Genomic DNA, 57,671 nt, shown 5'->3' on the forward strand with positions numbered 1-57,671 from the left:
CATGGACACCCTTGCGTTAAGCTAACTGTTACTTCTGCCTTCACAGTTCGGGACTTGCACCCTATAGACTACGCCCATGCTGGGCGCACTCAAAAAAAAAGCGTGAGGCATTGAGCCTTCACGCTTTTTTTCTATTGAATTATGATTCTTTCCGACAATAACTATCACCCAATTCAGAACATTAGTATGCTAAACTTATAGAAAAGAAATAATTGGAAGGTGATAAACTGATGACCTATACTCCCGTGCTTCAATCAAAATTAATACCTCCAATTCCAACCTCAACATACATGCGAAGATCTTCCTTCATAAAAAAAATGAAAACGTCCGGACGAGTAAAATTGACATTATTACATAGTGGGGCAGGATTTGGAAAAAGTTCAGGCTTATCTTCTTACTTCAAAGATACCCGGTCCATTCATTCATGGTATAGCGTTACCGAAGAGGATGATGATATCCTACCTTTTATCACTTATCTGATTCACAGTATTCAGCGCACAATTCCGAATTTCGGTCATTCGTTCGACGATTGGGAAAGCCCTTCGATGTACCCGAAAGAGGAGGACATTAATAGATGGCTTACTTTATTTATAAATGAAATTTGCGAAATTGGTGAACCATTTTCGATTGTCATCGACGACTTTCATCATGTAGATCATGTCTTCCACATCACTTATATGATGGAAAAAATCATTGAATTCCTTCCACCTCATATTCACTTAATCATCGCAACTCGGACCCGTCCCAAATGGTCAAGTCTTATCAAGTTAAAAATGACCGCGCAACTATGTGAAATCACGGAGAATGATTTCGTTTTTTCTGATGAAGAAATTGCGGTATTCTACGAGGATTATTATAACAAAGTGTTAACGGAAGAAGAAACGGAAAACATCGTCCAATTAACTGAGGGATGGGCGATAGCGGTCAATCTCGTGGCGGTGCATATGATAGAGTCTGAAATCCCTTCCATAACAGCGATGAAGCTCGCATTGCATGATTTATTTTCTTATTTATCGGAAGAAGTATTTAAAAATATGGTGTTAGAACATAGAGAATGGCTTTTGGCGTTTTCCATTTTCCCTGTTTTTTCCGAGCTCCTAGTGAAAGAATTTTACGGAGCAGAGGCGGCTTCAGTACTTCAAGAACTTGCCGGGCAACATGTCTTTATACAATCTTTAGGAGAAGATGGCACATACCGTTATCATGCTTTATTTCAACAATTTCTTGAAGCAAAATGGGAGCCGTTGGATTCTAATCGTTTTATATTCTTACAAAAAAAAGCAGCGGACTATTACAGTTCAGAAAATAATCCTGTCCAGGCTATTCACCATGCCATTAAAAGCAAAGATGATTTATTTATTGCTCAAAAATTAGCAGACACAGGTATCGCATTAGTGAAACTAGGTCAGTTCGACTGGCTTCTTGATACGATTAAAGAACTTCCGAAAACATTGCGAGATTCTTATTATACTCTTCATTATTATGAAGGAGAAGCCCATCGATATCGCGCGTTCTATGAAAAGGCAAGACAGGCTTACGAAGCTTGTCTACAACTAGCTAAAGTAAATGATGACGCTCATTACCAAAGTCGGGCAAATGCCGGAATTGCTCATATTTATTTGGACACAATCCAGCCCGGACTGGCAGAGCCTTATTTACGCGAGGCTATTTCTTTCGGCCAAAGAAGTGTAAAGACAAATTTCAACGATATGGAAAGATTAAAACGGCAATTCGCGGAGAATCTTGTAAATCTAGGGAAAGCTGTAGATGCTGCAATTTGGGTGGAAAATGAAGAAATAGATGAAAAAGTTCTTCGTGAAGGAAATCTGGACGCAAGGATTTTACTGCGAACCGGGAAGTTAAGGGAAGCCGAAGCGATTCTTACAGACCGAATTACAGACGATTCGTTCTTGCCAGATTCACATAGAGAAACAGACGTACTTTTATCCCTTATTTATTCTTTGATGGGTCAAGCTAAGTTGGCCATGGATAGTGCGTCAAAAGGCATTGAGGTTGGAGAAAGGGGGAAATCTGGTTTTGTTGAAGCGGTTGGTAGAATCCGGATGGGGCATGCAACCACAATCCATGATTCCTCTGAATTACACATACCTGAGCACCATTATATACAAGCAATACATGGAATGGATGAGCTCCGAGTATCAAGAGGGAAAGCGGAACCTTATTTAGGACTATCTTTAATAAAAGCTCGGCAAGGCTTATTTGCGGAAGCGATTCGTTTTGGAGATGCAGGCTTGCGCGAGACTGAAAAAGTTTACGACAGTTGGCTTTCAAGCCTTATTCGAATTGGACTTTCGATTGTTCATTATTACGCCGGCAATTATAAGGAGTCGCTGGAGCATTCAATCATCGCGAATCGCCTTTTTAAGGAATGTGGAGACACTTACGGCGAAATGGTTACATCGTTTTGGCTCATGTGTATATATGATAAAATGGAAGATGATGACCGATTTTCAGAGCAAGCAAAATCATTTTCCGAGCTTTGCATAAACTCTAACTATCTCTTTTTCTTGATGAGCGAAACACTTTTTTCACCTTTTGACAGACAATCGATCTATCCTCTCTTTATTAAGGCCGGAAGTGAATGCAGCAATCATGATGAAATTCAACAAATCTTTCGCCACTTGAATTTAACAGACGTTTCAAATCACCCGGGATACAAAATCGAAGTTTGGTTATTGGGTCCGTTTAATCTTCATCTAGGAATCGAGGAAGTAAACGACCGTAATTGGCAAAGAGATAAGGCCAAAGAACTTTTTGTTTACTTACTTTTGAATCGGGAAAGATTTGTCCCGAAAGAAGAAATCATGCGTGAACTTTGGGATACATCTGATGAAAAAAGTGCAGATAGAGACTTCAAAGTGGCGTTGAATGCATTGTTGAAAGTGTTGGAGCCGCATCGTAGCGCAAGGGGAAATCCCTATTTTATCGTTCGTAAACAGACGATGTATCGATTGAATCCAGATGCGGAAATCAGAACGGACTTGGATAAATTTCGAAAATACGCAGAAATCGGCGTATCGGAACGTTTTCCTTTAATTGCTATTGAACAACTATTAAAAGCGGCCGCGCTCTATAAAGGTCCGTTATTCGAAGAGAAGCTAACGATTGGTTGGATTTCTGATGAACGTGAACAGGCGGAACAGCGCTATATCAATGTGATTGAGCGAATCGCACAAACATATACACGGCTCCGTGATTTCGGTAAAACTGTATACTGGGCAGAAAAACTGCTGCGTATTGATGAAACATGGGAAGAAGCATACAGACTCCTCATGTTTGCCCATTACCAGCTCCAAAATAGATCACAATCCATTAAGTGGTATAAAAAATGTAGGGTGGTTCTGAAGGATGAACTGGATATCGAGCCGATGGAGACGACAGAACAGATGTACAGGATGATTATGAATGAATTGTAGGGGGACGTCCTTTAAGTGGGCGATCCCTTTTTTTGTCTTATACTTGTTGACTTTGACCAGGTGCATCCGCTTTTGTTCCTGTAACTGGTTTGTAACTGCCATTTTGTAGAGTAATAGTTAGTTAGAAAGCGTTTACAAACGACAAGAAGAAAGGGGTTTATTCATGAAAAGGAGAACTTGGTTGGTTTCATTACTTGCCCTTATGTTGGTTTTTAGTTCGGCTTGTAGCAAGGACGGCGGTAGTTCAACGGATACAACGGACACACCGGATGACGAAGGCGATAAAAAAGTAGAGGAAGTTGGAACCATCAAAGTAGGAGTGCTTGCCTCTTTAACGGGTGCACTAGAGTCGTATGGAAAACAGACAACTCGCGGCTTTGAACTTGGATTAGAGTACGCGACGGATGGCACGATGGAAGTAGCAGGCAAGAAAATTGAAGTTGTTTTTGAAGATACGGAAACGAAACCTGAAGTTGCCGTTCAAAAGGCAACGAAATTGCTAGAGGATGATGAAGTGGACTTCCTTGTTGGATCTTCGAGTTCAGGAGATACACTCGCTGTTTTACCTCTTGCAGAAGAATACGAAAAAATCATGATTGTCGAACCTGCTGTTGCAGATAGTATTACAGGTTCTGAATTCAATCCATTTATTTTTAGAACGGCTCGTAACTCTTCTCAAGATGCTGTAGCTGGTGCTGCCGCCATTGCAAAACCAGGCGTCAAAATTGCAACATTCGCCCCAGATTATTCATTCGGCTGGGACGGAGTAGCCGCTTTCAAAAAGGCTGCTGAAGACCTAGGAGCTGAAGTGATTATTGAAGAATTTGCAGATCCCGCAGCAACAGATTTCACATCCAATTTGCAAAAAATTGTTGAAGCAAAACCGGATTACATGTTTGTCGTCTGGGCAGGCGCAAACTCCCCGTGGAATCAGATTTCCGATTTGAAGATGCAGGAAAAAGGCATCAAGATTTCAACAGGTGCACCTGACATTGCCGCACTTTCGATTATGGAACCGCTTGTAGGCATGGAGGGTTTCACAGTTTACTATCACACGCTTCCGAATAATGAAGTGAACGACTGGCTAGTCAAAGAACATAAAGAACGGTTCAACGGTGAAGTTCCTGACTTATTTACGCCTGGAGGGATGTCAGCGGCCATTGCAATCGTTGAAGCATTGAAAAAATCCAGTGGAGACGCTGATGGTGAAAAGTTGATTGGACTGATGGAAGGTATGTCATTCGAAACGCCAAAAGGAACAATGACATTTAGAGAAGAAGACCATCAAGCATTGCAAACACTCTATTCCATAAAACTTGAAAAGCAAGAGGGAGTCGATTATCCAGTACCTGTTCTAATCCGAGAACTTTCTCCGGATGAAACCGAGCCACCAATTATGAACGATAAATAAAATAAACGGGACAGTCCAGTTAAACGGATCTGTCCCTCTCCACCTGATGAACGAGTTTCATCAGGTGGAGAGGGACAGATGAAAGGGGGCTAAATGTATGGAGCCGATTCTAAGAACGGAAAATTTGACGATTCGTTTCGGTGGGCATATAGCTATAGACCATGTGAATTTTGAAATGCCTGCAAATCATTTCAAGTCAATTATTGGTCCAAATGGTGCAGGGAAAACGACGTTTTTCAATTTGATTAGCGGGGAATTGAAAGCGACCGAAGGAGAGGTTTATTACAAAGGCGAACCCCTGTCTAAATCATCCGCAGTTTCAAGAACACGGAAAGGGCTCGGCCGTTCTTTCCAAATTACAAACGTTTTCCCAAACTTGACGGTTTTGGAAAATGTTCGCCTCGCGGTTCAATCGAAGGAGAAAATAAGGTATCAGTTGTTGCGCCACTTCACCAGTTATCCGCAATTAACTGAAAAAGCATACGAGCTGTTACATCTTGTCCTCTTAACAGGAAAAGAATATGCGATTGCGAGCCAACTGTCCCACGGCGAAAAGCGGAAATTGGAGATAGCCATGCTACTCGCACTAGACACTGAAGTGCTTCTTCTTGATGAACCGACCGCCGGCATGTCTTTGGAAGAAGTGCCTGCAATTTTGGATGTTATCCGTCAAATAAAAGGCACAGGTCAGAAAACAATTTTACTAATCGAACATAAAATGGATATGATTCTCGATCTTTCCGATTCCATTATGGTGCTATTTAACGGCAAGCTGTTGGCAGATGGGAGTACGCAAGAAATTATGGATAACGAACAAGTCCAAAATGCTTACTTGGGAGGGCTTTACGATGAACCCCTTACTGAAGGTTGAAGAGATTCACACGTACATCGGACAATACCACATCCTTCAAGGTATTTCGTTTGAAGCTCCGGTGGGAGAAGTCAGTGTATTGCTCGGCCGAAACGGTGCTGGTAAAACGACTACGTTAAAAACAATAATGGGACTAACGCAAGCTTCAAAGGGCTCAGTCACATTTAATGAAAAAAACATAACAAAAAAAGCGACGTTTGAAATTGCAAATCTAGGTATTGGTTACGTTCCAGAGGACCAAGGCATTTTCGGAGATTTGACAGTAGAGGAAAACATCAAAGTTGCGATGAAAAAGGAAGATGATGCAGCTTTAGAAAGGCAGGAATATGTTCTGAAGCTTTTCCCTGATTTAAAAACCTTTTGGAAAAAGGATGGAGGGCATTTATCAGGTGGTCAAAAACAAATGCTCGCGATGGCAAGAGCTTTCGTTAATGACAGCAAGTTGCTACTAATAGATGAACCTTCCAAAGGGTTGGCACCGATTGTTATTGAAAAAGTGATGGAAGCCATTACAGAAATGAAAAAAAGTACGACGATTATCCTTGTCGAGCAAAATTTCATGATGGCGAGTCGCATCGGAGATACATACACACTCATAGACGACGGAAAAACAGTCCATTCCGGTCTGATGAAAGAGCTCGTCCATAACGAAGAAGTAAAAAGAAAGTATTTAGGAATAGGATAAGGGGGCTGTGCGATGGAATTGCTAATTAACTTGACGGTCAATGGCTTGGCAACGGGCATGCTTATCTTTCTTCTAGCCTCCGGACTAACATTGATTTTCGGATTAATGAGCGTCCTCAATTTTGCACATGGTGGCTTGTTTGCGTGGGGAGCGTTTTCCAGTGTCTGGTTTTATGGAATTTCCGGAAGTTTTTTCATTGGTATTTTAGGTGCAATTGCTACGGGAATCGTTCTTGGTTTCATTACTGAAAAGATTATCATTACACCCGTTTATGGCAACCATGTCCAGCAAATACTCATTACTCTGGGCTTCATGCTTGTTCTTACTGAAATGTTGAAAGTTGTCTTTGGACCGAACCAGATTGCCGCAAAGGTACCTCCTTATTTGGCAGGTAGTTGGGAATTCGGAGATATCCTTCTAATTAAATACCGTGTATTCATAATCCTTGTTGGTTTTCTTATCTTTGGTGCATTTCAGTTCATATTGAAGAAAACAAAAATCGGACTTATCGTACGTGCAGGCGTTCTCAATAAAGACATGGTGCAAGCACTCGGCATTAACATTAAACGTGTATTCCTTCTCGTCTTTATGACTGGTGCGGCACTTGCTGCACTCGGCGGTGCGCTGATGGCTCCTTATTCAGGTGTTATCTATGCGGAAATGGGGATGGAATTCGCAATTTTGGCGTTCATCGTCGTTGTTATCGGTGGTATGGGAAGTTTTCCAGGTTCACTCCTTGCCGCTATTCTTGTCGGACTCGCGGGAAGTTATATGGCGTATTACGTACCGGCTTTATCACTTGCGGTTAATATGATCCTAATGGCGATTGTATTAATATTCCGTCCGCAAGGTCTTTTCACAGCAAAGGGGTGACGGCATGAAGAGAAAATATCAGTGGAACAACTTATTTCTCGTAATCATTGTCGTAGCTCTTGTAGCGTTCCCCTTCGTTTCCGAATCGAGAACGTGGACGATTTTGCTGACTCAAATCTTCATCTTCTCAATTCTAGCTATGAGTTATGACATCTTACTCGGGTATACAGGTATCGTTTCGTTTGGTCATGCAATGTTCTTCGGAATGGGTGCATACACGACAGCTGTTATGCTGAAAAATATCGAGCCAACAATGGGCGTATTTATCCTGTCGGTTGCTGCAGGTATGATTCTAGCGGGTATCGTTAGTTTTTTTATTGGATTATTGACATTACGCTTGAAAAGTCATTTCTTTGCGATGCTTACATTGGCCGTTTCTGGATTATTTCTAGTCCTAGCGGAAAAGTGGCGAACCGTGACACATGGCAATGATGGTTTCACGTTTAAAGCGCCCGATTTTTTCAAAGATCGAATGATGTTTTACTTTGTTGTGTTGCTATTTCTAGTTCTCGTTTATATTTTCTTGCGGAGATTTGTCAATTCTCCACTTGGCAGGGTCCTCGTCGCAGTTAGAGAAAACGAACAGCGGACGAAGTCACTCGGATTCAATACGTTACATTATAAAGTGATCGCTTCTATAGTTGCAGGTGTCGTTGCAAGTCTCGCAGGCTCATTCTATGCAATATCACTTCGTTTCGTAAATACAAGTGTTCTCACAATGGATATAACGCTTGATGCCCTTCTTATGACGATTATCGGTGGCATTGGAACACTTATAGGGCCAATTCTTGGAGCAGGAATTATCGAATTGACACAACACTATTTATCGGGACTTGCAAAAGACTATCCGATTTTCGAAAGATGGATTATTTTCTTCGGAATCGTCTATATAATTGCGGTCATCTTTTTCCCGAGAGGTGTTGTCGGTACGATACGCGAAAAACTATGGAAGCGTAATACACGCAAGTCACAAGCTACAATAAATGCAGGCAAAAAGGAGGTCTTGTGATGGTTGTTGGAATCGTCAGTATAGGTGTGTATATTCCTGAAACTAAAATGACTGCCGAAGAAATCTCAGACCAATCTGGATTGTCCGTCGATATAGTCAAAAAGAAAATGGGAATCACGCAAAAGTCGATCCCAGGAGCGAATGATCATACAGTCGCGATGGGAATTTGGGCTACCCAGGCAGCATTAAGGAAAGGTAATATTGATCCAAAACACATCGATTTGATCATTTATATCGGGGAAGAGCATAAAGAATACCCACTATGGACCGCAGCAATTAAAATTCAAGAGGAGATTGGCGCTTACCATGCATGGGGTTTCGATGTAGCACAACGTTGCGGAACAACCATTACAGCTATGAAAATCGCGAAAAGTATGATGGAAGCCGATCCCTCCATCGAAATGGTCCTTCTAGCTGGTGGATATCGAAATAGCGATTTTATCGATTATTCGAATAGACGTACACGTTTCATGTTTAACCTAGGTGCTGGAGGTGCGGCAATGATATTAAAACGGAACCATCCTGAAAACGTCATTTTAGGATCAGACATTATGACAGATGGTTCCTTTTCGGAAGATGTTGTTGTACCGATTGGAGGAACAAAAACGCCTTTGACGCCCGAAGACTTACAAAACGGTCTCTATCGACTTGATGTACTCGATCCGGTTGGAATGAAAGCACGTCTCGAAAAAAAGTCGATGCAAAATTTCCTGAAAGTGATTCGTACTTCACTAGAAAAGAGTGGCTATTCGGAAGAGCAAATCGGTTACTTAGCTATATTGCATATGAAAAAGTCCGCCCATGACTTCGTCTTAAGAGAACTGGGTTTACATGACGATAACTCAATCTATTTACACGAATATGGGCATATCGGGCAAATAGACCAAATCCTATCACTCGAGCTTGCTGAACAAGAAGGGAAATTGACAGACGGGGATATTGCTGTTCTTGTTAGTGCTGGAATCGGCTACGCTTGGGGAGCGGTCACTGTAAAATGGGGAAAACAGTAAAGGGGTGAAGTGCATGGAACTCCAAAAGGTTACACTTCTAAATAATGAACAAATTGCTTTTCGGGAAAGACCTGGCGGTGAAAAGATAGTCATTCTTGTGCATGGAAATATGACTTCATCAAAGCATTGGGATATTCTCATGGATGTGTTAGACGAGAAGTACAAAGTCTATGCACTGGACCTTCGTGGATTCGGTGAATCTTCTTATACCAACCGAGTTACAAGTATTAAAGATTTTTCAGATGACTTAAAAGGCTTTGTCGATGCGCTTGAATTGAAAGACTTCTCATTGGTTGGCTGGTCGACGGGTGGAGCAGTCTGTATGCAGTTTGAAGCGGACTTTCCCGGATATTGCGATAAACTCGTCCTGCTTGCCTCAGCTTCTACCCGGGGTTACCCATTTTTCGGGACAAAGAGAGACGGCAGTCCAGACTTAAGGCGGCGTTTAGTGACCATTGAAGAAGTCGCACAAGACGTAGGTAAAACAGTAGCAATTCAATACTTATATGACACCAACAACCGTGAAGGCTTGAAAGCGGTTTGGAACGCATTAATTTATACACATAACAAACCAGATGAAGAAAAATATGAACAGTATGTCGATGATATGCTAACACAACAAAACCTGGCAGATGTCTATCATGCATTGAACACATTTAATATTAGCGGTCATCATAACGGTTTACATGAGGGAACAAATCAAGCAAAAGACCTAACAATTCCAGTACTCATTTTAAGAGGAAATCGAGATCTTGTTGTGACGGAACAGATGACTCGTGAAATCGAAGAGGACCTTGGGGACAACGCGACTTATATCCAGTTGGACAACGCAGGCCATTCGCCGCTAATTGATGATTTGGAGAACCTGAAGGAAACGATTGAAAAATTTTTGGAGTGGGAGATGACTACATGAGATTAGATGGAAAAACAGCTATCATTACAGGTGGAGCAAACGGGATCGGGCTAGCAGCATGTGAACGTTTTGCGCAAGAAGGAGCACACGTTATAATGGCGGATTTTGATGAGACAATTGGAGTAGAACGAGAAGCGGAATTTACAGGAAAAGGTCTGGACGTGACCTTTCTACCAGTCGACGTCGTAAATCGCACGAGTGTGACACAATTGGTAGAAAATACGCTAGAACGCTTTGGTCAGATTGATATATTGGTCAATAACGCCGGCATTACACGAGACGCGACACTTGTAAAAATGGAGCTGGAAGATTTCCAACGTGTACTTGACGTTAACTTGACAGGTGTTTTTAATTGCACACAAGCTGTTATCCCGCATATGATCACAAATCAATCAGGAAAAATCATTAATACATCTTCGGTGAGTGGTATCTATGGTAACTTCGGGCAAACAAATTATGCCGCTACAAAGGCGGCAATTGTTGGAATGACTAAAACTTGGGCCAAGGAGTTCGGGCGAAAAGGCATTAATGTCAACGCCGTAGCCCCCGGATTCACTGCGACTGCAATGGTCAGTAAGATGCCGGAAAAGGTTCTTGATGAAATGAAGGCCTCCACATCATTGCGTCGACTAGGCAAACCTCGTGATATTGCGAATGCCTATCTATTTCTTGCAAGTGAAGAATCCGATTATATACACGGTCACATCCTGCATGTCGACGGCGGTATTATGATGTGAAAAACGAAGGGGGCGGAGAAGTATGTTCACAAACCGTGGATGGATCATGAAAAGAGCCGCTCTTTCTCCTAATCGGACTGCACTTGTAGACGTCCATACTGGAGATAGCTGGACGTACGCAATGCTTCAACAGCGAATTGTTCATTGGGCATCTTATTTCAAACGACAAAGATATAAAAAAGGGGAACGTATCGCAATTATTGCGCCGAATAGCTCAGAGTTGTTCGCCATTCTATTTGCATGTGAAATGACAGGTTTACTGTATGTCCCACTAAATTGGCGGCTTAGTCGTTTTGAACTCGTCACTCTGCTTACTGATTGCTCCCCCTCCATACTTCTGTACCATGAGCAGTTTAAAACGGTAATTGATGAAATGCGTTTTCCTAATTCAGTGCCACTAATTTCGATTAACACTGTAGACTATCAAGATTTCAAGGTAGAACAACTGATAGGTGAAGACCCATGGATGATGATCTATACAGGAGGGACAACAGGGGTTTCAAAAGGAGTCGTCCTTTCAGCTGACGCTGTCAATTGGAATGCGCTGAACACTATTGTCAGCTGGGGATTAACAGAAGAGGATATAACGATAAATTATATGCCACTTTTTCACACCGGAGGCATGAATGCACTTAGCATACCTATTCTCATGGCTGGCGGAACGGTAATTGTCGGTAACTCATTCGATGCAGAGGAAGCCTTGAGCGCAACTGATACATACGCTGCAACAATTTCACTTTTCGTGCCGACGATGTATCAGTCTATGATCCTCACACCCTATTTCCGACAGTCAACTTTTCCTACTATGAAAGTGTTTTTATCTGGCGGTGCTCCTTGCCCACAGACGATTTATCATGCATTTCATGAGAAAGGATTAAAATTCAAAGAAGGGTACGGACTTACGGAAGCAGGCCCAAATAATTTTTACATCCGAAGCGAAGAAGCTTGTCTGAAAATAGGATCTGTTGGTAAGAGCATGCTATTCAATACCACAAAAGTATTGAATGAAGAGATGAAACCTTGTGGTATAGATGAAGTCGGGGAATTATTTATAAAAGGACCCCATGTTTTCAGTTATTATTGGCGGAATCCAACAGCAACGGCTGAAACGTTAGTTGAGGGATGGCTGCGTACGGGTGACCTTGCCAAATGCGACAGCGATGGCTACACCTACATTGTCGGAAGAAAAAAAGATACTATTATTACAGGTGGAGAAAACGTTTATCCACAGGAAGTTGAACAAAGCCTCGTCCTGTTTGATGGGGTCAAAGAGGTGGCTGTCGTCGGGGTAAAGGATGACTTATGGGGTGAAATCATCGTTGCATTTATCATCATGGCAGACGGATACCCTTTCGATTGTGACGACATTACCATGCACTGTAACAAGTTTCTTGGATCATATAAAATCCCCAAAAAAGTAATTGAGCTAAAAGAATTGCCTAAAACACACGTCGGAAAAATTAATAAAAAAATACTACAAGAGATGGTTGAAAAATAATAAAAGCGTGAGGCATTATGCCTTCACGCTTTTTCGTACAAATAAATAAGTTCATGCAGTTTAGGATCTACTTTGACATGCAAGTCATGTTCAGTAAAATACCATTTGTCACGGCTTTCAATATAGTAGCGTACTCTGTCGTGCTCCGTTTCAACTGCCACTTCGTCAGGTTGTTCTTTTGTCACGCCGAGGGAAAATCCCGGTTGTAGTGAACTGGATCCTCCATATCTTGCAAAAAAGCGGATAGCATCACCAGGTTCAACTTCCATCTCTTCTTTAAACCATAATAGCGCTTCGTTCGACAAAATAATCTTCATTGGAAACACCAGCCTTTTCCGTTTCTGCTTTCATTGTATTATAACCACTTCACTTTTGGCTCGGTTCCAGCCTTGATACGACCAATATTCGCTCGATGTCTATAGAAGATGAAGGCACCGAATAGACCAATCATTACCATCAGATAAATATCACCTGTTCGGAAGTAGTAAAAAATGCTGTATAAAAAGCCTACCACAGATATAATCATTGACGATAAAGACACCATTTTCGTTACTTTCAAAGCGATGAAAAACGTTACGAGCACAAGGATGAAAACGGGCCATTCGTAAGCAAGCAGCACACCGCCGGATGTCGCGACAGCCTTGCCACCTTTGAAATGAGCGAAAACGGGATACATATGCCCCACAACCGCAAGTATTCCCGGAATAAGGGGATGGACTGTAATGCTGTCGAAAACAGGGAGTAGTGGTAACAGTGCAGCTACCGTCCCTTTTAAAATATCGAGAATTGTTACGGTAAGTCCCGCTGTTTTACCGAGTACACGGAAGGTATTCGTGCCACCTAAATTCCCGCTACCTAGTTGCCGGATGTCCGTTTTGTAAAAAAGTTTTCCGACCCAGAGTGCTGAAGGGATTGAGCCGATTAAATAAGCAATTACTAAAAGTATGATAAGTTCCATTGTGTACTCCTTTTTTAATTTGACTATGTATAGACCTAGTTTAGCAGATGCGTGAAGTTGCTACAATGGGCTTCATGTGGAGAGTAGAGAATTGGCAAGCCAAGTTAAGGGGGCCAGTCAGATTTCGAATTTCCGGGTCTCAAACAGCCGATTTCCGTAACTAACAATTTCCTGTCTTCATTGCAATAAAATGCTTTCTTCTATACAATTAATTGAGCAAGCTTCTGAAAACGTTGATTTGACAACCTTTAAAGGAAGCGGTACGATCATATAAAAGAGAACAGTTGTTTGATGGAGGTTGTATTTTGACGAAAAAACAAGAAAACTATACGTATGATGATGATTCAATCCATATACTTGAAGGTCTAGATGCTGTACGAAAACGTCCTGGTATGTACATCGGATCTACCGATTCTCGCGGGCTTCATCACCTTGTCTATGAAATTGTGGATAACGCGGTAGATGAAGCGCTAGCTGGGTTTGGTAATGAGATTGATGTGACACTTCATACAGATGGCAGTGTCAGTGTACGCGACTACGGGCGTGGTATGCCAACGGGGATACACTCTTCTGGAAAACCAACGACGGAAGTTATTTTGACAGTTCTTCATGCAGGAGGAAAGTTTGGTCAAGGCGGTTACAAAACGAGTGGCGGACTTCATGGAGTTGGTGCATCTGTTGTAAACGCTCTATCTGAGAAATTGGAAGTGACCATTTTTCGTGACGGAAAGAAATTTCTTCAACGCTTTGAAAATGGCGGAAAACCGTCTACAACGCTTGAACAAATCGGAACAACACGTGAAAAAGGGACGCTTATCCATTTTAAACCAGATGCGACCATATTCTCAACTTTAAAATATCATTATGAAACCATTAGTGAGCGCTTACGCGAGTCCGCGTTTCTGTTAAAGGGCTTGAAAATTGAGATAAAGGAAGAAGGTACGGACAAACACGATATCTTCCAATATGAAACCGGAATTGAGGCTTTTATCACTTATTTAAACGAAGAGAAAGATGTTCTACATGAGGTCGCTTATTTGGAAGGTGAGTCAGATGGAATAGAAGTCGAGTTTGCATTCCAATTCAGTGACGGTTATTCGGAAACAATCCTTTCATTTGTCAACAACGTCCGTACCAAAGACGGTGGAACACATGAAACAGGGGCAAAGACAGGAATGACTCGAGTATTTAATGAATATGCGAGAAAAACCGGATTGTTGAAAGAGAAAGATAAAAACCTTGAAGGCTCGGATATTCGTGAAGGAATAGCCGCAATTGTGTCGGTACGTATCCCGGAAGAGATTTTACAATTCGAAGGGCAGACGAAAGGCAAGCTAGGTACGAGTGAAGCACGTGGTATCACGGATTCAATTGTATCTCAGAAGCTTCTTTATTTTCTTGAAGAAAATGCTGATTTAAGTGCATCCCTTGTTCGTAAAGCAATCCGTGCGCACCAGGCACGTGAGGCGGCAAGAAAAGCACGGGAAGATGCGCGTTCAGGTAAGAAAAGAAAAAGATCGGAAACACTTCTATCAGGTAAACTGACACCTGCACAATCCAGAAATGCTGCGAAGAATGAATTATATCTTGTCGAAGGGGACTCGGCCGGCGGTTCAGCAAAACAAGGACGAGACCGAGTTTTTCAGGCTATTCTTCCACTACGTGGTAAAGTGCTCAACACTGAAAAAGCGAAACTTGAAGATATTATGAAAAACGAAGAAATCAATCTGATCATTCATGCAATTGGAGGCGGCGTAGGTTCTGACTTCGAAGTCAAAGACATCGCTTATGATAAAGTTATCATCATGACAGATGCAGATACAGATGGGGCTCATATTCAGGTACTGTTACTGACATTCTTCTACCGTTACATGAAACCGCTGATTGAAGCTGGAAAAGTATACATCGCTTTGCCACCACTTTACAAAGTATTTAAAGGGACAGGGAAGAGCGAAAAATTTGCATACGCATGGACGGAAGGCACCGAACTTGAAAAAGCGATAGAAAAAGTAGGCAAAGGGTATATGCTGCAACGATACAAAGGACTTGGGGAAATGAATGCCGATCAGTTATGGGAAACGACTATGGACCCAGGAACACGTACATTGATTCGGGTAACTATTGAAGACAGTGCTATAGTTGAGCGACGTGTGACGACACTTATGGGTGATAAGGTAGAGCCTAGGCGACGCTGGATTGAAGACAATGTCGATTTTGGTATGGAAGAAGACCATAATATTTTGGATAATGAATTTTTACATGTCGAGGGGGATTTTGAATGACACTAACGGAACGTTTCCAAGACCTACCGTTGGAAGAAGTAATCGGTGACCGATTCGGGAGATATAGTAAGTACATCATCCAGGACCGGGCATTGCCGGACGCGCGCGATGGTTTAAAACCTGTTCAGCGGCGTATTTTATATGCAATGTTTCATGAGGGAAATACGTATGAAAAAGCATTCCGTAAATCAGCAAAGACGGTCGGAAATGTCATCGGGAACTATCATCCCCATGGCGACACATCTGTCTATGAAGCGATGGTGCGGATGAGCCAAGATTGGAAATTGCGTCATATGTTGGTTGAAATGCAAGGGAATAACGGTTCAGTAGATGGTGATTCTGCAGCTGCCATGCGGTATACAGAAGCACGTCTTTCTGCTATTTCGGGAGAAATGATGCGAGACCTTGGAAAAGAGACAGTCGATTTCATACCAAACTTCGATGAAACTGAACCTGAACCAACTGTCTTACCAGCAAGATACCCAAACTTACTCGTCAATGGTTCAACAGGCATTTCCGCAGGCTATGCAACGGATATCCCGCCACACGCACTTCACGAATCGCTAGACGCAGTCCTAATGCGTCTAGACAATCCGGACGTTACGGTTGATGAATTAATGACGGTAATAAAAGGACCTGATTTTCCGACTGGCGGTACGATTCAAGGGACGAGCGGTATTAAAACAGCCTATGAAACCGGAAAAGGACGTTTCATCATTCGATCGAAATCGTTCATCGAACCGTTAAAAGGTGGTAAATCGCAAATCGTTGTGACGGAAATTCCATATGACGTCAACAAAGCGAATATGGTCAAGAAAATGGACGAGCTACGTCTGGATCGTAAGCTAGACGGAATCGCGGATGTCAGGGACGAATCGGACCGGACAGGTCTTCGGATTGTTATCGAGTTGAAAAAAGATATCGATGGCAACGCTATTTTACAATACTTACTAAAAAATACAGACTTGCAAGTGACGTACAACTTTAATATGATAGCTATCTCTGGGCGCAGACCAACTTTAATGTCGCTACCAATGCTATTGGATGCCTATATAGGACATCAGAAAGAAGTTGTTACACGTAGATCACGATTTGACATAGGACGTGCACAAGACCGCCTACATATCGTAGAAGGGCTTATGAAAGCTCTATCAATTTTGGATGAAGTGATTATAGCGATACGTGCATCTAAAGATAAACGCGATGCAAAAAACAATATCATTTCGAAATTCGAATTCTCTGAAGTACAAGCTGAAGCAATTGTATCGCTACAGCTTTACAAACTAACGAATACTGATATTACTGAGTTGCAGCAAGAAGATACCGAACTTCGGAAACTGATTGATAAGCTCGATGCAATTTTAAAAAGTGATAAAAAGCTATCTGCTGTCATTAAAAAAGAACTTCTTGAAATCCGAAAAAAGTTTGCTGAACCGCGACGTTCTGTAATTGAGGAAAAAATCGAAGAAATTAAAGTCGATTTAGATATTCTTGTACCAAGCGAAGAAGTGATTGTGTCGGTTTCGAAAGACGGCTATATAAAACGCACGAGCGTTCGTTCTCATAGCGCTTCAAACGGCTCCGGACACGAGATGAAAGAATCTGATTACACGCTATTAGAAGCGCCAATGAACACGCAACATCATCTTTTGCTGTTCACATCAGCTGGGAACTATCTATATCAGCCCGTTTATGAGCTACCAGATATTAAATGGAAAGATCTTGGGCAACATATCTCAAGTATCATTCCACTTGGGCAGAATGAAACGATTGTTGCGGCAATTGGCCTTGAGAGTTTCGATCAAGAAGCGTTAATTGTAACAGCATCTCAAAATGGGTTAATCAAACAATCAAAACTTGTCGATTTCAAAGTCCAACGCTATTCCCGAACATTTAAAGCGATGGGGATTAAAAAAGATGATGTAATGATTGATGCGAGACTTGTCAAAGGAGACGAGGATGTCATTCTATTCACAGAACAGGCATACGCTCTTCGTTTTCCTCTTACTGAGTTATCCGTAACAGGCATAAGGACTGCCGGCGTGCGTGGCATTAACCTTAAAGAGGCTGATAAGCTTGTTGCAATGGAAATCAATCAAGATGACGGATCTTCTGTTCTGGTTGCAACACAGCGCGGTAGTGTGAAAAGAATGGGCTTGAAAGAGCTTGAAAGTGCTTCAAGGGCACAACGTGGTGTTGTTGTTCTTAAAGAGCTAAAGTCAAATCCATACCGGGTTATCGGGGCCTTATTGGTGAAAAATGATGAGATTATTGTTTTGACAACGGAAAAGGGTAGTAAAATTCCTATCGTAGCGGGATCATTGCGACCTGTCGACCGTTATTCAAATGGTAGCAGCATAGTAGATGAGAAAAAAGAGGGTAGCATAACAATAATATATAAAGACCCTAAAGCTGAAATCGAATAATTTACTGTAAAAGTCATGGGAGTATATACCCATGACTTTTAATTTGTCCTAACGTATACTAATTCGATAAGCGAAATAAAAGTCTGATTTAATATCATTAGGAGAACGGGGATAGTGTATGTGGAGAAATCGTAATATTTGGATTATCTTAACAGGAGAAATGATTGCTGGTTTAGGATTATGGACGGGGATTATCGGTAATCTTGAGTTTATGCAAGAAAAAATTCCTTCTGATTTTGTTAAAGCCTTAATTATGTCGATTGGTCTACTCGCTGGAATTATTGCAGGACCACTTGCTGGTAAAGTTATTGACCAGTCGAGGAAAAAAACTGTACTTCTCATATCAGGAGCAGGCCGTTTACTCAGTGTAATCTTTATGCTCATCGCGATTTCAACTGGATCTGTTTGGTGGATGGTTGCATTCATGATTAGTATTCAACTATCTGCTACTTTCTACTTTCCTGCACTGCAGGCGACCATTCCACTTGTTGTTAAAGATGATGATTTACTCTCTATGAATGGCTGGCATATGAACGTTGCAACGATTTCTCGAGTTCTTGGAACCGCTTTAGCGGGTTTAATGCTTGTCTTTTGGTCACTCGCATCGCTTTATTGGATATCGATGATAGCCTATGGAGGGCTTCTATTATTCACTATGATGCTTCGGATCGATGAAGGGAAGGGAACAGAGGCCGAGGTTAAATCGATGGGGAACAAAGGTGGATTCATGGAAGTATTTCCTGTGTTGAAAGCATACCCCGCGGTTGGAATGACGCTCATAATGACGTTGATTCCATTGCTTTTTCTCGGATCATTTAATTTAATCGTTATTAACATTAGTGAAATACAGGAATCTTCATCTATTAAAGGACTAATTTATACATTTGAAGGTATAGCATTCATGGTCGGAACGGTTGCTGTTAAATACATATCGAACAAATGGCGAACGACGACAATCCTATTTTCCTTCGCATCCTTGGTAGCGGTAGCGGAATTCATGCTTTATTTTACAGAGAGTTTGGTTATTGTATTAAGTGCTTTTGCAGTACTAGGATTCGCTCTAGGTTGTTTTTTCCCAACAGCAATGGTCATTTTCCAAAAACAAATGCCAAAAGAGTACCATGGTCGATTTTTCTCATTCCGTAATATGTTGGAACGGGTTATGTTCCAGGTAGTTTTACTGACAGCGGGCGCGTTCCTAGATATTATTGGATTGCAGTCAATGGTGATTGTTTTCGGAGTTATTAGCTTAAGTTTGACGGGAATATTCTTTATCCAGATGAAAAAAAGAAATATCATATTAGAACAGCCCCAAAAAACCGCAAAAAGTATGTAACTAACTTTTTGCGGTTTTTTTCTGTTTTATATAGAGGTTAGTAATACAATGAAGCCGATTTAGATGAAATAACTTTATATATGTCTGAATTCGGATTAGAAACAACCTAAGGTTCAGATGGTCGTAATTCAATTGCTTAAAAAGGTGGAAATAAGGTCATTACAAATTTTAGTTGAAGAATGGCTTTATTGCTAAAAGCTAAAACCGGACACGAGGTTATTAATTTATTGTATTTGAATAAGTGAACAACAGAGCTAATCATTTTATAGGATCAAACACGATTGTAAGTATTACTGGAATTATTAATACACAAATCAATATATCTTTATTTTTAGAGGTTTTTCATCATTTACAAGAAACGCTAATATTAATAAATAATACACTATTTTTCGTTTTATCTCACTGTTTCAAGTATACTTACATAATGATACGTAACTTCCGATAATTTATATTATGTAAACTAAAATATTTTTAAATGAAAAGAGGTCTGTTCTTAGCCCTCTTTTTTGTACGAAGACAAATAACTAACTAATTCACGAATGTTCATGGCGAGAATAATTTTGATCAACCTTTTTACTTTGCCTTCATTTCCGGTTGATCAAGCTATCCTCAATTCATATACAGTTATTTCGCAAATGGTTTCTCGTTCAAATTCATCTATGCTATAACATTCTGAACAACAATCGATCCATATTCCAACTGCATCCATTGCCGATACAACATAAAGTCGAAAACGGATTGTTGCTGCTTAAGTGGCGTTTTTTGTACCTTTGCGCTATTTCTTTTGATAAAAGTCATTTAAGAAGCTTTTTTAGAATGCTGAGCTCCCCTTCTGAATCCTAAATAGTCTACACAAAATCACAATTATTAATACAAAAAAGTACATCACTAGGAACAGTGATGTACTAAGAAAAATACTTGATAAACCAATTTATATAGGAGGTTTTTATATATATGAATCGTTTAAGTAGGAACTATTTTCTGAAGATATAATAAGTTGCTAGTTTACCTTCACAGTGGATAGTCCACTCTTTGGGTGTTTACCCTACATAATAAATCTACGCAAAAGCGTTAAGAAGAAACTAATTCAAATTATTTCGAGCAAAATGAAATTCGACTATAAATAAAAAGCTCAAGCTCTTATCCATCTACGGTAAACAAAGAAAGTTCTCAAACATAATACGAAAGATATTTGTTACCTTTCATATTCTTATAAACTTCTTTTGCTTCTTTTTCCGTGTCGAATTCAAACATTTTAATTCTAACTTCTGCGTATAGGGTAATAATCCACATATATACTGCCTCCCAATTATTTAAGCAAGACCATAAGCAAGCTCAATATTTTTCTTTTAATAATTTGCATTAACAAAAGGTGATGATTCTATCTCACAGACACACCCAACTCTTACACTAGAGAGGATTTGCAACATAAAAGGCTTAGATTGGAATTGATAAATCTTTTGTTTTAATCAGATAGATTGGTTATCCAGCTTGAAAATGGATAACTTTTTTCTTCTCACTACAAAGTAAGCAATTGAAAACAATCTTTTTTTTGTACCTCATTCGCAATTCGCAAATTTCAACGATGCATGTTCATCCCGATATGTCCATAAATGCCTTATAATCGGGAGAGGATTTTAGGTTTCATTCATGCTGTGTAAACCTCTGACGTCGTTATAGAACTTATTTAATCACCCCCTTTCAGTTAACAATTGTTACACTTATCCATAACTGTAATTAAGAGTATAACACTATGTTTTCCGAAGATACAGCGTAATCTGAAATTAAATGATCGTAAAGGTGAAATGTCAATCAAGAAGCTCACTACTCAAATTATTGTTTTTTCACTGCAATAAAATTATCTATTGAAAAACAATAATACCTAACAATATTACATATATTGTGAAATAGAACTCCTTTTATGCATCTCAAGTTATTCCAATATGTCCCTAGTGTTTATTTCCAATCGTTATTTTTTCTGCTATCAAACTACAGTGTTGTATATCAAAGATTTTGTTAACTTATAATAGCTTCAGTGCCTTTATTATAATCTGTTTATTCAATTATACATCATCAATTGGAAATTAGGAGGAAAAGTTATATGTGGATTTAAAAAATCATTGATACAGTGAGAGGTTCGTTTGAAGTATTTGTGAAAGGAACTGGTGAACCTATTTGTGTAGCACACTTATATAGTGCCTACAATAATAATTGAAATACGTTTGCCAATCCATTTGCTCCTAACCTAGTGAATACTGATATTCATCAATGCAAGCAATATTATAATTAGTGTTCAAACACATGATTTGAGTAGGTAATATTATAGCTAGTCCCCTACAAGGGATCGGCACCGGGATAAATAAAATCCATGCTTGATTTAATAGCTCAAGCATGGATTTTTAATGTTTTAATGACAAAGACGCTGCACGTAAATGAATGCGAAATTCAAACCATTTTAATAATATAGTGTAGATATTTACGAACTTGAGTGATTCGTTCAGTCAATGAAGCCGCTACAATCATGAGGAATTGCTCACTCTCCTCCGTTTTATATAATTTGCGAACAGTTCTTCTTTCATCGGGCCAAAATCCAACCAACAAATTTGTTTCTTCCATTTCGCGTGCAATATCGTATAAATAGCCATTAGATGGAGACCAGCCAAACAAACTATTCAATTGCTCCTGAACCTCAGCCATATAAAAAAAATTTCGATCTAAGCTAAATCGTAATGTCATAAATCGAACAACATCTTTGACGGATAACAGCTTTGATATAAAAGGTCTAAAGTCTTCGTGTAATGGCTCAACTTCTATTTGCGGGGGCTGGCCATTTTTGGTTAGAAAATAATAGAATCGATCTATAACAATAGATACTTCCCTAAACCTATGCGCATAAATTGTTTTGTATTCTTGAAGACGCTCTTTTCCTTTGTCAGTAATTTGAAAGAACTTTTTACGACCTTCTGTTTGAGATCGAAGAAAGCCGTTTCTCTCTAACGTGTTAGCAGTACGTGCAACGTACTCATATGAAACTGAACGTCCTGGGAAATCCAAGTTAAATTGTTCATAGAGAGCTCTTGAATAATTTTTCCGATTAAAGAGACTCCTTAATAAAAACATAGATAGAGTATCTCCAACGCTAAAACCGACTGCTTGTTGAAACGAAGGTATCTTCATACTGAACACTCCTAATATTTTTAATAATCATACACCTCGCTAGTTCATATATCAAGGTATATATGCGTTGCAATATGTACCACCTTCCCCCTATTCCTTCCATTATGTAAACTGTGTCTTGACACTCACTTGAATACTTGTTCGGGAATACATAATAATATTAGAGTAAACTAGTTGCGAGCTATATGTTTATATATGCACTAGCGAGGTTCATTGTAAACGGAATATATACATGGTTAGCAATTTTACTAAAACTCACGGAAATTCCGCTAATCAAAATAATAGACTTTAAAACTAATTGGGTATTTGCAATTAAAAGTTATAGGAAAAGTGCTGTTTTACAGTTATAGACTTTGGTTATGGTAAATAAAAATGGGACACGTTCGGGATTCTGTCTGATAAATTAAATTAATAGCCGACTTACTAAAAAACTTGATAAATCAAAACCCACACCCTGCTTTATTTAAGCTGGGTGTGGGTTTTATTTAAATATATGAACGTTAAAATACTTGATAATTGACCCGATTTGTCTTTTTTAACTCGCTGAGTGAAGCCACTCCTATGCCGAACATCGCCATTCGAAGTTCCAATTCTCTTGTTTCCATCGCGACCAGTACTTCCTCTGCAGACGAAGTTGCCTCTTTTAGAATTGATCTGCCAAAACCAACGATATCCGCTCCAATCGCAATGGCTTTTGCCCCTTCCACACCAGTGTGTATTCCGCCACTAGCGATTATCGGTTGCTTTCCAATAATGCCCCTTACTGAAGTGATACATTCAACTGTCGGGATTCCCCAGTCACTGAACGCCTCAGCGGCTAATTTTTTCACAGGAGATGTTGAACGGAACTTTTCAACTTGACTCCATGACGTACCTCCAGCTCCTGCCACATCTATAAAGGAAACACCTACATCACATAATTTTTTAGCTGTGGCCTGATCGATGCCCCACCCGACTTCCTTCACGCCGATCGGAACATCCAACTCACCGCATAATCTTTCTATTTTCTCTAATAGATGTTTGAAATTCGTATTCCCTTCTGGTTGAATCACTTCCTGAATACTATTTAAATGAAGGACAAGTGCATTTGCCCCTGTTATATCAATGATACGGAGACATTCATCTACGCCAAAACCGTAGTTCAATTGAACAGCTCCTAAATTAGCAATTATCGGAATGCTGGGAGCAAATTTACGTACCTCAAAAGAAGCTCGATGTTCCGCACTTTCAATCAGTGCGCGTGTCGAACCTAAAGCCAATCCCCAACCTCTTTCTTCCGCTGCTTCCGCGAGGTTTTGATTGATTGTTTCGGCAAATGCGGCCCCGCCAGTCATTGAACTGATTAAGAATGGTGTTTTGCAGTCATGTCCTAAAAATTTCGTACCAATGGATATTTCACTGAAATTGATTTCGGGTAATGCATTATGTATGAATTTCACCTTTTCGAAGCCGGTTGTGACAGTGTCACCCGTTACATTCTCATTCAAAGTGATTTGAATATGCTCTGATTTTCTTTGGTTGATTGGTTCAGTCAATTTGGAAACACACGCCTCTCATGTTGGTATTAATGATAACGCATTAGTCCTTTTAATAGATGTCACCGTCCTGCCGTGGTGTAGCTCCCTTACTCACTTTAAGCCATGCACATACACCAATAAACAACAAATTAGTTGTCAGGGTTGAAGTTCAAACGTATAATGAGGATATAGATTGATTACAATAAAAAAGATTGATCGATGTTGTCGCATCGATCAATCAATGCAATAGAAGGTTCCCACCAAGGGGATCAGCACCTACAGAGTGGAATTAACCCATCCCTACGAGCCTCTAACTCAAGGATGGGTTATTTTTTATGGTTAAATGCAAGTATCATTACGACCAATGTTGCAAAAGTAATTGCAAACATTAACGATTCGAATACTGACATTGGCACCACCCCCTTTCGTGCGGGAGTGAGCCGACCACCCTTGAGTCACCTATACTATTACTCTTGTATTATACCATACATGCGTTCTTGGAATAACGCGTATTTCATAATGAAATAACTCATCCACATTTATCAGAGTAAGTTGATTTGTTTTCAATTATTCATATTTATCAGAGCGACTTTTTAAATACATAACTCACCTTGTCATAATCCATCTTCTCTTCATAAAAACGATGTGCATCCATACGCTGCAAGCCTGATGATAACGCGACACTTTCATAGCCATTTCCCTTTGCCCATTCATGGACATAGGTAAGCAGTTTTTCTCCGTGGCCGCTTGAACGCTTAGTTGTGTCCGTTACCAAGTCACAAACCCATACAAATCTGCCATAATAGAGTGTAATCATTGGTTTGAAACCAATTACTGCTACGATTTCTCCTTCAATATGTAATGCAACCAGTTGGTAGTGGTCTTTTTCTTGTGCTTCAAGAACCAATTCCAAGTAGGTAACTTCATCCAAATGTGTTCGTAATTGTTTCATAATCGGATATGCTTCCAAAATTTCATCACGTAATTGAAGTTTCTTAATCGTTAAATCATTCATCACCGCAACTCCTTTTTCATAAATATACCATACGTTTCAAAAAGGCATGATAAAATTGTATGCAATGCTTATTCAGATTAAATACTTGATTTCATTAAAAAAGACTTCCCTTATTGTAAAGGAAGTCTCACATTGTATTGAAAAATCGCTGAACAATTTATTGAATTATCTATCTCTGCAGTTTTTACAAACCTTAATGAGTTCTTTTGCTTCTGTTTTATGATTGTACAATAACTTAATGCGATTTCGGTCACACAACGGACAGTCTCCTCTTCCTTTTGAAGGGAGCTTTTTTAATGCTTTTCCTCGGTTTCTTTTCGCCATGACCATCCACCCCCAGAGTGAAAAATCTTCTTTCTCTTTATCTAATGTTGGTCTCGGAAAATGGCATGGGTATTTCACTAAATTCTTTATCAAAATCTATTCTTAGCAATTCGCTTTCACAACGAGGAAGTCCGTTAATTGCCTTAGTCCATCATTGATGGGCATTATTTTCTACTAGCAGATTTATTTCCATTAAATCATTGACGATGAAGTCTGCATCTACATCTTCCCACTCTGAATCCTTCTTCCAAACCCCTAGCATTCCTAAATCTTTTGATGCTTTCACATCATTTTCCGGATGATCCCCGACAAAAATACATTCGTTTGGAGAAACAGAAAGTTGCTCTACCGCTTTCTTAAATATTCGAAGATCTGGTTTTTTTATGCCTTCTTTTTCGGATATTAAAATTGTTTTAAAATACTTTTCAATACCCAGGGCCATTATATTATCCATTTGAAATTGCTCTTTTCCATTACTAATAATCCCTAAGACAATCGATTGACTTGTAAGTGAGGTTAACATTTCATGAAGGTTTGGAAATGGTACGCAATACTCTTTAAAATGATTCACATAATCTTGTAGGAGTTGTTCCCAGGTCAGCCCCGTTATATTAAACTCCGCAACCATTTGTTGATAAACTTGATCTTTCCAAACGTATCCCCTGCGATCTAACTCAATAAACCTTAAAACATACTTCTCTTTTTGAATATGTCCGACCCACTCATATAAACGTTCGTATTGTGCATTTATGAATTTTTCTACAGATGCATCACGATTTAATAAAGTACCATCCAAGTCAAAGAGTACCGCTTTTATCATTTTAACTTTCAATTCCCTTCTACTGTTCAATATGAATACGGATTATATTTATCATTTTAATAATACTAGACTTGAAAGTTTTCAAGTCTGCCTACAAAAATAGTACACCACCTGTAAGAAGTGATGTACCATTTGTTTTAATTAACTACCTCAATCCATATCCACAATTTATAATGAGATGGCTCCTGTTAAAACCGCCGTAATGGTCATAATTATGGTTGTCCCAAAAGCCCATTTAAACAGGAACTTTTGATGTTCTCCAAATCCGACCCCTACCAAACCAATAAGAATGAACGTAGCAGGAACTAAAGGAGATAATGGGAAGCCTGCTGTTGAATGGCCTAATAAGGCAGCTCGTCCGATTTCAACAGGATCTATGCCAAATCCAGCCGCGGTTTCACTAAGGATGGGAAGAATTCCAAAGTAATAGGCGTCAGGTGAGAAGACAAACCCCATAGGAATACTGGTAAGTGCAACTAAAATAGGCATATGTGATCCGAGCCAGTCAGGAATAACGGAAACCAATGTCGCCGCCATCGCATCCATCATTTGTGTTCCTGTAAATACACCTGTAAAAATACCAGCTGCAAAAACCATCGTGCTAATCATGACAAAGTTATTTGCATGGCTTAAAATCTGTTCTTGTTGCTTTTGGGCACTAGGGAAGTTAACAAATAATGCGATTGCAAATGCCACAGCGAATAAAATTGCGATTGGCAATACATCCATTACGAGTAGAACCATAAGAACAATCGTCAAAAGTAAGTTAAACCAATATATTTTAGTGACTCCTTTATTTACTATAGATGTAGCCGCTAGCTCTGGAATAGCGTTAAAAGAATCATCTAATTTAATAACTCCTAATCTCTCCCTCTCTTTTCTGCCAAGTAAATAGGCAGAAAACAGTGTCCACAAAATCCCTGAAATCATAACGGGAATCAGTGGTATAAACAAATCAGAAACCTCCACTTGAAGACTAGCCGCAGCTCTAACTAAAGGACCTCCCCATGGAATGATGTTCATTACACCTGCTCCTAAACCGACCACACATGCTAATATTAGACGATTCATGCCTAACCTCTTGTATAGCGGTAACATTGCCGAAACAGTAACCATAAATGTTGAAGAACCATCTCCATCCAAACCGACTACTATTGTAATAATAGCAGTGGCTAGAACGACTTTTAATGGGTCACCTTTTACTAAACGTAGAATCCGATTAATCATAGGGTCAAACAAACCAACATCGATCATCAAACCAAAATATAGAATAGCAAAAACAATCATGACCGCGGTAGGTGTAACTTTAATAATACCCGCCATCATCATTTCACCCATGTCAGCGTAAAATCCACCGATTAAGGCAAAAGCTACAGCTACAAAAATGAAAGCTACAACTACTGACAGACGCTTAGTAATAACTAAGATAAGAAAGGTAGCAATCATACAAAATCCCAAAAACGACAACATCTCAAAAATCTCCTTTTTCTGTGCTAACTAAAAAACACACATTATAATAAAATATCACAATTATTACATTACTTTAATTAATATAATATGTTTAGTCAAGTCGAACTTTGCAGAAAACTCTCGAATTTCCAATTATGCTAATTAATTTACTACTAGAAATGTATAGATGTTAATCATTTATATGATTATATCTCCTTGTCATTTTGAATAACATGTAAGATATGAATGCTAAGGAGTGAGCTATATGCAAATCCATGTGGTACGCCCAGGGGAAACGTTATGGTTAATCGCCCAGCGGTACGGCGTCACAGTAAGCCAAATTGTAACGGCTAACCAATTGGAGAATCCAAGTAAATTAGTAAGCGGTCTAGCCCTTGTCATTCCCACAGCATCACGTACACATACAGTTGAGCCTGGTCAGAACTTATCCGAAATTGCACATCGCTACGGTACAACTGTAGAAGATATCGTACAAGCGAATCAAATCCAAAACCCGAATATGATTTTATCGGGTACACGTATAACCATTCCCGTCCATAAACCAGTTATAGACGTAAATGCTTATACCATCAATACTGGAGAAACCGGAGCGAGGGAAATTCAAGAAGTTGGTCGGTATTTAACGTACTGGATGCCTTTTGTCTACACGATACGTGAAGATGGCGGACTAAATTCAATTGACGATACTGAAATGCTTCGATCCGCCTCTGCCGAGAAAGTCGTTCCTGTGATAGTAATCACGAATTTCAGTGCCACGGCTGCCGGATCTGCACTTGCGCAGACAGTCCTAGCAAGTACGGATATCCAAGATGTTTTATTAACCAATATTTTAAACGTCATGAAAGAAAAAGGGTATCAAGGTTTAAACATTGATTTTGAAAATGTGTTTCCGGCGGACCGTGAGTTATATAACCAGTTTTTACAGCGTGCGGTTGATCGTTTGCATCCCGAAGGCTATTCCGTCTCAACGGCCCTTGCCCCGAAAATTAGTGGTGAACAAAAAGGGTTATTGTATGAAGCACATGATTACGAAGCACATGGAAGAATTGTTGATTTCACTGTGTTGATGACCTATGAATGGGGTTATCGATTAGGTCCGCCTCAAGCTATTTCACCCTTGAACGAAATAAAAAAAGTGCTAGATTACGCCGTTACCGTGATATCAAGAAATAAAATTTTATTTGGTTTTCAAATCTACGCACGAGACTGGCTGCTTCCATACGAGGAAGGACAAGAAGCAGAAACCTTCAGTCAACAGGAAGCCATTCGCCGAGCACTACAGTATGGAGCGTCAATTCAATATGACTTGACAGCTCAGTCCCCTTTTTACCGATACACTGATGCAGAGGGGCGTATTCACGAAGTCTGGTTCGAAGATGCCCGCAGTGCACAAGCTAAGTTTGATATGGTTAAAGACTATAATTTACGCGGGATTAGTTACTGGGTTCTTGGTTATCCATTTCCGCAAAACTGGTTACTACTGGAGGACAACTTTACAATTAGGAAAAGAAGCTAGTGCTGAATAGCTAAAGTAATTGTCAGAACAATGACGGGATGACCCATCTGAGCCGATAACTCATGGATGGGTTATTTTTTATGCTTAAATGCCGCTATTACACTGACTGAACAATTTACAGCATTCAGTACCGCTTTAAACGATGCAACAGGTCATACAAACGATTTGGCAAGACACTTCTAGTTGGCGCAAGCAAACCTTCCACTAAGGCAGCATCAGCGTCACAGATGTCGAATCAGGTGTAAGGAGCTGTGTTGACGCAACCTCTTCATCTCATTCATTCGTTGAACAACTGCTTTAGCGGGAATGTCACTAACGAATAGAAGGTTGCCTGGATGGCGATAGTTGATAAAAGGAAATTAAGTGAGAGTAAGTGGCTAATCAAACAATTGATTGAAACTGGATTTACACTTACTTGGTAGTGGAAATGATCGCAGTGAGATGGAGGGATAAGGTATGAAGATTGTAGGCATTTACCTTGCAGCTGGAAGCAGCAGCCGTATGGGAAGCGATAAATTGGCTCTGCCTGTCGGGACAATGACAGTAGGTAGCTTGGGGCTTGAATCAGCTTTGAAGTCGCCGCTCGATGAAATCTATGTCATTACAAAAGACACGGATGATGCAAATTGGTTGCCCGCAGAAATGAAGTCGGATCCAAGATGTACAATTATACAATGTTCCACGGCTCATGAAGGCCAATCTGAATCATTGAGATGTGGGATTCAACTGGCACAAACTAATCACGCGGATGCCGCCCTCATCATGCTGGCGGACCAACCCTTCATTACCGTCCAAATGATTAAAGAAATGATTACGTGTATGAAGAACAACCCGACATGCAGGTTCGTCGCCACCGCATTTGAACAATCAATAACGCCGCCTGTTCTTTTCTCGTCAGTTATTTACAATGACCTTTTAACACAACGTGGGGACAAAGGAGCGAAAGCGATATTACATGGGGATTTTCTTCGAAAAGGAAAACTATTGCCTTGCATTGATAAGAGGCTTGTATTCGATGTTGATACAAAAGATGATTATCAAAAACACTAAATAATAGAAAAAACGAAATGATAGAATGTCTCCTATCATTTCGTAACAGTTACTCCCCCATTATCCGTTCTTAATATAATCAAATTTTCACCCTTACCAAACTTAGTATGTTTGTTATCATATCCAAAAACATCGATTCTTCCGTTATCCGTTTTCACATCAATCGTAGCATTCGTCGGTTCTTTCTCGGATTGAATTTCGATTCTGCCGTTATCTGTCGTCAACTCAATCGAACGATCCAAATCGTCAGTGACAAGTATAATTCTTCCGTTGTCTGTTTGCCCTTGAATCTTGCCCTCGACCGATTCAAGGAGAATTTTACCGTTATCCGTTTCAACATCGGTTGTAGAAGTCTCTACGTTTATTAGTTCTATCGTGCCGTTATCTGTTTCCAACACTATTTCTTCCGCTTGGATATTTTCCACATTGATCCGTCCGTTATCGCTTTCCGCTTGGATTTTGTTATATTGTTTTTGCGGTACTTCTACTAACAACTTTAAGTCGTTGTTAAAAAATCCGAAGCTAAAGAAACTTCGTCGCTTTTCTTTAAATTGAATAGACAGTGTGTCTCCGTTTATATCCGCCTTGAATACATATTTCGATTTTTTCTTTGTTTCCCCTATATATTCTACTGTTGTTGCCGAATCATTGGTCGGTACGATTTCCACCGCTGCGTTGCCGGCCGTAATTTCAATTTTCGTGAACGAGGAATCATCCACTACTATTTTTCGGGCATTATTTCCTGTTGAATCTCCTAATGTAATCACCAACGATATCCCACCAATAATAAGTAACACGAGCACTAAAACGATGAACAATTTATTTTTGAAAAACATCTACTAATACCCCACCTTTCAAAAGGATTATAATAAGCGTATCCGATATGAATTCATTGCCGTTTCCCCAAGTTGGTCAAGTAGATTATAGTTAGCGAACGCACCGACGATTGCCCCGAAGCCAGGGATTAATTGAAACATCTTCACTAAATCGATGTGATCCCGATACTCTTGTTGAAAGTCCTTCCAGTCCATGTCCGCAATTAGGTGTTTCTCAACCTCCCAATTTTCAATGATAATCAAGGTTTCTCTCCGTTTTTCTTCACTTGAAAAAGCGAGTTGGAAGACATGCAAGAGAAACAAACGCTCTTCGTAATTATCCGTGTCAAAACCGTAAACGCTAGCAGCTTCAAACAAAAACTTCATTTTAATCGATAATAGAAGTGGAAAGTCAACAAGTCCTAGCATAATACCGCCCGCCCCTGTTCCAGCTCCTTCAATAACAGCCGTTTTTCTAAAAATCGAGAGTTTTTCCTTAAATAACTTATCGCGTTCAAATAAACTTAATACGGTTGTTTGTGGTTTTTTCGTCGTCATATTTGAACCGAAGAGCGTTGCTTTTACCATGTTTTTAATACTTTCTGTCATTACTGTATGAAACTTCTCCGGAATCAAACCATTTATCTTGTTCTGTGCGGTCTTGGATGTACGACTAATAAAACCTGACCTTCGAGTCATTTTTTGCTTCCAAAAACCAATTTCCTCTTGAACCTCCATCGCATAATCAACCATTTTTCCCCTCCTTCTGTATTTTTCAATTATTCAACTCATGTTATCAAGTATAGTCGAATGAACAGTTTATTGAATAGACTTTTGACGTAAACCTGTCTAAGTCTTCGGAAGTAGCTGAGCTTTCCTAATCAACAGCCACAAAATGATAAATGTAAACCCTTTAAGTGGGAAGATTAACGGTATAAAAATAACGCCAATCCGGACATATGGATTGGCGTTATTCTGGTTTGAAAGGTTAATTAATCTGCATTTGTTTCTTCATGATCCACACCATTTTGCGCAATATGTCTTAATTCATTTAATGCTACTACTAAATTATCGGTTAGCATCTTTGCACTCTCTTTTTCTGAAGAATTACATGAGATGTTGATGGAAATCGTTTTGGCTAATAAAATATAGGCTAATCCATATCCTCCCTCAACGACTGGTCCAAAAATCCGATATTTAACATTATCGTATGCCATGCCACTTGTTGAAATGAAATCATGCCTCATCGTCAAATAACCTATGTCGTTAAAAACTTCCGGTAGTTCTGTTAATCCTAGGTTTGCTCCATTTAAATAATACATTTGTTCAAGGCCAAACATATGTCTTTCAACACCTAATCCTTTTCGACATTCTATGATTCGGTTTGAATGGGCTGCACCCGCTTTTTTCATTAAAGAATATAGGATTTTATTACTTTTTTCACCCGCTTCAAGCGCAGTCACCAATTTCAGTTTTTCCATACTTGTAGCTCTTGCGCATTCTGTCCTTCCCTCATGAAAGACACGTACTGCAACTGGTTCATAAACGCTCCTCAGTATACCGAAGGTTCTATACTGCGCAATTTGCAACGCCATATGGAAAAAGGCATCCGGACTTATATTCAATTTCTTTATTTCATCTGAACCAAATTTTTCAAAGGTTTCCGAATTTACATGAAACTCTTTCTTGGTTCGAATGTTATCATTTTGAAACTTCGTTAAGGTTCCTTGAAGTTCCTCTGAAATTTCCCACTCCATTTTTTCTACTTCGGTCTTCTCTTTGGTGTAAATAACTTCGGTGTCCTCTTTGCAAAGCCCGGCATTTACATGGCTAATAACCGCAAATATCGTAGTCCCGTCTACAGCAGAATGTTCAATACTGTATCCTAACTCTCCATTTTTAGTAATGACAATTTGAATTGTCTTATCAAAATATTTGTTAGTACCATCTAACATCATATTTTCGATTGCTTCTTTGGAATCATCACTTTCTTCATCAACTGAGATGACTATTAGCGAATCTGCAATGGTCCGAAGGTTCTCAGCATTTACATTTGACACAATGAGTTGTTCGTATGCCTTTGCAGCCTGGTCCCTCTCAGCAGTCGTAAATATACCAATATTTTCACCATCACCGTTCTCATTCGAAAATGCCCTTTCGATTGCCTTTGTGATTTCATTACTTTGATAAATAACCCCTTCGTTATTCGATACATTTACTTTATAAAAATTTTTCTTGTATAAAATAACGACATGATTATTTTTTTTATCAAAATCAGCAACTTTGTATTCGTCTATTTTTAATCTAGGAATACGGACAGATCGAAAGAACTTCTTATATTGACTCATATCTAGGGGGATTTCATTAATTGATACTGGCCCTACTTCTCCATCAATAATTCTATGGTAGAGCTCAGTAATCAAATAACCAATTTTCCCAATCAAATCCGCCGTTGTGTAGTCTTCTCTATACTTTTTATTATCCAATAAAACATTAAAGTTCATACCAGTTGACAAAGAACCTCTATATTTTAAATAGGATGCATTCCAAAATGGTTTAAGCCAACTTCCTTCTATGCTTTTATTCCATTCATATAACTTTCCTTGCAGTTTTTCAGCTTCTCCATTACCTTCAAAAAATCGAGTGATTACTTTCGTCGTTTCATGAAATTGCTCTTCGCTTACTAGGGGCTCAATCCATTCGAGAAGCTTATCTTTCGTGTCATTCAATTGCGGAATGGGTAAGGATGGTAATTTATTTTGGATATCATATGTATTATTTATAATAATTAGTCCCTTCTTCACCCATTAACTTAATGTCTGTGGGCTGTCTTACTTGCGATAGATTGTGAGTAGCGTCCCCGTTCTTTTCTAATACATCTTAGGGTATTATTTTGTCGTTCAATCTCCAATAGAGGGAAGTTTGAGCATTGTTAATCCTTTCTCTCATAGATAAATGAAATTGCCTTTTTAAATTGTAGGTTTTTCGGAGTAATAGCACGGCATTGGCATTAAGTATAACATATGACCATTCCATTGAAGTAATTCCGACACCTTAAGAAAGCCTCCTACCCAAGGAATTATAGGTAGGAGGCTAACAATTTGTATTCTTAGTTAGATATTGGATTCCGTTCTCGTGAAATCCATCTCAGGGTAATAGGCGTCTTTTACCAGAAGATTTGGTCCTAAGCATTTCACAGCAGGACAATGACAACTGATTGTCTTTGCAAGTGGCCGATCAAGCCAACGGTCTAACATTATTGGAAGTGCTTCGGTTTGAATATTGCCCATTGGTGGAGTGTCTCCGAAGTCAGTTACAATCACTTCGCCAGTGAAGATATTTACGTTCAAGCGGGATCTGCCATCCGGGTCATTACGAACGGACACATTCTTACTGTTGTAAATCCTGTTTAACAGCGTCAAATCTTCTTTGTTGTTACTACATGGATAAAAGGGTAGTGTGCCAAACAACATCCAAACGTCTTCATTACGGTGATCCAAGAGGTCATGAATTGCATTTCTAGTTTCCTCCAACGAGAGCACTTCTAATTGTGAAGCAAAATCACTTGGGTTCATCCCTTGTAGAGAATCTTGCCTCTCATTAGTGGCAGTCCCTCTATCATATCCTGGCTCATACATAGGATGTATCTCATGCCTTTTACATCCCATTTCTTCTATGACTTGCTTATGTATCTTTTCTAAATGAGGTACTGTCCTACCATTGAGCATTGTCTCAGCAGATACAAATACTCCCATTTCAGATAAAGCCTTAGAGTTAGTAATCATCCTGTCAAGTAATGTCTTTCTCTGTTCTCTAGTAGGCTTTCTTTCCATCATAGCAAAACCAGTATCTATAAACTCATCCTCTGTAGTCCAGTTATGAGAGATATGTAATACATCTAAGTAAGGTGCTATGAGCTTATATCTGTCTAATTCTAATGTCAGATTAGAGTTTATTTGAGTGTATATCCCTCTCTCGTGAGCATATTTCAATAGAGGCAGTACATAATTTTCTACTGACTTTAAGGACATCATAGGCTCTCCACCTGTAAGGCTCAGTGTTCTAAGTGTAGGAATCTCATCTAATCTTTGCAGTAATAACTCTATAGATAGAGCTTTAGGGTCTTTATGGCTTAGAGTATGTCCTACTGCACAATGTCTACACCTCATATTACAGAGATAAGTGGTAGTAAATTCTATACTAGAAAGAGTTAATCTACCATACTGCTCTATATCTTTATAAGCCTCCCATGGATCATTTTTTGGAGACATTTTGGATTTAGAGATAACTTGAATATTCATATAAACTACTCCTATCTAATTAATACCTCTTTATTATGAGTGGGGGTATAATTTATGTCAATGTGAGATGCCATTATGCATCATCTGTCACTTTACAGCAAACAAAAAAACACCAAACCCTAGAGGCTCAATGCTTTCCTTATTAGCTTATCTACATTAAGAGTACCTATCTCCACCATATACAGTAATCTCCTCAACCTTTGGATAGGTTACACATAGTTGGACAATTAAATTAAGGGAAAATAGAATAATACACAAGAAGTGATGAGATCTACTATGTCCGTAAAAAGTAGAACGTTATCTACTGATTTCAAAAACAGGTGGTAGCCCTATATGGAAATGGAAAAAGCCGACAAGATATTGTCAAAGAATATGAATTAGCCGCATCTGCACTTGATAGGTGGATTACACAATTCAGGCAGTCAGGTTCTTTCTTAGAGATAGAGATACACAATAAAAAATAGCAGATGCCTCAGCACCTACTCAATCGCCATATAGTGGTCCAACGGCATTGTTAAGTTCGAATTCATCTGTGTACGCACTCCACGTTCATGCGTGTACGTCAATAATGGTAAAACGTAACGATCTACCGATTTTCTAGAGAACATCGGATCGCCACCTGTGATACTTATGGACCGCAAATGAGGGATTTCCTCTAGCCTGGACATAAGTAATTATACCTTAAACCCTTCTAGGTCTTTACACCTCCACACATAACCTACCGCATAATGTTCACAACGCGTATTGCATAAGCTTCCCATGGATCATATGCAGGTGACATCTTCTTTTGAAATGCTAAATCATTTATCTTTTGTTTATTAACCCCTATACGAATGAAATTAGCTACTCAAATAGTATGCACTTTCAATATAACTTTCGCAATGGCATTTAGATTCTCGACTTGAAACATCATTTTGAAGTTCGGGAAATTTATAATTGCTTTTTCTACGAATAATTATTTGCACAATGCAAGTATTGAACGTTCCACCCTTAATCAGAAGGCTAAAATCATCAATTACTTGCATAATGCAAATATTCTAAAAATAACACTTGTATTCTACAATTATAACTCCTTACAATAACTTGTAAAGTGCAATTAATTAACAAATAAAGCTTCATTTAGGGTACCGTCAGTAAATTCCAAATTAAAAAGCCCAACTTCTCTGCAAATGAAAACAGAGAAAATGGGCTTTTCCGTTACTTTATTAAAGCAAACGATTGTTGAATAATACTTATATATTTCGGATTTTCTTCTATTAATTCGAATCTGGACCTGCAATAAAATTCGGCCACAATAATTTTACTTTAATTATTGTGGTCAAGGCATTGATAAACCGCCATCAAATCTTGTTTATTTAACTCACGAATACGATTGAAGATTGGAATATCGGCAACAGTCTCAATATATAAGCTTTCATCAACTATATGATTTACATTTCCAGTTAGCCATGTTTCTACTGTTATGCCTTCGACAACTTCCTGAAGTCCCTCATCATTAATACCACTTGCATTACAGCTCACACAAGGTATCGTTAATTTATTTACACCCTCATGTAGATTATCTTCAGTAATGACTTTCTTCCCTTTGCAGAAAGGGCAAGGCTGACTTTTCTTTATCTTATTAATTTGGGTAATAAGTTTTTTGTAACCAAACGCTTCATAAACATATGTTAGTTTTTTGTATTTTCCATTAGTGAAATACTTATCAATGATGTTTTCTCTCGTCTCATTGATATTGTCAAAATCACAGATAGTTACTTGATTATTGTTGCTGATGGATTCGATATTTCCTTTAATACTGTCCCAGAATGGCAATACATTTTGCAGTACCATTTCATACCCAGCAAAACTTGCTAGTTCTAATTCAAGCATTTTCAAAGCGACTTGCGTTTCCCTACTTAACAGTGAAACATCTTCTGTCAAAGTCATATCGCCGCCTACAATAGCTTTCAATTTTACCAGTTCCGGTAACTCCCCTACTGTTTTCAAAACTTGATCAAGTGGCTGCTTTATTATTTCACGAATATCCGTGTCGCCAAATTTGAGCTGTTTGTGATGATTTAACACGGAACCTTTGCAAATCGGACATGAAATCATCTCTTTAGATGCTTTCATATGCTCTTTAATAATGGATTTCGAAATGAACATATACATCCCAATTACATTATTAAATCCTAGCCATGTTCTCCGTGCCTTAGCTGCTTTATCATAAAATGACTTTTCCCAATACCCATATAAAAAAGTATGCTTTTCTTCTGCTGTCATTTCATTATAGCTTTTACTCATATCGTGACCAAGCTCATTCTTAATTTCATTAAAAATGAATTCAAGTCTTGGATATTGATAATATTTTAATACCTCCATCACGTCTGGGTGCAATTGCCCCTCCCAGAATGGCACGGTTTTGTCCTGAATAACAACATCTATATCAAATTCTTCTATCACCCCACGGCCCGAACAGCTTGGACAATGATTGTCTTGATAATAGAAATCGAAGCTTCGCGTATCTTTATTGGTAGAATGCGACGCCACAATATGGTTAATCAAGCCGCCAATTTCATAGAGAAAACTATATTGACTATACAAGTGACGCTCCAGATCAATGGCAATGACAGGTGCAATTGTTTCAGATTCGTACTCCCCGTATATCAAACGAGCCATTGAGGATAAACTTTTTAAGATTCCGCCCTTATAGACGTTTTCTGCATTTTTAAAATAGGCAATTTGATTTTCATTCAAGCGGTTAATTCCATGTTGCTGATTGATGGTTGAAGAAATTTGCACCGGTGCAACTCTATTCGCGCTGTTTGGTTGACGATAATATTCATCATGATTGACAACGTCAAGGTGCTCTACAGGCGCAAGCTGTCTTTCACCAAAATCAACGATGAAATCAGAGTTTTCCATCATATAAGCATTATGTTCAATCATGATTATCGAGACGGATTCATCCTGCAAAATCAGCCTGACACTATCAATGAATTGATTTAATATATTTTGCGATAACCCTTTTGAAGGTTCGTCAAAAATAAATAATGTATGTGGGTTCCTTGAGTTAGCAAATAGCTCAGAAACTAAATGGACACATTGAAATTCACCATTCGATAATGACTGTGTTTTTCTTTCTAACGTCAAATAACCGAGTCCCAGTTTCACCAATAAACTTAAGCGTTTATGAGCGATATCTTCATATGGCAATTCGTCAATAATATCTTCAATCGAGCGCTGAAAAATATCATCAATATCTTCACTATACTTTGCGAGTTTTCTTTTAATATCAAGAAAAGTTGCAACTGTTGACCGACTAGTAATCGATTGGTTTCGATTTTGCCCTACCATTACCAGCTTATCTTTTGAATATCGCTTCAGAAAGTCTTTGGCCATACATTCATTGACAAGAGTAGATTTACCACATCCCGACTCACCCGTAAAGGTTACAAGTCTATTTCTCGGAATTTGAATTTCAGCCATTTGAATATTACGACAGTATAAATCCTGAAACTGATAGTATTCTGTTGGCGTTTCCTGATTTCGTTCCGAAGAGATTGGTTTGGGACGCGGAGATTCTTCAACAATTTTCCCTCCGTATTTACCACTACCAGGTCCAAAATATAATTGTTCATCCGTTGTGTCCAGTACCGTATCAGAATGATCAATGAGCCATATTTGATTCTTATCCCCTAATTGTTTAATCTGTTCTAAAATTTTTAATAGGGTTTGGTGATCAAGACCCACGGAGATTTCATCAATAATAATAATGGTGTTTTCACTTGTTGCCATGAATTCAGCCAAGTAAAGCCGTGTTAATTCTCCGCCTGACAATGTCCCCATAATGCGGTTTAATGTTAAGTAACCTATATTCATATTGATAATATTTCTTAGAATATGCTGTTTTGCTTCACCAATATGTAATTCCTCTCCAAGGGAAAGAATCGATTCAATGCTTAAATTATTGATGTCAGAAACACTATGTGGTTGACCCAATAATTCTATTCTTTTCTGTAAAACGTCTGGATTATAGCGTTTACCCTCACACTTTTTACATTCTACATTCTTGGTAGTACCGCGTCCTTTACAACCTGGACACCAGCCTAGCTCATTATTAAAGGAAAAAACTTCTGGAGAAAGATTAAAATTTTCAGCAAGCGTATCACGAATCTCTTTAAACACGCCAGTATGTGTGCCAATTGTTGAACGTGGATTGGACGATATGGACGATTTTCCTAGAAAAAGGACTAGAGGCATTTCTCCCATCTTGATGGCACTGAAATTTGTTTGCATAATATCGGGGAATAAATACTGATATTCAGCCTTTGGCAATAAGGAAACGAGACGCTTCTTAGATTCCTCACCGATTGTTTGGCAAAAAGTTGTTTTACCAGAACCTGATAAACCAGCAATTCCTATCGATTTATCTACTGGTAGTGCTGCATCTAATTTGTTAATATTATTCGCAATTAATTGATTGATCTTCACAGTGATATCCTCTCCGTTCTGTAAAATTAGTATTGCCATGTTAGTAAAACTTCAAATGATTTTTTTGTATTTTTTTCGAATCGACAAAACCATTCCAAATTCATGCAATAGTAGGCTTAGCGTTGGAAATCCCCTTTTAGCCAACGGAGCCTCTATTAGTGAAATGGTTTAGGACTCCCGCAGTTTAACTTCCAATACATGCATAGAACGAAGTACTGTCTCGCGCTCAAAGTCGTTCATAGAGGAAAGAACTTTTTCCATTTTATTTAAAATTTCACCATTGATAGTTTCAACGATCCCCCACCCTTTACTTGTTAAAGAAAGTAGATATATTCTTCTGTCCCCTGTATATGGTGTTCTAACGAGCATCTCTTTCTTTTCAAGCGTACCAATTTGTCTGGAGAATGTTGTGATATCCATACTTACAGCATCAGCAACTGTCTGCATGGATGGTTTTTTCAGTATTGATATCTCATATAGGATTGAACTTTGAACAACAGAAATCGCAGAGCAACTCGTTTTATGAATGTTACGCATGCTTTTTGATAGTGAGTGGAAAACAGGAATGATCTTATCCATTATGAATCTCCCCCTATGAACCCTTTTCGCAATTATACAGGAAGAAAAGTTACCTGCCCAAATGAAAAAGAAAACGCACCCCAGTTTAATAGGGTGCGTTCACCGTCATGCATAGATAATTTCGTCTTCGTCTTGAATATCAATCCCATTTTTAAGATGTACGATTGTTTTTAATATGAGCGGCTGGGCTTCAGCTTCTGTCTCCCAACGCTCATCAGGTACCATCTCAAAAGAAATCATCCATGTTTCTTTTGATTTGATATCACTCATCATTTCTATCGATTGTTTTGCAATGATAACTTCCTCAGTTTCCGTTTTCTTTAACAATTCAATAACGATAAAATCGACAAGTTCATCACTGTTGTCACCTTCAATATAAACAGTTCCTGATAGTGTTTCTCCAAAAGCAATATTTGGTCCATCAACATTTGTATTAACAGTCATTTCGCCGTATTCGATTGTTGACGTAAATTGCCTCACCATAGTCTATTCCCCCGATTCTTGATTAGCAATATCATTATAATGCAGATTCTCATTATCTTCATACTTATTATACCGTAATTTCAACAATTTAAATAAATGATTTACAAGGACTTTTAATAATGCATAACCCGGAATTCCTAGGACGACACCCGCAACCCCAAACAATGAGCCTGCCGTCAATAGCACGAAAATAATCGTTATGGGGTGGATACGTAATGATTTACCCATAATTTGAGGTGATATAAACTTCCCGTCAATCAGTTGAACAATTGTCCATACAGCAGCTAATTTGAAAAGCATTAATGGTGATGTGACAATCGCAATAATGGCGGCAGGTATAATCGCGATAAGAGGTCCGAGATATGGAACTACACTCGTAAACATCGCCAGAACCCCTAGCAATAATGCATACTCCATTCCAATTATTAAAAAGCCTATAGAAACCATAACCCCAATACAAATCGCAACCAAAATTTGTCCTTGAATATAGGAACTGATTTGGTGATCTGCATCATGAAAAATGACTTTAGCATCTTTGCGCAAACGAGGCGGCAACATCTTAATGATGAGCTGTGGTAACTTTTCTCCATCTTTCAACAAATAAAATAGGATGAAAGGAACCGTTACAATCGCAAGGATGAAACCCGTAAGCGCAGAGATGAATGAAGTTACACCACTTGCAATTCCGCCAACTGTATCGGTGAAGAACTTGCCTATATTACCTTGTACGGAATCCAAGAGTGTATTAACGTTAATATCCAAACCTTCATAATAAGAAGCAAAGATAGAAGAACGTAAAAAAGCATCCGTATTGACTAATAATTGACCGAAATATGTAGGGAATTCTTCAATAAGATTATGAAACTGTATTTTCAGAAAAGGCAAAACTAGAAAGACCAGCAACGTTATAAGACCAATCACTCCAATGAAAATAATTAGTATTCCCCAAATTCGGGGTATTTTCACTTTTTCTAACAGACGCAGAATCGGTCTCAATAAATAGTAAGCAATTGCAGCAAGAATGACAGGCAACACAACAGTGGAGAAGAAAACCGTTATCGGATAAAAGATGAACGATATTCGATTGAAGATAAAAATGATTAAACCAATTAACAAAATTGAAACGAGGACGAATAATGTACTTCGTCCTCCGAAAAACCGAATTACTTTTGAAGTCATTCCATCGTTTTTTTTCGTTTCTAGGGCTGTAGTCGACAACTTCTCTTCATTCAACTCCATAAACATCCCCTTTTCTGGTTAACATTGTTCTACTAATTCAGTTGCATTGAGAGGAATTTTGAGATTGCCTCTTTGTTTTTAGCGATATCCAGCTCAATGACGGACCCTGCATGTGAATAGGAATTATAGGAATACGAGCCTTTCACAGGCACAGTCATTGTTTCGACTTTCGCACCCTTCTTCATCAAAAGTGAAATTGCTCTTGAAATTTCGTCTTTTGATGATAAATCGGTATTAATGAATCCGGACAATGCACCAGAAAGTTTTGGGACATTGGCTAACATTCCTGGACTGACTAATTCATCTTTCATCGCGGAAATCACTTCCTGTTGACGTGCAACTCTTCCAAAATCACCTTCTTCATCTGCGCGAAAACGAGCATAACCAAGCAATTCCTTACCGTTTAAATTCTTCTTGCCGGGCAATAGTGTAACGCCGATTTTCTCAGACATTTCTTTTTTGACATCGATTTCCACACCTTGAGGGAATGCGATATCAACAATTGATTCGAAATTAGCAAAATCGACAATTGCATAATGGTGAATAGGTATACCAAACATGCCTGTAATGGTATCTTTTGTCGTCTGTAATTTACCAAGATAATAAGCGGTATTTAGCTTATATGATTTAAAGCCCGGGATTTCCGCATATATATCACGCATGAAGGAAATGACTCGCATTTTCCCTTCACTCTTGTCCCATGACAAGACCATCATTGTGTCAGTCCGGGATCTACCACTTCCATCATCGTCTACACCAAGTAACAAGTAGTTTTCAATTGATGTATACTTTGGATCCACCGCATCGCCCTTGAAAGGACCTGGGTCGATCCCGTTGCTTTCAGCCAACGATTTTCCTGCATTGTATTCAATATACGAATATAGCCCGATTCCTATAAAACAGAGCGTAACTATTAAAAATAAGACCCTGCCGATACGAAGCTTCTTCTTTCTTCTTCTTTTAGGAATAGGTCCTTCATAATTATCTTCCATAAGTAAATTCCTCCAAAAAATGATATCTAAGTTAGGACGAACAGGAGGCCACTTGGTTGCAGTAATCTATCTCAATTATACCATGAAGCCCCATGGTGTTAACGGTTATTGTTTGATTAGCAATAAACATTCTTTTATTTGGGTAAATTGACCTGAAATTCACTTACTCAGGAAGATAAATGATAATTCCCCCACTCCCTATTACGCACTCATGCATATGTTACATAGATGTTCGTATAGGAAGGCGGTGTATGGTATGGGACGTGATTACAAAGGAGGCGAAAGTAACTCTTTCGCTCTGATTGTTGTGCTTTTCATTCTGTTGATAATCATTGGCGCAAGCTTCATCTGTTAATAGAATAAAGCTTTTTCAATCTTAATTACCCATTGAACCACTCTGCTATAAGAGCGCTTAACTCGCGCTCTTTTCACTTTAGTATCAAATTTAATGCAATCAGCTATTTCCTCCAATTCTAACTATGTCACAATTAAAATATGTACATAGGAAAAGTGGACGATGAATCAGATATAGTATCTGGCTCATCGTCCACTTTTATAAGTTTTATTTACTATTTGTTTGATACTTTTTTATCTCCAATTTTGAATGCCAGAATGAACATCAATACATACAAAGATAAAATGATGACCAGTGTGTAATTATGGTTTGCAGTACCATCATAAACAATAGCGATCAAAAGAGGTAATAATCCACCCATGATGAAACCACCTGTTTGCATCATAGCGGTCCACGAGTTTGTTTCTTCCACTGTGTCTGTCTCATCAAGCGGTAAAAGAAGTGCTACTGGAAACAATCCTCCAAGCGGTATCCCCATTATAAACGCGCCTGCGTACATCAGTGGATGTATGCCAGTCCATAATAGACCTAAAGCTATCATACCTGCAGTAAGCATTAGAAAGAGCCAAAACTTACGGGCTGGAAATTTTTGCATTAATAAAGGAATAATGATATTTAAAAAAAGTTGAACTGTTGTCATTATAGAGAGTAACAGTCCAGCTTGTAACAATGTCATTCCGCTTGAAATTCCGAGTGGAGCGAGCCATGTAATGATAGAGAAAAAAGCAGATGATTGTAAACCAAAAAACAGTAAAAATAACCAGGCTTTACGTATTTTCCACGGAGATTTCAGCGTTTTTAAATTCAGCCGGGCAATTTGGGGATTAGACGGAATAACGCTCATGCTTGTTTTCGTTGCCTGGTACCAAACAGCTATACCAACAATAGCAAGTATAGACCAGATACTTAGTGAAAATGGATAAGACTCAGTTGATTCAAAAAATACTGCAGTTAAACCCGCACTAGCCGCAGAACCTACTCCCATTCCGAACGAATAGATTCCAATAACTGATGCAGTACGCTCGGGGAAATACTGTTTTATCATCGCAGAAAGAAGTGGTCCAATAATAGCGATGGCAATCCCGATAAAAAACGCTGTTACGATAAGCACTGGGAAACCGGAAACGAAACCACGCAATCCAGTCATTATCCCAATAATAATTATCATTAAGTAAATTGTACGTTTTAAACCGAACTTACGGCTCATTATGGGGGCCAATGAGGCAAATAACCCCATACAAATGACTGGAACTGCCGTCAAAAGACTTACCTGTGCGTTCGATAACATCAATTGCTCACGAATTGTTTCCAGCATGGGACCAATCGAGGTAATTGCTGGTCTCATATTAACGGAAAGAACAAATATAGCGATAATGATATAAATATTCTTTCTATCTATCAGTTGTTTTGGCATTTCTATTTCTCCTTCAAAATTCAGATTTACAGACTTGTACCCGTTTCAACCAAAATACATAATTTCTTATGAAAGTGTAAATGATGTAATAGTATGTGCAGTAAAAAAAAATTATGGAATACTCCTTAGCTTACCACCTAGAAAGCATGTATTGCTACAATATACCTTGATTTCACACAATCTTTGCGGGCTCCTACGAAGTCAGTATTTCTCAATTCAGCAACATGATTGTTTGTAATATAGAAGCATTCCTAAGAGATTCATTTTTCTAAGTTGTGTGGTAATTCAGAACTGATACGATTAATCAGCGTCGCCGAATTGTTGATATAATATAAGGTATTTCAGATATATCGAATATAGAAACCATATAGAATTAGCATTGTTGCGTATGCGTTTTCTTTCGTGCTATAATAGGAGCATTGTGAATTTAGGAGGATTTTGAATGATAGCAGTCAGTAATGTAAGTCTTCAATTCGGCGATCGCAAGCTTTTTGAAGATGTGAATATACAGTTTAATCCTGGACATTGTTACGGTCTAATTGGTGCAAATGGTGCGGGGAAATCTACATTTCTTAAAATTTTGTCGGGTGAACTAGAACCTCAGTCAGGAAATGTCATTATGGACAAGGAAGCACGACTTGCATTCTTGAAACAGAATCACTTCGAATACGAAGAAAGCGTCGTTCTTGATACAGTTATTATGGGTCACAAACGTTTATATGACATTATGATGGAGAAAAATGCTATCTATGCAAAAGAAGATTTTTCAGATGAGGACGGCATGCGTGCAGCTGAACTTGAAGGTGAATTTGGCGACCTAAACGGTTGGGAAGCAGAATCCGAAGCTGCTATTCTATTACAAGGTCTAGGTGTCGCTGATGAATTCCATCAATTGAAAATGGCTGAACTAAACGGTTCCGATAAAGTGAAAGTTCTACTTGCACAGGCATTGTTCGGTAAACCTGATGTACTTCTGCTAGATGAGCCTACAAACTCACTGGATTTAAAAGCAATTCAATGGCTTGAGGAGTTTCTAATGAATTTTGAGAATACGCTTATTGTCGTATCCCATGACCGTCACTTCTTAAACAAAGTTTGTACGCAAATTGCAGACGTCGACTTTTCGAAAATCCAAGTTTATCCTGGTAACTATGATTTCTGGTACGAGTCAAGTCAACTTGCACTGAGAATGTCACAAGACCAAAACAAGAAAAAAGAAGAGAAAATCAAAGAACTCCAAGCATTTGTTGCCCGCTTCAGTGCCAATGCTTCGAAATCCAAACAAGCAACTTCTCGTAAGAAAACGTTAGAAAAAATAGAGCTGGATGATATTAAACCATCATCTAGACGTTATCCGTTTATCAACTTCCAAATAGGTCGTGAGATTGGGAATGACGTACTAAGCATTCAGGATGTTAGTAAAACTCAAGATGGAAATGTGTTGCTGAAAGATGCTTCATTTACTATTTCTAAAGAAGATAAAGTTATTCTTCTTGGAGATCCACTTGCTAAGACAGCACTTCTTCAACTGCTTGCTGGTGAATCTGATCCGGATTCTGGTGTAGTTAAATGGGGCGTTACGACAACTCATGCCTACCTTCCCATCGACAACAGCGAATACTTTAGAGGCTCGGAGAAATCACTTGTTGAATGGTTACGACAATATTCACCTGATGACCAAACCGAAACATTCCTACGTGGTTTCCTTGGACGTATGCTATTTTCTGGTGAAGAAGTGAACAAGGAACCATCCGTTTTATCAGGTGGAGAAAAAGTTCGTTGTATGTTATCAAAAATGATGCTAACAAGTTCAAATGTACTCCTTCTGGATGAACCTATGAACCACTTGGACCTAGAGTCAATTCAAGCGCTTAACAACGGCCTGATTGCATTTAAAGGCGCAATGATATTCACATCACATGACCAAAAGTTCATTCAAACTGTCGCAAACCGAATCATTGAAATACGTGAAGACGGTTCGATTTTTGATAAGCTAATGAACTACGAAGAATACCTTGAATGGAAAGAATTACAAGAAAAACAAAATAAAAAGAAATAAGCAATTGCCGTTTCCTCTTTACTGGAAACGGCAATTTTTTCTACTAAATGGTGTTTGCTGTCTAATTGGAATATAAAAAATTCTGTATGATAACCGTATAAATGGGTATAACCATATAGAAAGGAGTGTTTTTCATGAGGAGAATAAAGTTTCCCATCTTTTTGTTAGTGATGATCTTAGTCTTTTCAGGATGTTCGAAAAAAGAGCCAACTACCCTTGATAATTCTGGATCAACTCATGGTACAGTTGGAGATAATGTCGTTAACGAAAGTGAAAATGAAAATGACGGTGAAATTCCCCTGTCAGACCTATTTATGCCGGATGGCTCAAAAGCGCATTATCTAGGAGAAGGAAATGAATTTGCAGAACTTGATATCCAGGTGACACGTCCATTCGAAAATTATATTGTCATCCATGAAAACAACGGAGGATCACTTGTTAGACATATCTATAAAATTGAATCTGACAAAATAAGCATCTTAGAAGAAATGACTGTGGAATTGCAAAAAGATTTCCCTTCTCAAGAAGAATTGGATAAGTTAGAGCCGAGTGGTGTTTATCTACAAAAGCCTCTTGAAGCAGGAACTACTTTTGGTACATGGACAATTATTGATACCGAAACAACGATAGATACACCGTATAAGAAATTCGACCATGCGATAGTTATTGAGGAAAAGACTGAGGATTATACCAACCGAAAATATATTGTTGAAGGTTATGGCGAAGTTAAACGGGAATCTATAATGTATATGGATGATGGTGAAGTCGTTGTTACTTCAACTTTGTCAACAATCGAAGAATAGGCTTGAAAAAGAGGCGTCCCTTCTCAGGACGCCTCTTTAAATCAACGTACGTTTCTTAAGTCCAAGTACTATAAATTCTATTTATCTTAACAGAAAGCATCGGGCTTCCCGTCTTTCATCAAGATAACTCCGTGATATAATTGAAGATCTTCATCACAGCCATCGCAGAAATTTATTTCATCCTCAGACCAAAAAGCATAAAAGCAATTTTCTTTCATAGCTTCCCTCTTGTGTTTTGTTCTTAATTCGCTAGACAGTTTTTTAAAATGAGCCTCGGCCAAAACAATATCGTCAAATGAATGGCGTGAACGGATTGTTTCCTCCCATTCATCAAACATCCACCAAGGCTCATAATCAGCTTTCATATATATAACTTCAAACATTTTTCGAAACCTCCCTATGTAACTCGTAGGTGAATGTCCTTCATTTTACCAAACTCCTGCCTAATGTCCAATTAATTGCTTTTACATGCAAATTCAAATGGTAGGTACACAGTGCATTTATCGGGTATAATTGAAGTACTGACATGAAACTTTATTCGTTTTCAAACGTATAAAGTATAAGGTCAAAGGAGGTTTGAACATATTATGAAAGAAATCCAACAATTTTTAACCAGACACTTTATCACTGCACCGATCAGCTTTGGATCCTGGCTATTTTTCGTTCTGGGATTAGGTTTGCATATTGTTGTGGCCACGGGCCTTCTCGTTACAATTTATCTTGGCGGAAACTTCGCTTTGAAGCAAATTCAACATTCATCCAATTTAAAAAAACTCGGGATGTCCCGTTCTGAATACAGTCATATAAAAGACCAAATTACAGGTGCTAAAATTAAAGTCAGAAAACTAAACAGTCTATACGGACAAGTACGCTCAATCCAAGCATTTAAGCAACTGCATGAAATGAATAATCTGTCCCGAAGGATTCTTGGTATTGTCCGTACCAACCCAAGAAAGTTCTATTATGTAGAAAAGTTTTTTTATGCCCATCTTGATTCAGCAGTTGAACTGACTTCAAAATATGCTTTATTGGTCAATCAGCCACTAAAAGATAAAGATCTTCGCATTGCTCTTCAAAATACGCGCGAAACGCTTGGCGACGTTAACAAACAACTAGAGCAAGACTTGAAGAACGCATTATCATCTGATATTGAACAGCTCCAAATGGAGATTGACTTTGTCGATATTTCGATGAAAAATAGTAAAACACCGCTTGAACTGAAAGGAGATACAAACAATGACAGAAAATAACACTTCAAAAACCATTGATGATTTACTAAATAGTCCTTTTGATGTTAAAGAGCCACTCCTCCCCCAAGAAATGCAAACTATCAATAAAGAGCCTGATAAAAGTCTTAAACTGATTGATCGTTTATCAAGTGAGGAAAGGGATAAAGCAAAATTGCTTGCTGAACAAATTCCAGTTGGCAATTACGAGGCAATAATTACGTATGGAGCAAGTGCACAAGGCGAACTCTCAAAGTTCTCATCGCAGATGCTTGATCATGTTCAAAGTAAAGACATCGGTCCTGTCGGTGATGTTTTAAAAGACTTGATGAACAAACTTTCGGAAATAGATCCAGACGATTTGTCCAACAAGAAAAAGTCCGGTTTAAGCAGGTTATTTAATAAGGCTACACGATCTGTACAAGAAATGATGACGAAGTATCAGAAACTAAGTACACAAATTGACCGGATTGGTATCCAACTTGAACATTCAAAACGCGGCCTATTAGACGATGTTCAAATGCTTGATAATTTATATGATCAAAATAAAACATATTTTCAAGCATTGAATATTTTTATAGCTGCGGCTGAATTGAAACAGGAAGAAATTGCTAATGACATTATTCCAAAAATGCGTAAAGAAGCCGAATTATCCAATGACCAAATGGCATTTCAAGAAGTGAATGACATGGCTCAATTTCTAGACAGGTTGGAAAAACGATTGTACGATTTGCAATTATCACGACAAATAACGATTCAGAGCGCACCACAAATTCGAATGATTCAACAGACAAATCAAACACTTGCAGAAAAAATCCAATCATCCATTATGACATCCATTCCCTTGTGGAAAAACCAAATCGCTATTGCATTGACATTGAACCGACAAATGAAAGCAGTCGAGTCCCAGAAACTAGTTACAAAAACAACAAACGATTTGTTGCTGAAAAACTCAGAAATGCTGAAAATCAATTCTATTGAAACTGCAAAAGAAAACGAACGTGGTATTATTGAAATCGATACATTGAAAAAGACACAAGAAAACTTAATTCAAACGATTGAAGAGACGCTTATTATCCAAGCAGATGGTCGTGCAAAACGAAAAGCCGCCGAAGTAGAAATCGGTCGTATGGAAGAAGAACTAAAACAGCGACTTCTTGCTGTCCATGAAAGAACACAAAACCGCCCAGTTTGAAGGCGGTTTTTTTCTCGAAAAATTAAATTTCCACACAGTGTATCCCTTCTATCTTGAGATTTCACCAATTTCAGACAGTCATTAAATAAACTAGCTAAACAGTCTTCCTGGACTTTGCCTTTAAAAAATCACGTATTTCGAATCACAATCGAGAGAAGTTTTCGCAATATCCGTAATGTCTGATCAGTAAAACTATCTACGGAGTTGGAAGATGCGGATTTATTACCAAACATCATTGAAAAGATAGCCTTTTCATCATCTGTGGGTTCTTCAGTCGAGAGAAATAAATGGATGACGGAAATACCTTTTTTTTCAGTTTCCATCACTGCTTCTGCTGTATCAAGTATTCCATTACGATCATAGCCAAATGCAGAAGGTTCTCCATCCGAGAAAACAAGCAGAAATTTATGCTTTTCTTGTCTTCCTGCCAGCTGATTTGCAATCCATCTAATCGCAAATCCATCGCGATTGTCTTCATTCGCATCGAACGATAAAATGGATAGTCCGTTATCATTATAACTATCATTAAATGTGTGCATTAGGCCAAAAACATTTGGCTGTACCTCCTTCGTCGCATGGTATGCATCCTCATAATAAGATGAAATTAAATGTTTTATCCCAAGATGACGGAGTACGTCATGAAACAATAGTACAGCTCCCTTTGTTTCGTCCAATTTATCAAGCATGGATGCTGACCCATCAACGAGCAGACCAAACACGGCATCCAAATTGACAGAAGGTGCATTTTTCCTGTAAAAGGGTTTGGGTCTTTCATCGACGACTAATGTCGTTAACTTTGTTGAAAGCCGGCCTTTCATAAGTCTCTCTCGTCTCGAATCTTCTTTCAAATCGATACGCTTTTTTATTTCTACTACAAAAGATCGGACATATGGCCTTTGATTTTCACGCCAAATGGACAACTTTTGACGATTGTCATCCTCATCCACTACTTCTATCCGTTTCGCTTCGTATACCACGTTCATATGCTCTTTACCGAACATCTTTCCTGCTTTAATTCTGTGATCCTTTTTTTCAGTTTTATCACTCGTATCATCTGTCCATTGGTTATCATCATTACCTTCTGAATTTCCAGATCCAGTTTCTTCAATTGCAGCCCTTTCATCTCCACTTGCAGCATCGTTGGCATCACTTTTCCCGGAGCGTCCATGTTCTAGTTCAAATTCCAGATGAATACCTGATTCACTTTCGCTCTCACGATGCCAAGAACGGAATACTTCTTCAATTGTTTCTTTTGGAGCCTCCTCCCCCTGTTCGGCGTCAGCCATCCCTTTATGATAGTGGAATACCGTATTATCCAGAGTAATGGAGTCTCCAGCTGAATAGTACTGATGCATCAAGTCTTTGCTAAAAGACATCACAACAATCTGTAAAATTCTTTCTACAATTATAATATTGTCTTCGGTACTTCTTGAATCGTATGCTTGTTGTAAAATAGTTTGAATCGTTATGAAATCGACACTGTGTGGTAATACTTCCTCATTCCAGTCAATCGTCATCTCCGTAAATATGCCTTCATGAAGGCATATAAATAGCTGATTCATCAAAGCATCTGCATAGTGGTTTTTATGTATATTTGATAACAAAACACCACGATGGTAATGTACATACGCTTCCCTTCTCACATCAAAAACGCTTGTAGTCCCTACTCTTTCTTTAATAATTAAATCGCTTAATCGAAACTCTTCCAACATCATTACTAGTTCTGAGGCGAAATTTCGCAGTGGTTGTGAGGTGTTTTTTATGTTGAAATTAATCCACGCATTAACGCTGAAATGCTTCCAATAACCCAATGTCAGTAAATATATATCAGAGAGTCTTCCAGCATGAATTATTTCTTCTGTTCGATGACGCCAAAATACGCTCATTGAAATAATTGACTCTTTAGGTCGGAATTCAAGCAACTTTCGCTCGCTTAACTCAAGAAAGGGTGCATCCGCCAATGCACGCCCTAACCGTTCATATAATAAAAGAGTTTTTGCATCAACAGTTTCATCATTGAATTGTATGAATCGATTCATTTTCACCATACTAATCGCCTCATTTCACCCAAGTATCTACTAACTCCATGACAAGTCTGCGTTCGATAACATCATCCATTTTTTCTGCGATAGCGTACTGAACAGCACGTTTTGTGGGTATATGTTCCGCTAAGCCGATTGCATCCAGCAAACTTCTAACTGATGCTGCTTCATCGGACAGCAGTCCATTCATGACTTGTTTTTTTAAATCATTACTGATATGAAGGAATGTCTCGATAAGTTTCTTTGATGCATTCGGATGAGAATTTGTGATGACTGCTTCCAATTGTGCTCCACTCAAATAAGGCACTGTAAATGATACAAAACGATTTTTCAAGGCCTCGTTCATTGGAGAGGTTCCTACATACCCTTCATTTATAGCGGATATAACGGTAAAATCTTCATGTGCAAAAACCACTTCACCAGTAAAAGGATTCGTCAGCATGCGGCGATGATCAAGGACACTATGAAGAATAGGCAACGTTTCTGGCCTAGCCATATTGATTTCATCGATGTATAAGATATGTCCTTTTTTCATGGCTTGCACTACAGGACCTTCAACGAATTCTATAACCGTCTCCCCTGCCTTACTAATAATCGTTTTAAAACCAAGAAGCGCTTCCGCATCTAAATCGACAGAACAGTTTATACTTTGCATTGGTTGATTGAAATAACTTGAAATTGTCTGCGCTAATTTCGTTTTTCCAGAACCAGAAGGACCTTTCAATAGAACAGGTTTTTTTAATACGATACTAATTAGCACATCTTCCCATAAATTAGGATTAGGGGATACATAACCCCCTTCTTGTATTAATCGAATCGCTTCTTGACCATGTGCCTTTTTCGACCGAATTTGCTTTTCTTTTTCTACGAAAGCGTTCATGGGTAGTCCTCCTATTAAAAAGGCCGCATGCCATAGAGTGGCTAGCGGTCTTTTAGTTATTGTATTGTAAATAAATTTCAACATAGAGACTTCACATCATATTATTCAAAATATGTTTTGTAATAGCCCCCGACTTTCCCAGAGTTATCAAGTATGAAAATGAACTCATCAGTCTCATTTTTCACTTCATACTCTTTACCAGGTGTCAGAACGTTTGTAACTACATACTTTTCAGCCTCTGCATGTTTACAAACAACAGTACGGATTGCAGGTGCAGTAGTCCAATCTTTGAATGTCATAGCCTATCACGCCTTTCTTGTGGAATGAATAAGGAAAAATCGACCCGCTAACAGTAACGGGTCGATTAGTAACTATTTCTACGAATTAAGAACCAAGAAGAAGATCTTCAGGATTTTCAATTAATTCTTTTACCATTTTCAAGAAGCCAACTGAATCTTTACCATCGATAACACGGTGGTCATAAGATAGGGCCACATACATCATCGGACGGATTTCGACATTGTCTCCAACCGCAATCGGACGTTTTTGAATTGTATGCATTCCAAGGATTCCGACTTGAGTTCCATTCATGATTGGTGTTGACATTAATGAACCGAAGACTCCACCGTTTGTAATTGTGAATGAACCACCTGTCATGTCAGCAATCGTAAGTTTGTTATCGCGTGCTTTTTTCGCAAGTTCAACGATAGAACCTTCGATTTCAGCAAAGTTTTTACGGTCTGCGTCAATAACGTTCGGTACAACTAATCCTCCATCAGTTGAAATAGCGACACCGATATCATAGAAGTTCTTAAGAAGAATTTCATCTCCGTCGATTTCTGCATTAACGTAAGGATATTTCTTAAGCGCTGCTACAACTGCTTTTGTGAAAAATGACATAAAGCCTAAACGAACATCATTCTGATCGAAGAATTGGTCTTTCTTACGTGAACGAAGTGCCATAACGTTTGTCATGTCAATTTCATTAAACGTTGTAAGCATTGCAGTAGACTGCCTTACTTCAAGTAAACGTTTAGCAATTGTTTGTCGACGACGCGTCATTTTCTCCCGAGTTATACGACCATCATCTACTACATCTGCTTTTGGAGCCGCTGCTGCAGCTGGTGCTGCTTTCGGAGTTGTACCATGAGCTTCTACGTCTTGAACACGAACGCGTCCCATTGGATCAACTGGTGATACTGCTGCAAGGTCGATGCCTTTCTCGCGAGCCAGTTTACGTGCTGCTGGGCTGGCAATCGTTCGTTCAGAACCGCTTGCATCTTCGGTAGCTGCTGGAGCAACTGGTGCTGCTTCCACTTTTTGAACAGTTTCTGCCGTCGGTGCAGCTGGAGCTGCCGCTGCTGGTGCGCCTGATCCAGAACCAACAATTGCGATGACTTGTCCGACAAGTACTGTATCGCCTTCTGCTGCGAGATGCTCTTGAACAACTCCAGCTTCTTCAGAAATGATTTCAACATTTACTTTATCTGTTTCAAGTTCAACGATGAACTCACCTTTTTCAACACTATCACCTGGTTGTTTCAACCATTGTGCAACCGTTCCTTCTGTAATCGATTCTGCAAGTTCTGGTACTATAATTTCTGCCACAATAAATTCCTCCTCTAGTCTACCGTTACAATGAGTTATAGCTGCTATTTAGTATAACTTCACTTTACTTCTTCAATGCCTCATCCAAGATGCGGTTCTGTTCAATTTTATGAGATTCTCCGTCGCCTTCAGATGGGCTCGAACGGTGAATTCTTCCTACGTAAGAAACTTTCTTATCGCCTGCAATTTCACGGATATAATTGTTTGCAAAATGCCATGATCCCATATTCTTAGGTTCTTCTTGTACCCAAACGAGATCTTTTACATTAGGATAACGTGCAATAATATCACTGATTTTTTCAGCTGGGAACGGATAAAGTTGTTCCACACGTACGATATGCAAATGATCATAACCTTTGCCATCTTTCACTCGTTCAGCAAGATCAATTGCCACTTTACCACTTGCGAACAGGACTTTCTCGACTTTGTCGGTCTTCTTGCCTGTTCCTGGTTGTTCGAGTACGGTTTGGAAATGACCCTCTGTCAAATCGTTGACGTCAGCACCGACAAGCGGGTGACGAAGAAGTGATTTAGGCGACATAATCACGAGCGGACGCATTGACTTTTCTCCAAGCATTTTTGCTTGTCTGCGAAGAATATGGAAATAGTTTGCAGAACTAGAAAGATTTGCGACCGTCCAATTATTTTCAGCACATAGTTGTAAGTAACGTTCGAGCCTAGCACTTGAATGTTCAGGTCCTTGGCCTTCGTATCCATGCGGAAGTAGCAAGACTAATCCAGACTGTTGGCCCCATTTCGAGTAACTAGCCGAGACGAACTGATCGAACATGACTTGCGCCATATTTGAAAAGTCCCCGTATTGCGCTTCCCAAATAGATAACACTTTTTGGTCTTCTAAATTATAGCCAAATTCATAGCCGACAATTGCTGCTTCAGTCAAAGGACTGTTATATGCAACGAATGAAGCTTTTGAACCGCTGATATGATGGAGTGGCACTAATTCATCACCAGTTTTTTCGTCATGTAGTACAACGTGACGATGCGCGAAAGTTCCACGCTGCACATCCTGACCTGTCATGCGAATTGGGTTTCCATCTTGAAGAATAGCACCAAATGCTAGCGTTTCAGCATGAGCCCAATCGATTTTTCCTTTTCCATTGAATGGTTCTTCACGGCGTTTCAGAATTTTACCCAGTTTTCCGAACACATTAAAGCTGTCAGGGTACATGAGCAACTCCTCATTCATGCGACGCAAGTTTGCCTCATCCGTACCAGTTTCAAGGTCTCTTGGATATCCTGCGAGAACTGCTTCAGGTGTAGCATTTGAAAGAAGTGTTTTTTGTGCTGTTTCTTCTTTAACCCTGTCGTATGCAGCTTGCATCGTTGCAAAAACATCTGAATCGAGTTTCGTCACATCTTCTTCAGTCATGATGTTAGCTGAGGCTAGTTCAGAACCGTAAAGTTCACGAACCGTCGGATGCTCATGTATTGTATGATACATTACCGGGTTCGTAACAAGGGGCTCATCCATCTCGTTGTGTCCATAACGACGATAGCCGAGAAGGTCAATCAGAATATCTTTGCCAAACTTTCTACGGTATTCAAATGCGAATGAAGCTGACGCGATAACTGATTCTGGGCTATCCGCATTGACATGCAGGACGGGCACTTCATACCCTTTTGCAGGATCTGATGAATAATGCGTCGATCTAGAATCGTAATATTCCGTCGTGAAGCCAATCATGTTGTTCGCAATGACGTGAATGGAACCGCCTGTTTTAAAACCGCGTACACGGCTGTAATTGAATGATTCAGGAACAATACCTTGTCCTGGGAATGCCGCGTCTCCATGAATGAGTACAGCGTATGCAGCATCAGGGTCTTGTACAGGAATACCAGGATTATCCGTGTTTTCCTGTGCAGCTCTTGTCTGCCCTGTAACAACGGGATTGACGACTTCCAAGTGTGAAGGGTTATATGCAAGAAAACGTTGCATGCCTGATTCGCCTTTATAGAGAGCACCCATATGGTATTTCACGTCACCGAACCAGCCCCGTGTCGTTTCAAGTGAACCGTCAGCAGGAAGGAACGGGTCTTCAGGGACACCCGCAAATTGTGCAAACATCATTTCATAAGGTTTATTTAAAATATGCGTTAGTACATTCAAGCGGCCGCGGTGCGCCATCCCGATCAATACTTTTTTCATTTTTTGTTCTTCAGAAAGACGTACGAGTTCGTCAAGGAAGACGACAAGTGTATCAAGTCCTTCAATAGAGAATCGTTTCGCCCCGACGAAAGTACGGTGGATGAATTTCTCAAACCCTTCGATTTTCGTCAAGCGTTCGAGAAGTGCTTTTTTCTCATCTGCGGAAAATATTGTGGATACATTTCCATTCTCGATTTTGGATTGAATCCAGTTTCGTTCTTCTTCATCAATTACGTGATCGAACTCATAGGCGATTTTACCCGTATACAAGGACTTTAAGTAGTTTACTGCTTCAAGTCCGTTTTCTACACTGGATGGGACATTTTTGAAGAAGAGTGAAGCTGGCATTGCCTTCAAGTCATTTTCAGAAAGTCCATAAGTGGAAAGCTCCAGTCGTGTTGAATCTTTTGGACGATCACTGAGCGGATAGATATCTGCTGCTAGATGTCCGTATGTACGGATGGCAGACTGCAACTGATAAGCGGATAATACTTTTCCGAAATCTCCGGTAGATACTGCTTCCACCGATTTGTTATGTCCCAAATCGTTCATTTCAGGCGCACCAAAACGGCTGAACATCTCGGCAAGTTCAGCATCTACAGACTCAGGTGACATTTTGAAGAGTTCGTACATTTCCATTATATACCCAAGGTTCGGACCCGAAAAAGCAGCATACGGGGAACGATGGGCGTCAGCATTATT

General features: G+C 39.1%; 45 protein-coding genes and 1 pseudogene (1 of these 46 running past the window's edge). 20 read left to right on the forward strand and 26 right to left on the reverse strand.

Translation table 11 applies throughout. The features are described 5' to 3' along the window. Positions 1-341: 341 nt before the first annotated feature. From AC1TO4_RS14770 to AC1TO4_RS14815, 10 genes are all read left to right on the forward strand, one after another. The gene (locus tag AC1TO4_RS14770) at positions 342-3,437 is read left to right on the forward strand and encodes an AfsR/SARP family transcriptional regulator (protein WP_482105968.1); all 3,096 of its coding nucleotides are present in this window, start codon (positions 342-344) and stop codon (positions 3,435-3,437) included. Between the two features lie 163 nt (positions 3,438-3,600). Beyond that, positions 3,601-4,848 carry a substrate-binding domain-containing protein gene (locus tag AC1TO4_RS14775; RefSeq protein ID WP_482105969.1) on the forward strand — a complete coding sequence of 416 codons (1,248 nt, stop codon included), beginning with the start codon at positions 3,601-3,603 and terminating at the stop codon, positions 4,846-4,848. A gap of 97 nt (positions 4,849-4,945) precedes the next feature. Continuing rightward, positions 4,946-5,719, forward strand: coding sequence for an ABC transporter ATP-binding protein (locus AC1TO4_RS14780; protein WP_482105970.1), 774 nt, complete (start codon positions 4,946-4,948; stop codon positions 5,717-5,719). Next, positions 5,697-6,404, forward strand: coding sequence for an ABC transporter ATP-binding protein (locus AC1TO4_RS14785; RefSeq protein WP_482102555.1), 708 nt, complete (start codon positions 5,697-5,699; stop codon positions 6,402-6,404). The genes AC1TO4_RS14780 and AC1TO4_RS14785 overlap by 23 nt, the downstream gene beginning before the upstream one ends. Before the next feature lie 12 nt (positions 6,405-6,416). Continuing rightward, on the forward strand, positions 6,417-7,277 hold the full coding sequence (locus tag AC1TO4_RS14790) for a branched-chain amino acid ABC transporter permease (protein WP_482105971.1): 861 nt from the start codon (positions 6,417-6,419) through the stop codon (positions 7,275-7,277). 4 nt (positions 7,278-7,281) lie between these two features. Then, on the forward strand, positions 7,282-8,286 hold the full coding sequence (locus tag AC1TO4_RS14795; protein ID WP_482105972.1) for a branched-chain amino acid ABC transporter permease: 1,005 nt from the start codon (positions 7,282-7,284) through the stop codon (positions 8,284-8,286). Next, on the forward strand, positions 8,286-9,296 hold the full coding sequence (locus AC1TO4_RS14800; RefSeq protein ID WP_482105973.1) for a 3-oxoacyl-ACP synthase: 1,011 nt from the start codon (positions 8,286-8,288) through the stop codon (positions 9,294-9,296). Before AC1TO4_RS14795 ends, AC1TO4_RS14800 begins: the two co-directional genes overlap by 1 nt. A gap of 13 nt (positions 9,297-9,309) precedes the next feature. Further along, a complete protein-coding gene (phaZ, locus tag AC1TO4_RS14805; RefSeq protein ID WP_482105974.1) occupies positions 9,310-10,209 on the forward strand; it encodes an intracellular short-chain-length polyhydroxyalkanoate depolymerase in 900 nt (299 codons plus the stop codon). Beyond that, positions 10,206-10,946 (forward strand): 3-oxoacyl-ACP reductase FabG, encoded by a 741-nt coding sequence (gene fabG, locus AC1TO4_RS14810; protein WP_482102560.1) that lies wholly within the window; start codon positions 10,206-10,208, stop codon positions 10,944-10,946. The genes phaZ and fabG overlap by 4 nt, the downstream gene beginning before the upstream one ends. A gap of 22 nt (positions 10,947-10,968) precedes the next feature. Next, positions 10,969-12,444 (forward strand): AMP-binding protein, encoded by a 1,476-nt coding sequence (locus AC1TO4_RS14815; protein WP_482105975.1) that lies wholly within the window; start codon positions 10,969-10,971, stop codon positions 12,442-12,444. Between the two features lie 23 nt (positions 12,445-12,467). Here the strand turns inward: AC1TO4_RS14815 and AC1TO4_RS14820 are convergent, their stop codons facing one another. Both AC1TO4_RS14820 and plsY read right to left on the reverse strand, forming a co-directional pair. Next, a complete protein-coding gene (locus tag AC1TO4_RS14820; protein WP_482105976.1) occupies positions 12,468-12,761 on the reverse strand; it encodes a HesB/YadR/YfhF family protein in 294 nt (97 codons plus the stop codon). A gap of 38 nt (positions 12,762-12,799) precedes the next feature. Then, a complete protein-coding gene (gene plsY / locus AC1TO4_RS14825) occupies positions 12,800-13,402 on the reverse strand; it encodes a glycerol-3-phosphate 1-O-acyltransferase PlsY (protein WP_482102563.1) in 603 nt (200 codons plus the stop codon). Between the two features lie 305 nt (positions 13,403-13,707). Here plsY and parE point away from each other — a divergent pair, with 305 nt between their 5' ends. From parE to AC1TO4_RS14840, 3 genes are all read left to right on the forward strand, one after another. Further along, positions 13,708-15,684, forward strand: a complete 1,977-nt coding sequence (parE, locus tag AC1TO4_RS14830) for a DNA topoisomerase IV subunit B (protein ID WP_482105977.1) — start codon at positions 13,708-13,710, stop codon at positions 15,682-15,684. Next, positions 15,681-18,110, forward strand: coding sequence for a DNA topoisomerase IV subunit A (gene parC, locus AC1TO4_RS14835; protein ID WP_482105978.1), 2,430 nt, complete (start codon positions 15,681-15,683; stop codon positions 18,108-18,110). The genes parE and parC overlap by 4 nt, the downstream gene beginning before the upstream one ends. 118 nt (positions 18,111-18,228) lie before the next feature. Further along, positions 18,229-19,446, forward strand: a complete 1,218-nt coding sequence (locus AC1TO4_RS14840; RefSeq protein WP_482105979.1) for an MFS transporter — start codon at positions 18,229-18,231, stop codon at positions 19,444-19,446. Between the two features lie 1,170 nt (positions 19,447-20,616). Here AC1TO4_RS14840 and AC1TO4_RS14845 read toward each other — a convergent pair. The 7 genes from AC1TO4_RS14845 to AC1TO4_RS14875 form a co-directional block, all read right to left on the reverse strand. Then, complete coding sequence (locus tag AC1TO4_RS14845; protein ID WP_482102567.1) at positions 20,617-20,739, reverse strand: hypothetical protein; 123 nt, start codon at positions 20,737-20,739, stop codon at positions 20,617-20,619. A 1,152-nt stretch (positions 20,740-21,891) separates the two neighbouring features. Then, entirely contained in the window at positions 21,892-22,623 is a 732-nt protein-coding gene (locus AC1TO4_RS14850; protein WP_482102568.1) for a hypothetical protein, read from the reverse strand. A 500-nt stretch (positions 22,624-23,123) separates the two neighbouring features. Next, a complete protein-coding gene (gene fni / locus AC1TO4_RS14855; RefSeq protein ID WP_482105980.1) occupies positions 23,124-24,158 on the reverse strand; it encodes a type 2 isopentenyl-diphosphate Delta-isomerase in 1,035 nt (344 codons plus the stop codon). A 562-nt stretch (positions 24,159-24,720) separates the two neighbouring features. Then, on the reverse strand, positions 24,721-25,155 hold the full coding sequence (locus AC1TO4_RS14860) for a GNAT family N-acetyltransferase (protein ID WP_482105981.1): 435 nt from the start codon (positions 25,153-25,155) through the stop codon (positions 24,721-24,723). 165 nt (positions 25,156-25,320) lie between these two features. Further along, positions 25,321-25,479, reverse strand: a complete 159-nt coding sequence (locus tag AC1TO4_RS14865) for a hypothetical protein (protein WP_482102571.1) — start codon at positions 25,477-25,479, stop codon at positions 25,321-25,323. A 151-nt stretch (positions 25,480-25,630) separates the two neighbouring features. After that, on the reverse strand, positions 25,631-26,299 hold the full coding sequence (locus tag AC1TO4_RS14870; RefSeq protein WP_482106017.1) for an HAD family hydrolase: 669 nt from the start codon (positions 26,297-26,299) through the stop codon (positions 25,631-25,633). A 168-nt stretch (positions 26,300-26,467) separates the two neighbouring features. Continuing rightward, on the reverse strand, positions 26,468-27,769 hold the full coding sequence (locus AC1TO4_RS14875; protein WP_482105982.1) for a CitMHS family transporter: 1,302 nt from the start codon (positions 27,767-27,769) through the stop codon (positions 26,468-26,470). A 244-nt stretch (positions 27,770-28,013) separates the two neighbouring features. On the opposite strand from AC1TO4_RS14875, the gene AC1TO4_RS14880 reads away from it, so the two are divergent. Continuing rightward, positions 28,014-29,285, forward strand: coding sequence for a glycoside hydrolase family 18 protein (locus tag AC1TO4_RS14880; protein ID WP_482105983.1), 1,272 nt, complete (start codon positions 28,014-28,016; stop codon positions 29,283-29,285). A gap of 456 nt (positions 29,286-29,741) precedes the next feature. Further along, entirely contained in the window at positions 29,742-30,335 is a 594-nt protein-coding gene (locus tag AC1TO4_RS14885; RefSeq protein ID WP_482105984.1) for a nucleotidyltransferase family protein, read from the forward strand. A 35-nt stretch (positions 30,336-30,370) separates the two neighbouring features. On the opposite strand, the gene AC1TO4_RS14890 is transcribed toward AC1TO4_RS14885, so the two are convergent. The 10 genes and pseudogenes from AC1TO4_RS14890 to AC1TO4_RS14935 all read right to left on the reverse strand — a co-directional run bounded on the left by AC1TO4_RS14890 (position 30,371) and on the right by AC1TO4_RS14935 (position 43,220). Further along, a complete protein-coding gene (locus AC1TO4_RS14890) occupies positions 30,371-31,171 on the reverse strand; it encodes a DUF4097 family beta strand repeat-containing protein (protein ID WP_482105985.1) in 801 nt (266 codons plus the stop codon). Between the two features lie 27 nt (positions 31,172-31,198). Then, a complete protein-coding gene (locus tag AC1TO4_RS14895; protein WP_482105986.1) occupies positions 31,199-31,903 on the reverse strand; it encodes an EcsC family protein in 705 nt (234 codons plus the stop codon). 239 nt (positions 31,904-32,142) lie between these two features. Further along, positions 32,143-33,954 carry a choline/carnitine O-acyltransferase gene (locus tag AC1TO4_RS14900; RefSeq protein ID WP_482105987.1) on the reverse strand — a complete coding sequence of 604 codons (1,812 nt, stop codon included), beginning with the start codon at positions 33,952-33,954 and terminating at the stop codon, positions 32,143-32,145. 309 nt (positions 33,955-34,263) lie between these two features. Further along, positions 34,264-35,445 carry a radical SAM/CxCxxxxC motif protein YfkAB gene (yfkAB, locus tag AC1TO4_RS14905; protein WP_482106018.1) on the reverse strand — a complete coding sequence of 394 codons (1,182 nt, stop codon included), beginning with the start codon at positions 35,443-35,445 and terminating at the stop codon, positions 34,264-34,266. A 491-nt stretch (positions 35,446-35,936) separates the two neighbouring features. Then, positions 35,937-36,206, reverse strand: a pseudogene (locus tag AC1TO4_RS14910) (radical SAM/CxCxxxxC motif protein YfkAB); the annotation flags it as partial. Between the two features lie 550 nt (positions 36,207-36,756). After that, positions 36,757-39,927: an ATP-binding cassette domain-containing protein gene (locus AC1TO4_RS14915; protein ID WP_482105988.1), complete on the reverse strand. Its 3,171-nt coding sequence runs from the start codon at positions 39,925-39,927 to the stop codon at positions 36,757-36,759. Positions 39,928-40,095: 168 nt separating this feature from the next. Continuing rightward, positions 40,096-40,506: a MarR family winged helix-turn-helix transcriptional regulator gene (locus tag AC1TO4_RS14920; RefSeq protein ID WP_482105989.1), complete on the reverse strand. Its 411-nt coding sequence runs from the start codon at positions 40,504-40,506 to the stop codon at positions 40,096-40,098. Between the two features lie 105 nt (positions 40,507-40,611). Beyond that, positions 40,612-40,989, reverse strand: coding sequence for a sporulation protein (locus tag AC1TO4_RS14925; protein WP_482105990.1), 378 nt, complete (start codon positions 40,987-40,989; stop codon positions 40,612-40,614). A 3-nt stretch (positions 40,990-40,992) separates the two neighbouring features. Beyond that, positions 40,993-42,168 carry an AI-2E family transporter gene (locus AC1TO4_RS14930; RefSeq protein ID WP_482106019.1) on the reverse strand — a complete coding sequence of 392 codons (1,176 nt, stop codon included), beginning with the start codon at positions 42,166-42,168 and terminating at the stop codon, positions 40,993-40,995. 92 nt (positions 42,169-42,260) lie between these two features. Beyond that, positions 42,261-43,220 carry an LCP family protein gene (locus AC1TO4_RS14935; protein ID WP_482102582.1) on the reverse strand — a complete coding sequence of 320 codons (960 nt, stop codon included), beginning with the start codon at positions 43,218-43,220 and terminating at the stop codon, positions 42,261-42,263. Positions 43,221-43,437: 217 nt separating this feature from the next. Between AC1TO4_RS14935 and AC1TO4_RS14940 the strand changes: the two genes are divergently transcribed. After that, positions 43,438-43,575: a YjcZ family sporulation protein gene (locus AC1TO4_RS14940; protein ID WP_482102583.1), complete on the forward strand. Its 138-nt coding sequence runs from the start codon at positions 43,438-43,440 to the stop codon at positions 43,573-43,575. Between the two features lie 214 nt (positions 43,576-43,789). On the opposite strand, the gene AC1TO4_RS14945 is transcribed toward AC1TO4_RS14940, so the two are convergent. Further along, positions 43,790-44,989 (reverse strand): MFS transporter, encoded by a 1,200-nt coding sequence (locus tag AC1TO4_RS14945; RefSeq protein ID WP_482105991.1) that lies wholly within the window; start codon positions 44,987-44,989, stop codon positions 43,790-43,792. Positions 44,990-45,431: 442 nt separating this feature from the next. Between AC1TO4_RS14945 and AC1TO4_RS14950 the strand changes: the two genes are divergently transcribed. Then, on the forward strand, positions 45,432-47,048 hold the full coding sequence (locus AC1TO4_RS14950) for an ABC-F family ATP-binding cassette domain-containing protein (RefSeq protein ID WP_482105992.1): 1,617 nt from the start codon (positions 45,432-45,434) through the stop codon (positions 47,046-47,048). Positions 47,049-47,182: 134 nt separating this feature from the next. Beyond that, complete coding sequence (locus tag AC1TO4_RS14955) at positions 47,183-47,851, forward strand: hypothetical protein (RefSeq protein WP_482105993.1); 669 nt, start codon at positions 47,183-47,185, stop codon at positions 47,849-47,851. Between the two features lie 86 nt (positions 47,852-47,937). Here the strand turns inward: AC1TO4_RS14955 and AC1TO4_RS14960 are convergent, their stop codons facing one another. Beyond that, on the reverse strand, positions 47,938-48,234 hold the full coding sequence (locus AC1TO4_RS14960; RefSeq protein ID WP_482105994.1) for a DUF1033 family protein: 297 nt from the start codon (positions 48,232-48,234) through the stop codon (positions 47,938-47,940). 204 nt (positions 48,235-48,438) lie between these two features. Here AC1TO4_RS14960 and AC1TO4_RS14965 point away from each other — a divergent pair, with 204 nt between their 5' ends. Together AC1TO4_RS14965 and AC1TO4_RS14970 are read left to right on the forward strand one after the other, a co-directional pair. Next, positions 48,439-49,101 (forward strand): 5-bromo-4-chloroindolyl phosphate hydrolysis family protein, encoded by a 663-nt coding sequence (locus tag AC1TO4_RS14965; RefSeq protein ID WP_482105995.1) that lies wholly within the window; start codon positions 48,439-48,441, stop codon positions 49,099-49,101. Beyond that, a complete protein-coding gene (locus tag AC1TO4_RS14970; RefSeq protein ID WP_482105996.1) occupies positions 49,088-50,272 on the forward strand; it encodes a toxic anion resistance protein in 1,185 nt (394 codons plus the stop codon). The genes AC1TO4_RS14965 and AC1TO4_RS14970 overlap by 14 nt, the downstream gene beginning before the upstream one ends. Before the next feature lie 128 nt (positions 50,273-50,400). Here AC1TO4_RS14970 and AC1TO4_RS14975 read toward each other — a convergent pair whose 3' ends face one another. The 5 genes from AC1TO4_RS14975 to AC1TO4_RS14995 form a co-directional block, all read right to left on the reverse strand. Beyond that, positions 50,401-52,320 carry a vWA domain-containing protein gene (locus tag AC1TO4_RS14975; RefSeq protein WP_482105997.1) on the reverse strand — a complete coding sequence of 640 codons (1,920 nt, stop codon included), beginning with the start codon at positions 52,318-52,320 and terminating at the stop codon, positions 50,401-50,403. Between the two features lie 10 nt (positions 52,321-52,330). Continuing rightward, entirely contained in the window at positions 52,331-53,194 is an 864-nt protein-coding gene (locus AC1TO4_RS14980; protein WP_482105998.1) for an ATP-binding protein, read from the reverse strand. Positions 53,195-53,295: 101 nt separating this feature from the next. Continuing rightward, a complete protein-coding gene (locus AC1TO4_RS14985) occupies positions 53,296-53,493 on the reverse strand; it encodes a DUF6501 family protein (RefSeq protein ID WP_482102592.1) in 198 nt (65 codons plus the stop codon). Positions 53,494-53,578: 85 nt separating this feature from the next. Beyond that, entirely contained in the window at positions 53,579-54,802 is a 1,224-nt protein-coding gene (gene odhB / locus AC1TO4_RS14990) for a 2-oxoglutarate dehydrogenase complex dihydrolipoyllysine-residue succinyltransferase (RefSeq protein WP_482105999.1), read from the reverse strand. Between the two features lie 64 nt (positions 54,803-54,866). Next, positions 54,867-57,671 carry the 3' portion of a 2-oxoglutarate dehydrogenase E1 component gene (locus AC1TO4_RS14995; RefSeq protein ID WP_482106000.1) on the reverse strand. The gene runs 6 nt beyond the window's last position, so 2,805 of the gene's 2,811 nt are visible here — the last part of the coding sequence; the start codon falls outside the window, past its right edge — the gene reads right to left on this strand; its stop codon occupies positions 54,867-54,869.

It is taken from the genome of Sporosarcina sp. Y838 (assembly GCF_056786515.1).

What these genes read in the sequence shown, in the direction of transcription:
- AC1TO4_RS14975 (WP_482105997.1), bottom strand. Translation starts at nt 52,320, where the DNA reads ATGGTGAAAATGAATCGATTCATACAATTCAATGATGAAACTGTTGAT.
- AC1TO4_RS14965 (WP_482105995.1), top strand. Translation starts at nt 48,439, where the DNA reads ATGAAAGAAATCCAACAATTTTTAACCAGACACTTTATCACTGCACCG.
- AC1TO4_RS14970 (WP_482105996.1), top strand. Translation starts at nt 49,088, where the DNA reads ATGACAGAAAATAACACTTCAAAAACCATTGATGATTTACTAAATAGT.
- AC1TO4_RS14875 (WP_482105982.1), bottom strand. Translation starts at nt 27,769, where the DNA reads ATGTTGTCGTTTTTGGGATTTTGTATGATTGCTACCTTTCTTATCTTA.
- AC1TO4_RS14850 (WP_482102568.1), bottom strand. Translation starts at nt 22,623, where the DNA reads ATGAAGATACCTTCGTTTCAACAAGCAGTCGGTTTTAGCGTTGGAGAT.
- AC1TO4_RS14795 (WP_482105972.1), top strand. Translation starts at nt 7,282, where the DNA reads ATGAAGAGAAAATATCAGTGGAACAACTTATTTCTCGTAATCATTGTC.
- AC1TO4_RS14865 (WP_482102571.1), bottom strand. Translation starts at nt 25,479, where the DNA reads ATGGCGAAAAGAAACCGAGGAAAAGCATTAAAAAAGCTCCCTTCAAAA.
- AC1TO4_RS14885 (WP_482105984.1), top strand. Translation starts at nt 29,742, where the DNA reads ATGAAGATTGTAGGCATTTACCTTGCAGCTGGAAGCAGCAGCCGTATG.
- AC1TO4_RS14840 (WP_482105979.1), top strand. Translation starts at nt 18,229, where the DNA reads ATGTGGAGAAATCGTAATATTTGGATTATCTTAACAGGAGAAATGATT.
- AC1TO4_RS14955 (WP_482105993.1), top strand. Translation starts at nt 47,183, where the DNA reads ATGAGGAGAATAAAGTTTCCCATCTTTTTGTTAGTGATGATCTTAGTC.
- AC1TO4_RS14945 (WP_482105991.1), bottom strand. Translation starts at nt 44,989, where the DNA reads ATGCCAAAACAACTGATAGATAGAAAGAATATTTATATCATTATCGCT.
- AC1TO4_RS14780 (WP_482105970.1), top strand. Translation starts at nt 4,946, where the DNA reads ATGGAGCCGATTCTAAGAACGGAAAATTTGACGATTCGTTTCGGTGGG.
- AC1TO4_RS14845 (WP_482102567.1), bottom strand. Translation starts at nt 20,739, where the DNA reads ATGTGGATTATTACCCTATACGCAGAAGTTAGAATTAAAATGTTTGAA.
- AC1TO4_RS14950 (WP_482105992.1), top strand. Translation starts at nt 45,432, where the DNA reads ATGATAGCAGTCAGTAATGTAAGTCTTCAATTCGGCGATCGCAAGCTT.
- AC1TO4_RS14785 (WP_482102555.1), top strand. Translation starts at nt 5,697, where the DNA reads ATGAACCCCTTACTGAAGGTTGAAGAGATTCACACGTACATCGGACAA.
- plsY (WP_482102563.1), bottom strand. Translation starts at nt 13,402, where the DNA reads ATGGAACTTATCATACTTTTAGTAATTGCTTATTTAATCGGCTCAATC.
- AC1TO4_RS14940 (WP_482102583.1), top strand. Translation starts at nt 43,438, where the DNA reads ATGTTACATAGATGTTCGTATAGGAAGGCGGTGTATGGTATGGGACGT.
- AC1TO4_RS14800 (WP_482105973.1), top strand. Translation starts at nt 8,286, where the DNA reads ATGGTTGTTGGAATCGTCAGTATAGGTGTGTATATTCCTGAAACTAAA.
- AC1TO4_RS14890 (WP_482105985.1), bottom strand. Translation starts at nt 31,171, where the DNA reads ATGTTTTTCAAAAATAAATTGTTCATCGTTTTAGTGCTCGTGTTACTT.
- AC1TO4_RS14820 (WP_482105976.1), bottom strand. Translation starts at nt 12,761, where the DNA reads ATGAAGATTATTTTGTCGAACGAAGCGCTATTATGGTTTAAAGAAGAG.
- AC1TO4_RS14920 (WP_482105989.1), bottom strand. Translation starts at nt 40,506, where the DNA reads ATGGATAAGATCATTCCTGTTTTCCACTCACTATCAAAAAGCATGCGT.
- AC1TO4_RS14925 (WP_482105990.1), bottom strand. Translation starts at nt 40,989, where the DNA reads ATGGTGAGGCAATTTACGTCAACAATCGAATACGGCGAAATGACTGTT.
- parC (WP_482105978.1), top strand. Translation starts at nt 15,681, where the DNA reads ATGACACTAACGGAACGTTTCCAAGACCTACCGTTGGAAGAAGTAATC.
- AC1TO4_RS14930 (WP_482106019.1), bottom strand. Translation starts at nt 42,168, where the DNA reads ATGACTTCAAAAGTAATTCGGTTTTTCGGAGGACGAAGTACATTATTC.
- AC1TO4_RS14775 (WP_482105969.1), top strand. Translation starts at nt 3,601, where the DNA reads ATGAAAAGGAGAACTTGGTTGGTTTCATTACTTGCCCTTATGTTGGTT.
- AC1TO4_RS14960 (WP_482105994.1), bottom strand. Translation starts at nt 48,234, where the DNA reads ATGTTTGAAGTTATATATATGAAAGCTGATTATGAGCCTTGGTGGATG.
- AC1TO4_RS14815 (WP_482105975.1), top strand. Translation starts at nt 10,969, where the DNA reads ATGTTCACAAACCGTGGATGGATCATGAAAAGAGCCGCTCTTTCTCCT.
- AC1TO4_RS14870 (WP_482106017.1), bottom strand. Translation starts at nt 26,299, where the DNA reads ATGATAAAAGCGGTACTCTTTGACTTGGATGGTACTTTATTAAATCGT.
- AC1TO4_RS14895 (WP_482105986.1), bottom strand. Translation starts at nt 31,903, where the DNA reads ATGGTTGATTATGCGATGGAGGTTCAAGAGGAAATTGGTTTTTGGAAG.
- AC1TO4_RS14880 (WP_482105983.1), top strand. Translation starts at nt 28,014, where the DNA reads ATGCAAATCCATGTGGTACGCCCAGGGGAAACGTTATGGTTAATCGCC.
- AC1TO4_RS14790 (WP_482105971.1), top strand. Translation starts at nt 6,417, where the DNA reads ATGGAATTGCTAATTAACTTGACGGTCAATGGCTTGGCAACGGGCATG.
- AC1TO4_RS14935 (WP_482102582.1), bottom strand. Translation starts at nt 43,220, where the DNA reads ATGGAAGATAATTATGAAGGACCTATTCCTAAAAGAAGAAGAAAGAAG.
- fabG (WP_482102560.1), top strand. Translation starts at nt 10,206, where the DNA reads ATGAGATTAGATGGAAAAACAGCTATCATTACAGGTGGAGCAAACGGG.
- AC1TO4_RS14985 (WP_482102592.1), bottom strand. Translation starts at nt 53,493, where the DNA reads ATGACATTCAAAGATTGGACTACTGCACCTGCAATCCGTACTGTTGTT.
- AC1TO4_RS14980 (WP_482105998.1), bottom strand. Translation starts at nt 53,194, where the DNA reads ATGAACGCTTTCGTAGAAAAAGAAAAGCAAATTCGGTCGAAAAAGGCA.
- AC1TO4_RS14860 (WP_482105981.1), bottom strand. Translation starts at nt 25,155, where the DNA reads ATGAATGATTTAACGATTAAGAAACTTCAATTACGTGATGAAATTTTG.
- phaZ (WP_482105974.1), top strand. Translation starts at nt 9,310, where the DNA reads ATGGAACTCCAAAAGGTTACACTTCTAAATAATGAACAAATTGCTTTT.